Origin of the sequence: Curtobacterium sp. MCJR17_043, assembly GCF_003224315.2 — a bacterium.
Classification (GTDB): domain Bacteria; phylum Actinomycetota; class Actinomycetes; order Actinomycetales; family Microbacteriaceae; genus Curtobacterium.
The window spans coordinates 965024-1022694 of sequence record NZ_CP126259.1; the positions used below are offsets into that span (position 1 = coordinate 965024).

The 57671-nt window shown below is 69.9% G+C and carries 47 protein-coding genes and 17 pseudogenes (2 of these 64 running past the window's edge); 34 read left to right on the plus strand and 30 right to left on the minus strand.

The window, feature by feature from the left end; all coding sequences use genetic code 11:
* Positions 1-109, minus strand: partial view of a CPBP family intramembrane glutamic endopeptidase gene (locus DEJ15_RS05110; RefSeq protein ID WP_110823463.1) — the 5' end (the start) only. The gene continues 614 nt to the left of window position 1, outside the view; 109 of the gene's 723 nt are visible here — the first part of the coding sequence; its start codon is at positions 107-109; its stop codon lies off the left edge, out of view.
* A 157-nt stretch (positions 110-266) separates the two neighbouring features.
* Between DEJ15_RS05110 and DEJ15_RS05115 the strand changes: the two genes are divergently transcribed.
* The 7 genes and pseudogenes from DEJ15_RS05115 (at position 267) to DEJ15_RS17805 (ending at position 7821) form a co-directional block, all read left to right on the plus strand.
* Positions 267-1712 (plus strand): tyrosine-protein kinase domain-containing protein, encoded by a 1446-nt coding sequence (locus DEJ15_RS05115; RefSeq protein WP_110823464.1) that lies wholly within the window; start codon positions 267-269, stop codon positions 1710-1712.
* Positions 1713-1802: 90 nt separating this feature from the next.
* Positions 1803-2672, plus strand: a complete 870-nt coding sequence (locus tag DEJ15_RS05120; RefSeq protein WP_284175750.1) for a beta propeller repeat protein — start codon at positions 1803-1805, stop codon at positions 2670-2672.
* 13 nt (positions 2673-2685) lie between these two features.
* Positions 2686-4155, plus strand: a pseudogene (locus DEJ15_RS19365) (sugar transferase).
* Between the two features lie 165 nt (positions 4156-4320).
* Positions 4321-5679, plus strand: coding sequence for an MATE family efflux transporter (locus DEJ15_RS05145; RefSeq protein WP_284175758.1), 1359 nt, complete (start codon positions 4321-4323; stop codon positions 5677-5679).
* Complete coding sequence (locus DEJ15_RS05150; protein WP_284175760.1) at positions 5676-5975, plus strand: hypothetical protein; 300 nt, start codon at positions 5676-5678, stop codon at positions 5973-5975. The genes DEJ15_RS05145 and DEJ15_RS05150 overlap by 4 nt, the downstream gene beginning before the upstream one ends.
* Positions 5976-6009: 34 nt before the next feature.
* Positions 6010-6768 (plus strand): polysaccharide pyruvyl transferase family protein, encoded by a 759-nt coding sequence (locus DEJ15_RS05155; protein ID WP_284175761.1) that lies wholly within the window; start codon positions 6010-6012, stop codon positions 6766-6768.
* A gap of 645 nt (positions 6769-7413) precedes the next feature.
* Entirely contained in the window at positions 7414-7821 is a 408-nt protein-coding gene (locus tag DEJ15_RS17805; protein ID WP_349814815.1) for a glycosyltransferase, read from the plus strand.
* Positions 7822-8539: 718 nt separating this feature from the next.
* On the opposite strand, the gene DEJ15_RS05160 is transcribed toward DEJ15_RS17805, so the two are convergent.
* From DEJ15_RS05160 to DEJ15_RS05180, 5 genes are all read right to left on the minus strand, one after another.
* A complete protein-coding gene (locus DEJ15_RS05160) occupies positions 8540-9385 on the minus strand; it encodes an acyltransferase family protein (RefSeq protein ID WP_284175763.1) in 846 nt (281 codons plus the stop codon).
* A gap of 75 nt (positions 9386-9460) precedes the next feature.
* Positions 9461-10792, minus strand: coding sequence for an O-antigen ligase family protein (locus DEJ15_RS05165; RefSeq protein WP_284175764.1), 1332 nt, complete (start codon positions 10790-10792; stop codon positions 9461-9463).
* Positions 10793-11232: 440 nt separating this feature from the next.
* Positions 11233-12201, minus strand: coding sequence for a glycosyltransferase (locus tag DEJ15_RS05170; RefSeq protein ID WP_146232788.1), 969 nt, complete (start codon positions 12199-12201; stop codon positions 11233-11235).
* Between the two features lie 429 nt (positions 12202-12630).
* Complete coding sequence (locus DEJ15_RS05175) at positions 12631-13080, minus strand: glycosyltransferase family 2 protein (RefSeq protein WP_284175767.1); 450 nt, start codon at positions 13078-13080, stop codon at positions 12631-12633.
* Positions 13081-13180: 100 nt separating this feature from the next.
* On the minus strand, positions 13181-14275 hold the full coding sequence (locus DEJ15_RS05180; protein WP_110823474.1) for a glycosyltransferase: 1095 nt from the start codon (positions 14273-14275) through the stop codon (positions 13181-13183).
* A gap of 283 nt (positions 14276-14558) precedes the next feature.
* On the opposite strand from DEJ15_RS05180, the gene DEJ15_RS05185 reads away from it, so the two are divergent.
* The 3 genes from DEJ15_RS05185 (at position 14559) to DEJ15_RS05195 (ending at position 17415) form a co-directional block, all read left to right on the plus strand.
* Positions 14559-14801 (plus strand): hypothetical protein, encoded by a 243-nt coding sequence (locus tag DEJ15_RS05185; RefSeq protein ID WP_284175769.1) that lies wholly within the window; start codon positions 14559-14561, stop codon positions 14799-14801.
* Between the two features lie 474 nt (positions 14802-15275).
* Entirely contained in the window at positions 15276-16439 is a 1164-nt protein-coding gene (locus tag DEJ15_RS05190; protein ID WP_284175770.1) for a DUF4012 domain-containing protein, read from the plus strand.
* Positions 16440-16842: 403 nt separating this feature from the next.
* Complete coding sequence (locus DEJ15_RS05195) at positions 16843-17415, plus strand: sortase (RefSeq protein WP_110823476.1); 573 nt, start codon at positions 16843-16845, stop codon at positions 17413-17415.
* 363 nt (positions 17416-17778) lie between these two features.
* Here the strand turns inward: DEJ15_RS05195 and DEJ15_RS05200 are convergent, their stop codons facing one another.
* The 3 genes from DEJ15_RS05200 to DEJ15_RS05210 form a co-directional block, all read right to left on the minus strand.
* Positions 17779-18042, minus strand: coding sequence for a hypothetical protein (locus tag DEJ15_RS05200; RefSeq protein ID WP_284175772.1), 264 nt, complete (start codon positions 18040-18042; stop codon positions 17779-17781).
* Complete coding sequence (locus tag DEJ15_RS05205) at positions 18039-19199, minus strand: ATP/GTP-binding protein (RefSeq protein ID WP_258365778.1); 1161 nt, start codon at positions 19197-19199, stop codon at positions 18039-18041. Before DEJ15_RS05205 ends, DEJ15_RS05200 begins: the two co-directional genes overlap by 4 nt.
* Before the next feature lie 72 nt (positions 19200-19271).
* Positions 19272-19784 (minus strand): VanZ family protein, encoded by a 513-nt coding sequence (locus DEJ15_RS05210; RefSeq protein WP_284175774.1) that lies wholly within the window; start codon positions 19782-19784, stop codon positions 19272-19274.
* A gap of 314 nt (positions 19785-20098) precedes the next feature.
* On the opposite strand from DEJ15_RS05210, the gene DEJ15_RS05215 reads away from it, so the two are divergent.
* The 7 genes and pseudogenes from DEJ15_RS05215 (at position 20099) to DEJ15_RS05240 (ending at position 27590) form a co-directional block, all read left to right on the plus strand.
* Positions 20099-20422, plus strand: a complete 324-nt coding sequence (locus tag DEJ15_RS05215) for a hypothetical protein (protein WP_110823478.1) — start codon at positions 20099-20101, stop codon at positions 20420-20422.
* Between the two features lie 686 nt (positions 20423-21108).
* Positions 21109-22035, plus strand: a pseudogene (locus tag DEJ15_RS17810) (hypothetical protein); the annotation flags it as partial.
* A 97-nt stretch (positions 22036-22132) separates the two neighbouring features.
* Positions 22133-22273 (plus strand): annotated as a pseudogene (locus DEJ15_RS17815) (Ig-like domain-containing protein); the annotation flags it as partial.
* Between the two features lie 220 nt (positions 22274-22493).
* Positions 22494-23099, plus strand: a pseudogene (locus DEJ15_RS17820) (Ig-like domain-containing protein); the annotation flags it as partial.
* Positions 23100-23181: 82 nt separating this feature from the next.
* Positions 23182-23916, plus strand: a pseudogene (locus DEJ15_RS17825) (Ig-like domain-containing protein); the annotation flags it as partial.
* Positions 23917-24019: 103 nt separating this feature from the next.
* A pseudogene (locus DEJ15_RS17830) lies at positions 24020-24127 on the plus strand (Ig-like domain-containing protein); the annotation flags it as partial.
* 67 nt (positions 24128-24194) lie between these two features.
* The gene (locus DEJ15_RS05240; RefSeq protein WP_284175783.1) at positions 24195-27590 is read left to right on the plus strand and encodes a beta strand repeat-containing protein; all 3396 of its coding nucleotides are present in this window, start codon (positions 24195-24197) and stop codon (positions 27588-27590) included.
* 95 nt (positions 27591-27685) lie between these two features.
* On the opposite strand, the gene DEJ15_RS05245 is transcribed toward DEJ15_RS05240, so the two are convergent.
* Positions 27686-28732 (minus strand): SOS response-associated peptidase, encoded by a 1047-nt coding sequence (locus DEJ15_RS05245; protein WP_284175785.1) that lies wholly within the window; start codon positions 28730-28732, stop codon positions 27686-27688.
* A 66-nt stretch (positions 28733-28798) separates the two neighbouring features.
* Between DEJ15_RS05245 and DEJ15_RS05250 the strand changes: the two genes are divergently transcribed.
* Positions 28799-29482 carry an NAD(P)H-dependent oxidoreductase gene (locus tag DEJ15_RS05250; RefSeq protein ID WP_110823482.1) on the plus strand — a complete coding sequence of 228 codons (684 nt, stop codon included), beginning with the start codon at positions 28799-28801 and terminating at the stop codon, positions 29480-29482.
* On the opposite strand, the gene DEJ15_RS05255 is transcribed toward DEJ15_RS05250, so the two are convergent.
* The 4 genes and pseudogenes from DEJ15_RS05255 to DEJ15_RS17835 all read right to left on the minus strand — a co-directional run.
* Complete coding sequence (locus DEJ15_RS05255; protein WP_284175787.1) at positions 29467-29982, minus strand: maleylpyruvate isomerase N-terminal domain-containing protein; 516 nt, start codon at positions 29980-29982, stop codon at positions 29467-29469. The genes DEJ15_RS05250 and DEJ15_RS05255 overlap by 16 nt on opposite strands.
* Positions 29983-30181: 199 nt before the next feature.
* Positions 30182-30640 carry a hypothetical protein gene (locus tag DEJ15_RS05260; protein WP_284175789.1) on the minus strand — a complete coding sequence of 153 codons (459 nt, stop codon included), beginning with the start codon at positions 30638-30640 and terminating at the stop codon, positions 30182-30184.
* A gap of 90 nt (positions 30641-30730) precedes the next feature.
* Positions 30731-31312, minus strand: coding sequence for an SDR family NAD(P)-dependent oxidoreductase (locus tag DEJ15_RS05265; protein WP_284175790.1), 582 nt, complete (start codon positions 31310-31312; stop codon positions 30731-30733).
* 67 nt (positions 31313-31379) lie between these two features.
* Positions 31380-31700 (minus strand): annotated as a pseudogene (locus tag DEJ15_RS17835) (SDR family NAD(P)-dependent oxidoreductase); the annotation flags it as partial.
* A gap of 85 nt (positions 31701-31785) precedes the next feature.
* On the opposite strand from DEJ15_RS17835, the gene DEJ15_RS05275 reads away from it, so the two are divergent.
* From DEJ15_RS05275 to DEJ15_RS05285, 3 genes and pseudogenes are all read left to right on the plus strand, one after another.
* Complete coding sequence (locus tag DEJ15_RS05275; RefSeq protein WP_110823486.1) at positions 31786-32370, plus strand: TetR/AcrR family transcriptional regulator; 585 nt, start codon at positions 31786-31788, stop codon at positions 32368-32370.
* Positions 32371-32500: 130 nt separating this feature from the next.
* Positions 32501-32928: pseudogene (locus DEJ15_RS05280) on the plus strand (organic hydroperoxide resistance protein).
* A gap of 37 nt (positions 32929-32965) precedes the next feature.
* Positions 32966-33346 (plus strand): YchJ family protein, encoded by a 381-nt coding sequence (locus tag DEJ15_RS05285; RefSeq protein ID WP_110823488.1) that lies wholly within the window; start codon positions 32966-32968, stop codon positions 33344-33346.
* A gap of 186 nt (positions 33347-33532) precedes the next feature.
* Here DEJ15_RS05285 and DEJ15_RS05290 read toward each other — a convergent pair whose 3' ends face one another.
* Entirely contained in the window at positions 33533-33820 is a 288-nt protein-coding gene (locus DEJ15_RS05290; RefSeq protein ID WP_284175793.1) for a hypothetical protein, read from the minus strand.
* A gap of 86 nt (positions 33821-33906) precedes the next feature.
* A complete protein-coding gene (locus DEJ15_RS05295; protein WP_284175795.1) occupies positions 33907-34305 on the minus strand; it encodes a hypothetical protein in 399 nt (132 codons plus the stop codon).
* Between the two features lie 206 nt (positions 34306-34511).
* Between DEJ15_RS05295 and DEJ15_RS05300 the strand changes: the two genes are divergently transcribed.
* On the plus strand, positions 34512-35528 hold the full coding sequence (locus DEJ15_RS05300) for an iron-siderophore ABC transporter substrate-binding protein (RefSeq protein ID WP_258365777.1): 1017 nt from the start codon (positions 34512-34514) through the stop codon (positions 35526-35528).
* Between the two features lie 712 nt (positions 35529-36240).
* Here the strand turns inward: DEJ15_RS05300 and DEJ15_RS05305 are convergent.
* Positions 36241-36645, minus strand: a complete 405-nt coding sequence (locus DEJ15_RS05305; RefSeq protein WP_181419420.1) for a DUF1304 domain-containing protein — start codon at positions 36643-36645, stop codon at positions 36241-36243.
* 78 nt (positions 36646-36723) lie between these two features.
* Between DEJ15_RS05305 and DEJ15_RS05310 the strand changes: the two genes are divergently transcribed.
* From DEJ15_RS05310 to DEJ15_RS05320, 3 genes and pseudogenes are all read left to right on the plus strand, one after another.
* Positions 36724-37041: a chorismate mutase gene (locus tag DEJ15_RS05310; protein WP_110823490.1), complete on the plus strand. Its 318-nt coding sequence runs from the start codon at positions 36724-36726 to the stop codon at positions 37039-37041.
* Positions 37042-37212: 171 nt separating this feature from the next.
* Positions 37213-37365: pseudogene (locus DEJ15_RS17840) on the plus strand (beta-propeller fold lactonase family protein); the annotation flags it as partial.
* Positions 37292-38201, plus strand: a pseudogene (locus DEJ15_RS05320) (lactonase family protein). The pseudogenes DEJ15_RS17840 and DEJ15_RS05320, both read left to right, overlap by 74 nt.
* Before the next feature lie 181 nt (positions 38202-38382).
* Here DEJ15_RS05320 and DEJ15_RS05325 read toward each other — a convergent pair.
* The 4 genes and pseudogenes from DEJ15_RS05325 to purS form a co-directional block, all read right to left on the minus strand.
* A complete protein-coding gene (locus DEJ15_RS05325) occupies positions 38383-39318 on the minus strand; it encodes a 2-hydroxyacid dehydrogenase (RefSeq protein ID WP_258365776.1) in 936 nt (311 codons plus the stop codon).
* A gap of 5 nt (positions 39319-39323) precedes the next feature.
* Positions 39324-41705, minus strand: coding sequence for a phosphoribosylformylglycinamidine synthase subunit PurL (gene purL, locus DEJ15_RS05330; protein ID WP_258365775.1), 2382 nt, complete (start codon positions 41703-41705; stop codon positions 39324-39326).
* Positions 41706-41752: 47 nt separating this feature from the next.
* Complete coding sequence (gene purQ / locus DEJ15_RS05335) at positions 41753-42448, minus strand: phosphoribosylformylglycinamidine synthase subunit PurQ (protein WP_110823494.1); 696 nt, start codon at positions 42446-42448, stop codon at positions 41753-41755.
* 2 nt (positions 42449-42450) lie between these two features.
* Positions 42451-42700, minus strand: a pseudogene (purS, locus tag DEJ15_RS05340) (phosphoribosylformylglycinamidine synthase subunit PurS).
* A gap of 139 nt (positions 42701-42839) precedes the next feature.
* Here purS and DEJ15_RS05345 point away from each other — a divergent pair.
* Positions 42840-43448 (plus strand): PadR family transcriptional regulator, encoded by a 609-nt coding sequence (locus tag DEJ15_RS05345; RefSeq protein WP_258365774.1) that lies wholly within the window; start codon positions 42840-42842, stop codon positions 43446-43448.
* Positions 43449-43471: 23 nt separating this feature from the next.
* Positions 43472-44960: pseudogene (locus DEJ15_RS05350) on the plus strand (DHA2 family efflux MFS transporter permease subunit); the annotation flags it as partial.
* 427 nt (positions 44961-45387) lie between these two features.
* On the opposite strand, the gene DEJ15_RS05355 reads toward DEJ15_RS05350, so the two are convergent.
* The 3 genes and pseudogenes from DEJ15_RS05355 to DEJ15_RS17845 form a co-directional block, all read right to left on the minus strand.
* A complete protein-coding gene (locus DEJ15_RS05355) occupies positions 45388-46218 on the minus strand; it encodes a cytochrome c oxidase assembly protein (RefSeq protein ID WP_284176296.1) in 831 nt (276 codons plus the stop codon).
* Positions 46219-46345: 127 nt separating this feature from the next.
* Entirely contained in the window at positions 46346-46477 is a 132-nt protein-coding gene (locus DEJ15_RS05360; RefSeq protein WP_284176335.1) for a hypothetical protein, read from the minus strand.
* 184 nt (positions 46478-46661) lie between these two features.
* Positions 46662-47552 (minus strand): annotated as a pseudogene (locus tag DEJ15_RS17845) (acyltransferase family protein); the annotation flags it as partial.
* Between the two features lie 301 nt (positions 47553-47853).
* Between DEJ15_RS17845 and DEJ15_RS05365 the strand changes: the two are divergent.
* Positions 47854-48348: a Fur family transcriptional regulator gene (locus tag DEJ15_RS05365; RefSeq protein ID WP_110823498.1), complete on the plus strand. Its 495-nt coding sequence runs from the start codon at positions 47854-47856 to the stop codon at positions 48346-48348.
* A 122-nt stretch (positions 48349-48470) separates the two neighbouring features.
* Complete coding sequence (locus DEJ15_RS05370) at positions 48471-49976, plus strand: catalase (protein WP_110823499.1); 1506 nt, start codon at positions 48471-48473, stop codon at positions 49974-49976.
* 148 nt (positions 49977-50124) lie between these two features.
* Here the strand turns inward: DEJ15_RS05370 and DEJ15_RS05375 are convergent, their stop codons facing one another.
* From DEJ15_RS05375 to DEJ15_RS17855, 4 genes and pseudogenes are all read right to left on the minus strand, one after another.
* Positions 50125-50691 carry a GNAT family N-acetyltransferase gene (locus DEJ15_RS05375; protein WP_110823500.1) on the minus strand — a complete coding sequence of 189 codons (567 nt, stop codon included), beginning with the start codon at positions 50689-50691 and terminating at the stop codon, positions 50125-50127.
* A 66-nt stretch (positions 50692-50757) separates the two neighbouring features.
* Positions 50758-51657 carry a VOC family protein gene (locus DEJ15_RS05380; RefSeq protein WP_110823501.1) on the minus strand — a complete coding sequence of 300 codons (900 nt, stop codon included), beginning with the start codon at positions 51655-51657 and terminating at the stop codon, positions 50758-50760.
* Positions 51658-51701: 44 nt separating this feature from the next.
* The gene (locus DEJ15_RS17850; RefSeq protein WP_349814943.1) at positions 51702-52019 is read right to left on the minus strand and encodes an SDR family oxidoreductase; all 318 of its coding nucleotides are present in this window, start codon (positions 52017-52019) and stop codon (positions 51702-51704) included.
* 82 nt (positions 52020-52101) lie between these two features.
* Positions 52102-52275, minus strand: a pseudogene (locus DEJ15_RS17855) (SDR family oxidoreductase); the annotation flags it as partial.
* A gap of 306 nt (positions 52276-52581) precedes the next feature.
* Between DEJ15_RS17855 and DEJ15_RS05390 the strand changes: the two are divergent.
* The 4 genes and pseudogenes from DEJ15_RS05390 (at position 52582) to DEJ15_RS05400 (ending at position 55092) form a co-directional block, all read left to right on the plus strand.
* Positions 52582-53121 (plus strand): hypothetical protein, encoded by a 540-nt coding sequence (locus DEJ15_RS05390; RefSeq protein WP_284175802.1) that lies wholly within the window; start codon positions 52582-52584, stop codon positions 53119-53121.
* Positions 53118-53750: a signal peptidase I gene (gene lepB, locus DEJ15_RS05395; RefSeq protein WP_110823503.1), complete on the plus strand. Its 633-nt coding sequence runs from the start codon at positions 53118-53120 to the stop codon at positions 53748-53750. The genes DEJ15_RS05390 and lepB overlap by 4 nt, the downstream gene beginning before the upstream one ends.
* Before the next feature lie 138 nt (positions 53751-53888).
* Positions 53889-54314, plus strand: a pseudogene (locus DEJ15_RS17860) (GAF domain-containing protein); the annotation flags it as partial.
* A 13-nt stretch (positions 54315-54327) separates the two neighbouring features.
* Positions 54328-55092: a PP2C family protein-serine/threonine phosphatase gene (locus DEJ15_RS05400; RefSeq protein WP_284175804.1), complete on the plus strand. Its 765-nt coding sequence runs from the start codon at positions 54328-54330 to the stop codon at positions 55090-55092.
* A gap of 116 nt (positions 55093-55208) precedes the next feature.
* Here DEJ15_RS05400 and DEJ15_RS05405 read toward each other — a convergent pair.
* Positions 55209-56089: pseudogene (locus DEJ15_RS05405) on the minus strand (phosphoribosylaminoimidazolesuccinocarboxamide synthase).
* Positions 56086-57355: pseudogene (purD, locus tag DEJ15_RS05410) on the minus strand (phosphoribosylamine--glycine ligase). The pseudogenes DEJ15_RS05405 and purD overlap by 4 nt, the downstream one beginning before the upstream one ends.
* Before the next feature lie 57 nt (positions 57356-57412).
* On the opposite strand from purD, the gene DEJ15_RS05415 reads away from it, so the two are divergent.
* Positions 57413-57671: the 5' portion of a sterol carrier family protein gene (locus DEJ15_RS05415; RefSeq protein ID WP_110823507.1), read on the plus strand. Its footprint extends 101 nt past the window's final position; only the first 259 of its 360 coding nucleotides appear in the window; the start codon lies at positions 57413-57415; its stop codon lies beyond the right edge, outside the window.

Below are 57671 nucleotides of genomic sequence, written 5' to 3' on the forward strand. Positions count from 1 at the left end.
CGACGCGGGCCAGGATGACCGCCACCCCGAGGGCGACGAGCAGGATGACCAGGTCGCGCTGGCGGCTCGTGTCGGGCTCGGCGTGCTTGACGTCGGACTCGGTGCTCATGGGGTCACCGTAGAGGACGCTGCGACCGGATCGCCCGACACAGCCGAGCGTTGCTCGATCATGTGGCACTATTTGAATGCCGTAGGCCGGGACGTCCCCGGTGCGCCTGTGTCGGGACCACAGGAGCGCGGCAGGATCGTCGGGGAAGGCGGGCCGCGTGGAACTACGCGACTACATCACGGTGTTGCGCAAGGGATGGGTCCTCATCCTGGTGTTGGCACTGGTCGGAGTGGCCGCGGCAGCGGGCTTCTCGCTGTTGAAGAAGCCCGTGTACTCCGCCTCCGCGCAGGTGTTCGTGTCGACGGAGACGTCGGGCAGCGCGAGTGACCTGGCCCAGGGCAACACCTTCACGCAGCAGCGTGTCCTGACGTACTCGAACCTGGTGTCGACGCCGATCGTGCTCCTGCCGGTCATCTCGAAGCTCCAGCTCGACATGAACGCCGAGCAGCTCGCGACGATGGTGTCCGCGAGCGCGCCGACGAGCACGACGCTCATCTCCATCAGCGTCAACGACACTGACCCGGTCCGGGCCGCGGACATCGCGAACGCGACCTCGCAGAGCCTCACCAACGTCGTCGAGGACATCGAGGCCACCGACGCCGAGGGGACGAGCAGCGTCAAGCTCACCCGCGTCAAGCAGGCCGACGTGCCGAGCGCCCCGGTCAGCCCGAACGTCCCGGTCAACGTGGCCCTGGGCCTGCTGGTCGGACTCGCGCTCGGCGTCGGCATCGCCGTCTTGCGCGAGACGCTCGACAACCGCGTCCGCACGGAACAGGACGTCGAGAAGATCAGCGACAAGCCCGTCGTCGGCGGCATCGCCTTCGACAGCAAGGCGTCGGAGCGTCCGCTCATCGTGCAGGTCGACCCGCGCAGCCCCCGTGCCGAGTCCTTCCGCACGCTCCGCACGAACCTGCAGTTCCTGGACCTGGGCACCGGCTCGCGCACCTTCGTGATGACGTCCTCCGTGCAGTCCGAGGGCAAGAGCACCACGGTCGCGAACCTGGCGATCGCGCTCGACAGCGCCGGGTTCCGCGTCATCCTCATCGACGCCGACCTCCGTCGTCCCCGCGTCGCCGAGTACATGGACGTCGACACGAACGCCGGCCTCACCGACGTGCTCATCGGCCGCGCCGAGCTCGAGGACGTCGCGCAGCCCTGGGGCCGCGGCAAGCTCGTCGTCCTGCCGGCCGGTCAGATCCCGCCGAACCCGTCGGAGCTCCTCGGGTCCCGGGCCATGCAGGAACTCATCGAACGCCTAGAGAAGGAGTTCGACTACGTCCTGTTCGACGCCCCGCCGCTCCTGCCCGTCACGGACGCCGCGATCCTGTCGAAGAAGGCCTCCGGCGCGATCGTCGCCGTCGCCTCGGGCAAGACCCACAAGGGCCAGTTCGCCGCGGCCGTGTCGGCGCTGGAGAACGTCGGCGCACCGATCGCCGGGTTCGTCATCACGATGATGCCGGTCCGCGGTCCGGGCGCCTACGGCTACGGCCGGTACGGCTACGGGTACGGCTACGGCCTGGAAGCGGACGAGAACACACCGAAGGTCAAGCCGCCCAAGCGCGGCGGGAAGAAGCTCGGCGCACTGAGCCGCGCTGAGCGCTGAAACGGGGTCGGGGGGACATGGACACTCGCCGGGGGGACCCGAAACCTCGGTTCGACCACCACACGGACGACCCTGGTCTGGGTCGCCGTCGTGGTGGTCGTGCTGGTCGTCGTCGACATCGCACTCGTGACCCTCGCGCTCGGTCGCACCGCTCCGAACGCCGGTGACCCGGCAGGCCCGATCCCGACGTTCTCCAGTTCCCCGGACTCGAGCACCAGTCCGACCCCGTCCGCCTCTGCGGACGCCGCGGACGCCGCGGCCGTGACGCGTCGCTTCCTCACCGCGGTGGACGGCCAGGAGGCGTGGCGCGCCACCGGCACGACGTGTGGCGGACCCGCGCCCACCCTCGAGCACACCGTCGACGGCGGCGCGACGTGGGTGCCGGTCGCGCTCGGACCGGACGTGTCGACGCTCATGGCGATCCGGGCCTCCAGTACGGACCTGACGATCCTGGCCGGCGTCGGTGCGGACTGCGCCACCGTCGTCCGCACCAGTGCCGACGACGGCGTGACCTGGACGGCCGGCAGCCCCGGCGCAGCCGGTGCCGGCATCTCGACGGCCGGCATCGTCCTCGCCACCGGTGTCGTCGAGTCGCCCTGCGGCCGCCCGAAGAAGGCGTACCAGGGACAGCAGACCTCGGTCGTCATCTGTGAGGGGAAGGTCGAGTGGCGTTCGGGCACCGGCGCGTGGGTGGAAGTCCCGGTCGACGGGATCCGCGCGGTGGCGGACAACGACGACGAGTACCTGCTCGCCCGTGTCGGCGCCGAAGGGTGCGCGGGTGTCGAGATCGCCTCGCTGACCGCGATCGGCGTCTCGCCGGACACGGCGACCCCGGCCGTCGGCTGCGCCGCTGACGCCGCGACGATCGGCCCGATCGGCCTCGACCGTGCCGGGGACGACATCTGGCTCTGGGCCGGCGACGCCGTCTCCGTGTCTGCGGACGGCGGCGCGACATGGTGACCGGATGGCGACCATGACCGCGGGCGCGGTACGGGTCTCAGCATCGACGGGCTCCACCGAGGCGTGGAGTAGGTCCTACTCGCGCCGCGTCCTGGTCACGGACCTGTTGGCGCTCTTCTGGGTCGTCTTCGGCGTGCAGATCGCGTGGCTCGGGCTCGACTCGAACCTGGCGACGAACACCGCCGACCTGCGCCTCAGCTACACCGGGATCTCGATCGTCGTGATCGCCGTGTGGATGAGCGCCCTGGCGCTGTACGACACCCGGGGGCACCGCGTCATCGGCGTCGGTAGCACCGAGTACCGCCTGGTCGCCGACTCGAGCGTGCGCGTCTTCGGGGTCCTGGCGATCGCCGCGTACCTGCTGCACGTGGACCTGGCCCGCGGGTACATCCTGATCGCCTTCCCGGTCGGCATCCTCGTCCTGCTGCTGTCGCGGTGGATGTGGCGCCAGTGGCTCGTCGCCGAGCGGAAGCGGGGGGAACTACTCCGCCAAGGTCCTGCTGGTCGGGTCGACCAGCAGCGTGCTGCACCTGGCCCGTGAGCTCGGCCGGTCGCCGGAGGCCGGCTACCGCGTCGTCGGTGCGGCTGTGTCAGCAGGGACCCGAGGCGTCCTGCCCGGCTCGACCGTGCAGAGCTTCGGCGGGTTCGACGACCTGACCGAGGCCCTGGCGGAAACCGGTGCCGACACCGTCGTAATCACCAGCGCCGACGACCTGCCGCCGGAACGCGTCCGTCAGCTCAGCTGGTCCCTCGAGCCCGGTCGCCAGCACCTGGTCGTCGCGCCGAGCCTGACGGACATCGGTGGCCCCCCGCATCCACACCCGCCCGGTCCAGGGCCTGCCGCTCATCCACGTCGAGACGCCGACCTACTCCGGGCGGAAGCTCTACACGAAGCGGGCGTTCGACCTGGTCGGGTCGACGGCGCTCATCATCGTGCTGTCGCCGGTCCTGCTCGTCCTGGCCCTGCTGGTGAAGCTGACGTCGCCCGGCCCGGTGTTCTTCCGGCAGGAGCGCGTCGGCCTGAACGGCTCGACGTTCCGCATGATCAAGTTCCGGTCGATGGTCGTCGACGCCGAGGCCCGGCTGCAGGAGCTCAGCCAGCTCGACCGTGCCGAGGGCAACGACGTGCTGTTCAAGATGAAGAACGATCCGCGGGTGACCCGCGTCGGGGGCTTCATGCGGCGGTACAGCCTGGACGAAGTTCCACAGCTCTTCAACGTGCTCATCGGGAGCATGTCGCTTGTGGGCCCCCCGCCCACCCCTAGCTAAAGAGGTGGCGTTGTACGACAAGCACGTGCATCGTCGCTTCCTGGTCAAACCAGGGATGACGGGACTTTGGCAGGTGAGCGGACGGTCGGATCTCTCGTGGGAGGACTCAGTTCGACTCGACCTTTTCTACGTCGAGAACTGGTCGACCATGGGTGACGTCGTCATCCTCTGGAAGACCTTCAGAGCAGTCGCAGCCAGCGACGGAGCCTACTGATGGCGGAGAAGGCAAACAGCCCTCGACGCAGTCGGGGTCTAGTGGGGGGTCCTCAGCAGTGCAGGAGTCGGTGTCGCGGCGCTCGTCGCGGGCATCGTACTCATACCGATCATCATCCACTCGGTCTCCGCGGAGAGCTATGGCGTATGGCTTGTCATATCGGCGGTGGCACAATACCTCAATTACTCGGATCTCGGTGTTGGCACAGCCATCGTGCACTTCGGATCGAGGGCTCGAGCTGGCGGCGAAGAACGTAGTCTTGGCGACTTCCTGCAGGCAGGACTCATCTGGAACGCGATGGCTTCAGCGATCGTCCTTCCAGTGTTCCTCGTATTCGCCTGGCTGTACGTTTCGTCGACCGGAGCGCAGAATGCTTTGGAGAGCGGCGAGGCAGTGCCTCTGCTGATCATCGGCCTCGTGATGGTCCTCATGCTCCTGCTCAAGCCGTACGGGGCTGCATTGACCGGAGCTGGGTTACTGCCGCTTGAGCGCAGTAACCAGGGCATTGGCGTTGTCGCTCGAATAGTCATGACTCTCGTGGCTTGCTTCGTCTTTCAGAGCATAACGCTCGTGGCCGTCGCCGAGACTCTCGCGGTGGTAGTCCCTGCTGTTCTTTCCCTGGTGTCCGTTCGTCGTCGTAAAATTGCCGTCATGCATTGGTCGGGGTTCCCGAGCACCACCCTCAAGTACATGCTCGGGTACAGTGTTCGATCCTTTTCCGTCAACGCGGTCGGTGCTCTATTGCTCCAGTCCGGAACCATCGCTGCAGCTATCACGCTTCGTCCGCAAGACGTGACTTATTACAACGCCGCTTTTCGGATCTACAGCAGTGTTCGTCAGCTCATCGGGTGGGCCAATGATCCGTTCCGTCCTGCTCTCAGTAGGCTGAGCGTCGGTTCACCCGCCGCCGCGTCGAAAGCAATGCTGTCGCTTTCTTTCGTCACCCTCGCTCTTAGCGCCGTAGGCTGTGGAACTCTCATGATTGCGTCTACCGATATAGTCGAGTTGTGGCTCGGCACTCAAGTTCCGGTCGGTGCAATCGCAGCCGCACTGGTGATACTCCTCGCCGGTCTCACTTTCAATGCGGTACATCTGCCCTTGATTCCGGCCGCAGACGCCGCAGGGCGGCCCGGGGTATTCCTCATGCCTCAGGTCGTTTGGCTGATATTGACCGTGGTCGGCTCAGTGATCCTTGGGTTGATGGCAGGGCTGCCTGGGATTGCAGCCGGGTTCACCCTGCCACTGCTGTTCGTCGAGCCGTATTACCTACTAAAGGGAAGTCGCACTCTCGGGTTTCCCCTGCGCCGCTGGTTCACCGTAGTCGCACTTCCCGTGGCTGTCATCGTAGGCGGAGCGGCCATTGGAGCGGCTCTGGTTCTCGCAACGATGGCGATCCTGGGAAGCGCACCATCAGGAATTGGGGTAGCGGCGGGCTTCATGGTCAGCGCTTGCCTGACAATGCTGTTGACACGCAGATGGCTGCCGCTGAGCAGCTTCGTCGCCCTCGGAAGGCTGGAATTGTGAGTACGACAGGGGATGATCGCTGTCAGGATCGTGCGGGACTCGAACAAGTTCGAGCTGAAGCGCTGGAAGTGCTTGGACGCCTATTGAGAGGCCAACGGACGGTAGCGCTGCTCGACTTTCCGAATCATCAGAACGTCGGCGACTCCATGATCTGGCTCGGCGAGGAGCAGTACCTAAGCGACTTGAATATGAACATTGCATACATCGCCGATGCGCAGCGTTACTCGCCTGAACTTTTGAACAAGCGAGTTCCGACCGGGCCGATTTTGCTTCACGGGGGGCGGGAATTTCGGTGATCTGTGGCCGGAATTCCAGGACTTCCGCGAGCGGGTGATCGAAGACTTCCCAGGGCGAGAGATCATTCAGCTACCGCAGTCTATTCAGTTCGGGGACGCGCGGGCCGCTGCTCGGGCAAACGCGGTGTTCGGCGGGCACGGCATGTTCAATCTTCTCGTGCGAGACCAGGAATCGTATGAGAGGGCGCAACGCCTGCTGCCCGACGTGGCGGTGCAGTTCTGCCACGATTCCGCGCTCGGCTGGCGGCCGCTGCCCGGTAAACCAATGAAGAACAAAACTCGGATGTTAGTTCTCGCACGGCAGGACCATGAGAAGGCGTTGGGAATCGCGGAGCTTGCGCACCCTTTTCTCCAAGCCGATGACGTGGTGGTCGACTGGGGCTTGTTCGGTTCTTCAGCGGTATCGTGGCGCGTGGCACGGATTCCACTGGGCCTCGCGCGGATCTTTCCGTCGCTCGGACGTTCCTCGCTGTACTACCCGGTCGTTCGATCTGCTTACAAGAAACTGGCTCGTCTGAACGGTCAGGCGGGCATCCGACTCTTTCGGGCAGCCAGTGGAGTGGCTACAGATAGATTGCACGCGCATGTTCTCGCAGTGCTATTGGGACTGCCTCACGTGATCGCCGATAATAGCTATGGGAAGATCGGCGGCGTGCTGCGAGCTACAACGAGCAAGATCGGAGACCACCGCCTCGTGAGTGATCAGGAAGAGGCAGAAGCGGCCTTCGCGTGGCTGCTGAAGCGAATCAGTACGGGGAGTGCTGAAACCGCTTCGACGGGAGGCAGTTCATGACCGAGGCGCGAGTGACGATCGTTTTCGCCAAAGGCGCCGATGTTGTTTCGTGGAAGCGTCGGCACGACGAGGGCGAGGTGCCGGACAGCTGGCCGTATGGCCTGGAGAAGCTGCGAGCGAGCTTCCCGTCCCTGTCCTCAGCCGAAGTTACAGATTTGCGCGTTGCGTCACTTGTCCGCGCCTTGCTCAGACGAAAGCCTGCGAGAGCCGACGATCGCGTCACCGTGAGCTGGGAAGAGGACGTCTCGCTGAGGATGCTCTATCAATACCCATCCAGTATCGCGTTGAGCGGAGTCATCTGGGCGACTGACCGCGCTGGGGCAGTAGGCATGTTCAAGCGTGCGCTCGCCAAGCGTGTTCTGCGAAGGATGGATGTTGTTTGGACCTTGAGCCGGCCGCAAGTTCAAGCCGTGAAGCGGTGGCTTGGGCCAGGTGCGCCACCAGTCCGTTACTTGCGCTTCGGAATCGACGAGAAGTTTTTCGAGCAGAGACCGTACCCCGAGCGTCCTATGATCCTCAGCGCGGGGGGAGATCGCGACCGCGATCCCGCGACACTTTTCGAAGCCTTGGCGATTGTGCTCGAGAGTCGTCCAGACGTGGAAGTGGTCGTTCAGACCTCGTCGCGACTGAGGCCCCCCTCCGGGAGTGAAGACCGTCCCGCGGATGAGCCACCGGGCGCTCCGCGATTTGTATGGACGCGCTTCGATCGTCGCGGTCGCCACGAGGCAGAACCTTCACGCTTCTGGCATGACCGTGGCGTTGGAGGCTATGGCGGTCGGGCGCCCCGTCGTTGCGACGAACACACCCGGGATGAGTGACTACGTGCGGCACGGTGAAACGGGCCTGCTTGTACCTGCGCTTGACGCCGCCGAAGCGGCACAAGCCTTACTCGCTCTTCTTGCAGATCCGGCACGAGCACGGGTTATGGGGACAGCAGGGCGAAAGCTCGTCGAAGCGAACTTCACCTCCTCGCGCATGAACCGCTGCGCTTGCTGGCTTTGTGACGAATGTGGTAGAGAACAAGGAAGCTGCGCCGTGAGGGGTGCCTCTTGAGGGTGAAGGTACTGTAGTTTTCGGTGGGCGACCGAGAATTCGGTATTTTATTCTGGTCGTTGCGCAGCAGTTGGCGCTGGTCGACCCTTGATGCTTCGCTCAAGCGGAGGCATATGAGCTATACGGCCCCATGCAATTGCGATACGCATGCCCTAATCGGTGGTTCAGTCATATGCAGACTCTCGGGCATATCAACGAAACCTTCTACTCCGTAACCGCTCGGTCCGCTCCAGCACCCGCCTGGGAGGAATCGATGCGTTGCGAACTCGATCCGAATCGCTGTGCGGTGAACGGCATGTGGGAACCGTAGATGCCAGCGCCGGGTCCGGATGAACGGCATTGGGTCGACGACGCCCTCCGTCAAATCGACGACCCGTCCGTCAAACGTGCCCAGCGGTACGAAGGCTCTGCTGGTGGCTGGTCATAAATCGTCTCTCAACCAGGCAATGGAATGCGTAGCTGGCGAGTCCGGCAATCGGGAGTGCAATACAAGCCAACAAAGCGAACCGGACGACGAGGGGCATATGAATCGGTAGCAGGATCATATTAGTGATCCCGATGATCGGACTGTGTATCAGGTACAGGCTGTAAGACCAGTTGCCAGCCTGAACCAGGGGGGCGCCACTCGAGCATCCGGTGCACCCTTGTCTGCTCACCGTCAACGGTCCGCTGGGCCAGCCATGTCAAGAGGAGCGCAACCGCCGCGCCGACGGCCGTCTCACTGAGCCATGCGAACCGGTGCATGGCGCCAAAGGCTGCAGCAGCAGGCAAGAGCGTGACGAGCATTGCCGCTACGACGTATGAGCCACGCACCCGGACCGTGCCGCGGTACGCGTGCGAACCCGCCGCCATGCCCAGCGCAAACAGCCCGAGGAACCAGTAGTGCGCCGCGTCGACTTGGGGGGAGGAGAAAGTGCACGGCCCAGCCGATGAGGATCGCAAGGACCACGGCGACGCGTCCACCGAAGTGGCGCCATACTGGGAGAAGAAGCAACGGCATCGCAAAGTAGATCTGCCATTCTGTCGCCACAGACCATGCGGGTCCGTCGATCTGGTACACCCAAGTGGGAGATAGATTGTGGAGCATCAGCGCATGGGAAATGATGCCATCGATGCTCACCGGGACCTTCGAATCCCAGGCGGTCCCAGTTTTCTCGTTCAGCCCCGGGATGATGAGGATCGCGATCAAAAAAGCCACTATGGCTGCGTAGTAGGGCGGTAGGATGCGTCGAGCGCGGCGCGTCAGGAACTGCCCGATGCCGCCTCGTACGGTGAATCTTGCCGTCCTCGCGACGGGCAGCATCAGTACAAAGCCGGAAAGTACAATGAAGACGGCGACGGCGAAGTCTCCGAGGTTCAGGATCTTGAAGAAGACGGGTAATTGCTGGTTCTGCTCGGAGAGTCCCGTGTACGTGTAGGTGTGGAATAGAGCGACACCAATTGCGGCGACCGCCCGAAGCCCATCGGCGAATTTGAACTGGGCTCGGTTACCTGTCAACACAATGGAGAAGTTAGCACGGCGGCTACAGGCCAGCACGGACTGACTGGAGTTGCGATGCTTCATCGCCTATCTCGATCGTTCGTACGCCCGCTTCCCGTCCGCGGACTACGCAGCCGTACACGGCACCGATTATCACACCTACTGCGAGACTGCCCCCCGTTGTCGGGATCGTTGACGAAGGGGGGCGAACGCCAGCGAGGCGAGAAGGCCGAGACCGGTTGAGGAGAGCATTATGCCAACCCGAGATCGTCCCTTCGCTACAGCCACGACGGGCACCAGAACCGCCAACAGGAATATCAGGAGCCCGACGGCGCCGGCCTTGACTAGTGTCCATAGGTAGAAGTTGTGAGCGTAGAACTGCCCCTTTGTGGCCGAGAAGGAGCCGACCGGTCCGTAGGGCGGGCGGTATGCAAATCCGAGGCCGTGCCCGAAGACAGGCGCGTTTTGGATCGCCTGGAGGGCGTAGCGGTTCTCGCTCTCCCGAGCGATGGCGGAGGAGTCGAGACTGATGGCCGTTGAGCCGAGCCCTTCGACCACGCGAGTAACGAAGCCCTGCACCTGCGTGACGATGTACGTCGTGCCCGGCAGCCCCGCAGCTGCACCGAGTGCAACCAGTCCGGATACCGCGGCGATTGCCAGCAACAGTTTCAGCACGGCTGCGAAGCTACGCTTGTTGCCAGCCAGCAGCAGAGCGAAGAGAGCGGCAGCCGCAATCGCAAGCACGCTGTTCCGGGAGAAACCCAAGCCAGTTATGAGAAGTGCTGGCACAAAGAATGGAAGCGCGAGACGGAAGCGGCCCATCATGAACAGCGCGACGCACGCGCAAACCACCAGCACCGCAACCTCCGACGCCGGGGTGAGAAGCCGGGTGGCGCTACTCGACGTGCTGACACCATTGATGAAGACCAGGCCTGCGTCCTCGCTGCGGCCGACCACTGAAAGCCCGGAGACGGATGACACCAGCGTCACCGCGGCAGAAATCCAAAGGCTAACGAGCAGAGCCCGGAGTACTGGCGTAATTAGTGAGCTTCCGAACACCACTGCCGCGACGACCGCACACAGCGCGACATTGATGAGCCCTCGTGCGTCGCCGATGACTTCGATTCCTGGGTATCGCTGTATAACGCCGGCGGCGCCCCAGGCGACAACGATGACTACGAGCAGGGACACCCGCAAGAGCACGCCGCTGGCTGGCTTGCGCCCGAGGAACGCCCAAGCAGCGGCGATGATGAGCGCTGGTTCGTACGAGAAGATCGTTGTCGGACCGATCTGAAACTGGTACGGGATGAACGCGGGGAAAGTCGTCAACCCAAGGAAGATCGTGGCGTAGATCGACCAGTGCGGACGAGCTGCGAGAACCAGCAAGACGACGACGACTGCCACAACGATCAGGGCGATCAGCGGACCTACCAGGACCGTGAGTGTTAAGACCGCGACAGCCGCGACGACTGCAGCAGTGTGGAAGCCCACCCTGTTCTTCAGTTCTTGTGCGATGCGAGCGGCGGTGGTTTGATCCCCCCATGGTGCTCATCCTGGCACATCACTGGTCTCCCTTGCGCTCCGATCGGCGCCCCTCGTCCCGAGACTCGCTCGCGGACCAAAGCGAAGCCAACAGACGCCAGCGGAACTTCGCCCCGTGTTAGCCGCCGCCTAGAGCTGCAGTCGCGCCGGTTGGACGGCGGCGGGATGCGCTGCCCGTGTCCAGCGTCGTGCGATCGCGACGGGCGCACCCTGCGCTTCCGCGCTCCGCCAGGCCTCTACCCGTTGTGTTGCCTACTGCCCACACAATCCGTTGTTACTGATGGTATGGCGCGGGCCGTTCAATCATTCTCTCCGGGCCAGTTGTCCTCCGCTGGTCCTAATCGCTCGCCGAGGGTAATGCGAGTAATGCGACCCGAGGTGCCTGAGCATCAATCCCGCGCACTCATGTGTGCATTCCATTTAGCGACGGTCGTATTCCGTTCCGAAACCCCGAGTTCGAGGATGGCCTCCCGCGGCATGTCGAGACCGCTTTGCACTGCACGCACCCATTCCTCGTGTCGAGATCCCGCCAGGAGCGAAGGCGCGCTCCTGAGCAGCGCAGAAAGGGAACTGTCCGCCGGGCCCACAACGGGAGTGCCGAGTTCGAGACAGCGAACAGCTATACCGCTTTGATAGAACCTTCGGTACGGAATGAGTACCGTCCAGGCGGAGGAGATCAACTCTTCCATCTCGGCCTCGCTTACAAAGCGGCTATCGATCTGCCAGCCGGTCACTGGTGGCCAGCCGCGGCCCGTCACCGTAAAGTCGGCATCCGGGAAATCGCGAGCGATGGCGGTCATGAGGTCGGTATCGCGGTCGGCCTTGTACTGCCCAAGCACACGCACAGTCGGACGCGTGGCGCGGACACGCGGGCCCCGGGTCTGCGGAGGAAGGATCGGGTGCGGTAGGCGAACGACTCTAGCGCTCGGCGAGACCGCCTCAACCGCTTGAGCTGCTTGCTCGCTGTGCACGATGATGCGGGCGCGATTGCCAATGGATCGCAGTGCGAGTTGGCCTAATTTCCCGGACCCTACCGACTGAACCAGCGGAACCGGGTCGTGGATGACGATCCACGCCTTAGGGGCGATCAGGGCAGCCAACAATGTGTCCAAATAGCCAAGCGTAGGCCAGGTTATGATGCACTTTCGTTCCGTCTCCAGCTTGCGATCGTGGATTCGAGTTGACCACAGTGCCGCGAGATGGTGTTTCAGCCAGTCGAGGCGGGTGCCGCCTCCAGCGGAGGGTTCAGGGAATTCGACCAGATCGATTTCCGCACCGGAGGCATCGAGGACACTCACGAGTTCTGCTGTGTAATGCTTCAAGGCTGCGCCGAGTGGATTGATGATGAGGGTCTTCATCTTGATCCTTAGATACGAGCCCTGAGGCCATCGAGCGTACCGCTGAGCGCAGAGGCTATCGGCTGGAGTGATCTCTTCCGGACGACCTGAGCGAGTGTCGATCGACAGACTAGTGCGGGAACGAGGGCGATTCGCCAGCGGTGGCCAAGTAGTCGATGAAGGACGATCAAGTTGCGACTAAAGTAGTAGATGGGTGTTCCATTCGAGCTTTGTTCCACTCGTGCTTCGGGAACGACAACTACCCTTAAGCCGTCACGACGCAATCGTTCGTGTAACTCTACTTCCTCGATGTACATGAAGAATAGTTCGTTGATCCTGTGATGCACAAGCGGATCAGCGCGGTAGAGAACGAAAGCGCCATCCAACCAGCTGCGATCGAGGGTCGCAGGGAACGTCCGTCGGGCGAATTCGGCGTAGCTGGTCTTGTGGTCATGATGCTGTGGGATCCCGCTCACCGCTGCGAATCTTCCGCCGGAGGACCAAATCAGCGCTTTGCCGTCTGCTTCCACGGTTAGAACGGGACCAGCGGCCCCCCACCGTTGGGTCGTTGTCGAGGGCGGAAGCGAGTTTGGCGACGGCGCCCTTCTCTATGACGACCTCGTGCGTCGCGACCAGAATGTAGTCAAAGCGGCGCGCCTCGGCCAGTGTCTGGACGCCCAGGTTGACCGCCGCTCCATAGCCTTTGTTCTCTACGGCAATGAGCGTTACACCAGCAACGAGCGACGCGCGGAGCGACTCCAACTGCTCTGGTTCCTCGCTGTTGTCGATGACGACCACATTGGCCGCAAGTATGCCTTCACCCAACAAACTCGAAACAACGGCTCCGACTGTGTCGTAGTGTTTGTGATGCACGACGACGGCACCGATGTTGTTCTTCATTGCCCCGCTCCTGATTCCGTCGCGCCAAGCTGATGTAGTCCGATTGAGAGAAGTGCGAACGGGGGGCGATCGGGGTGCTTGCGTGATGAGTCGAATCGCGTCACTTTCGCAGTAAGGCTGTCAGCGCCGCTTCGTATCGGGCGCACACAGATTCCCAGCTGTACGCCGCCCTCGCCCTTGCAACTGCTTTCAGTCCCAGTTGATCCTTGTCCTCGGAGGCCATCAGGTTGGATATAGCTTCTGCCATACGCCTCGAATCCAACTCTGTAAATTGGCCGGCGTCCCCGAGCACCTCACGGTTGTACACGGTGTTTCGTGCGACGACGGGAGCGCCGCTAGCCATCGCCTGAACGAGGGCGGGATTCGTTCCGCCTACGCTATGACCGTGAAAGTACACTCCGCTGTGCTGCCAAAGGGACTTAAGTCGGTCATCGCTGCTCACGTGCCCGAGCCAGTGGATGTTGGGTGAAGAAGACGCGAGTTCGGATGCGACCTGGTCGAGAGTCCCGTTGAAACCATCGCTTCCGACGATCACCACGGGCCAACGCTCCGCTATCGTTCGGGCCGCTGCAAAGAACTCGTTCACACTGTTCTCGGGTACGAACCGCGCCACGTAGAGGACGTATCCGCGGTGTTGTAATCCTGGTTGGAGCGGAAGCTCGTCGTGAGGGTCTCCACCGTAGGGGATGAACGTTCCACTGACGTCGAAGTCCACTTCCCAGCGACGGGCGATCTCTCGCGCATCGAACACGAGGTTGTCGGCCCAGCGAGCAGACATCCGTGCTCCGCCTCGGAAGACAGCCTTAGCTGCTCGATTCCACTTTGCTCTGTCCCACTCGATGCCGTCGACATTGAGCAGGGTAGGGATGCCGCGCGCTTTGAGCGCTGGCAAGAAGTATCCGTTCGCAACGTTCATGACGAGGGCGACGTCAGGCTTCTTGAGCAGCGTAGCCGCGGAAGCAGTCGCCCCGAACGAGAGCGTGCTCAAAGACTTCGAGTTCACGCCTCTTGTGTACCTGCTGATCACCCGACGGTCGCGGTCGGGGTCGCTCTCAGCGACCGCGCCCTTACGGCCGTAGGCCGTGACGGACCATCCTGCGTCGACCAAGTACGGTGCGATGCGTCGCACAGCCGTCTCGAACCCGCCGTAGTAGCTCGGGTAGCCGCGTGTGCCGATGATGGCGACTGAAGGCACGGCGCTCTCCGCTCTAGTGTCCCAATGAGTATCTACACCCTAGGGCCTGTTCGGAGGATCCCTCACTGCGCGCTTGTCAGTCGCCACGGCTGACCTGGGGGGTGCCCTTGGCCTCGCGGACCTTCTCGCCGACAGCAGGTGTTCACCGTGTTAGCCGAAGTGTCGAAGGCCGACGACAGCCGTTCGGCCGAGGGCGCCTAACTCGACGTACCCGCGCCCTGATCCTGCGCGACTTTGTGGGCTCGAGGGTCAGTACCGGCTTCACCAACCCTAGGATTGCCACATGTCCGACCTGCCCGAGTCGCGACGCACTGCTGCACGACGTGGGTTCAGGGCCCGGATCGTGCTGTGGATCGTCCTTGCGCTCGTCTTGCTGCTGATCTTCGCTGTCGCCTGGGTAGGCGCAAGGGGACTGCTCGCAAAGCGCCACCTTGAGCAATCGGTCGCGCTCGTAAGCTCGCTCCGCTCTGAGATTGCTGAGGGGGGGATGATGCCGCCACGCGGCGAACAGCAGAGCAGTTGGTAGACCATGCGTCATCGGCGCGGAGATTGACTGCTGACCCGATTTGGAGTGCTGCGCAGCAAACTCCGTTCTTCGGCTCGAACCTCCGAGCGGTGCGCGAGATCGCGGCAGTCGTGGATGACGTGGCGACAGGGACAGTGCAGCCGGCCGTTGGGATTGTCGGAGATATCGGTGGAGACGCTTTCGCACCGAAGGACGGGCGGATTGACCTGCAGCGCCTCATCGATGTGCAGCCGTTGATCGGGGAGGTGACCAAGTCCCTGCAGGTGGCCTCTACGAGGGCGGACGCAATTGACACTGGTTCGACGCTCTCGCCTGTGACTTCTGCGGTCAACCGGTTGCGGAATGCTCTTGAGCCCGTCTCGCAGCAGGCTGCCACAGCTAACAAGGTCGTTCAGCTCGCGCCGGCCATGCTCGGACACGACGGCGACCGTGACTACGTCCTGCTCTTCCAGAACAACGCCGAACTGCGTGCCGGTGGGGGGGATCCCGGGAGCCGTCGCCCTGCTGCAGGTGAAGGACGGGGCGATCAGCCTCGGCAACCAGGCTGCGGGTTCGTCCTTCGGGCCCTACGAAAAGCCGGTTCTGCCGCTGTCTCCAGAAACAACGAGCCTGTACGGCGACATCACCGGGCGGTACATGCAGGACGTCAACCTCACGCCGCGCTTCGACGTCACGGGTGCGCTCGCCCGGGAGATGTGGAAGCAGAAGTTCGGGCAGCAGGTGGATGGTGTCCTGGCGATCGACCCCGTCACGCTCGGCTACATCCTCCGGGCGACCGGTCCGGTGCAGCTGCCGACCGGGGACACGCTCACGTCGGACAACGCAGCGAAGCTCCTGCTCAGCGACGTCTACGCCAAGTACCCGGACCCGGCGGTGCAGGATGCCTTCTTCGCGTCGGCGGCGAGCGCGGTCTTCGAGAAGGTGTCGAGCGGTGGCTTCGACACCAAGGCGTTCATCGGCGCGTTGACCGACGGCACGAAGGACGGGCGACTCCGGCTCTGGAGCGCGGACGAAGCGGAGCAGAAGCAGATCGCTGGTACTGCGGTTGCCGGCACCCTGCCGACCGCGTCGGCGGAGACACGCGAGTTCGGCGTCTACCTCAACGACGGCACCGCCGCGAAGATGGACTACTACCTCGACAAGAAGGTTTCGGTCGGAAGCTCAGTTTGTCGGAAGGACGGCCGTCCGACTTCTGTCGTCGAGGTGACGCTGAAGAACACGGCACCCGCCGACGCTGCAACGAGCCTTCCGCGTTACGTCACCGGTGGCGGCGACTTCGGCACCGAACCCGGCAAGATCAAGACGCTCGTTGCGGTTTACGCTCCCAAGAACGGCATCTACCTCGGGGCTTCGCAGGACGGCAAGGGCGCGGCCCTGCAGACCGCGACGGACGGCGAGCATCCGGTGGCGCAGATCCAGACGCTGCTCGCGCCGGGCCAGAGCACGACCTTCCGCGTCGCGTTCCTCGGGGGAGGCGAAGTTCGCGAAGGCCGGAGTGCAGGCGGAGTCGACGCCCGGCGTCCGTCAGACCAAGGTCGAGCCGCTGCAGTTCGACTGCGCCGAGCCGGTCCCGGTCGGCTGACGGCGGCAAGTGCGCGGACTGTAGGGCACTCGATGACCGCTCTCCTCGCATGGTGAGACGGCGTTTCGCCGAACTACGCGGGCGATCGTGCCCCCAATCCGGGGGGTGCTGGTTGGCCTGAGCAAGCTCCTAGCGGATACAGCTGGTGCCGTGGTCTCCACAAGAGATGGGCGTCGTGAACGTCATGGCCCTCGTGACCTGGGGTTCTCCGTCTCGGGAATGAGGTGCGCGACGCACAGGCGTTCGCGAGCACCTGCTCGCTGGGAGATGACCCAGCCCCTGTTCACGAATTCGTTGCACGAAGGGTGGCAACACTCTGTGAACATCCGCTACATTGAGGGAACTTCGCCAATCGCACGTGCCATGTCTGTGGTCACGGGGGGGGGGGGGATTGACATCTGCGGAGGCAGGGCTCTGGTATCAGGGTCTGTCGGATCAGATCACTAGGGGAACCACTTCATGAAGAAGCTCATCGCCGCGGTCGTGCTGGCTGGCGCCGCACTGCTCGCAACTCCGGCCGCTGCCAACGCAGCTGGCTACGCTCCCGACTCGGACGTCTCGATCTCTGGCAACTACGTCGCCGGTGGCATCGTCGTCATCAACTTCAGCGAAGGCGCCTTCCAGAACAACGAGACGGTCAACGTCCAGATCACCGGCGCCGGCGTCAACGACGCCACGCTCGGCGCCCTGCCCGTGACCACCGTCTCGAAGGCCTACACGGCCGGCGCCGACGGCTCGCTCCCCGTTCGCGTCACCCTCCCGGTGGGCGGCTCGGGCAGCTACAACCTGACCGCCACGGGCGCCACCTCCGGTGTCGTCGGCGTCGCGTCCTTCACCATCGCCCCGGCTGACGTTGCTGCTGGCGCTGGCAACGGCACGGGCACGGCTGCCAACGGCACCAACGGTTCCCTCGCCTTCACCGGTTCGACCGTCTCCACCCTGGCCCTCTGGGTCGCCGGTGGCGCCGTCGTCCTCGGTGGCGGCCTGCTCGTCGTGCGCGGCTCGGTCCGTCGCCAGCGCGAGACTGTCTGAGCTACAGCTCACTGAGCGAGACCCCCCGGAGCCGTCAGGCTCCGGGGGGTCTCGTCGTGTCCAGGGGGGCTACGTCACGTCACGACGAGGAGGATGCCGACGACGCCGATGACGGCGAGCGGCGCGACCACCCAGAGCCACCAGGGGAAAGCGGAGGGACGACGGTACTGTCTGCGATTCGGGTTCACACGCCGACCGTAGGGCGGTGAGGTGTCCGGCGGACGGACACTGCGCCTCCTGGTAGGTGCACGCGGAGGATTCTCGGCTGGCCGTCACACGTCGGACACAGCGGCGGGCGCCTTCGGCAACTCCCACACCTCTGCGTACCGCTCCCGCACGAGCGGCCAGACCTGCGCGACCGCGTCATCGACGGACCGCACCGAGTCGCTGAGCGGCGGGGTCAGCACGAACTCGTGGGGGGATGGGCCGCCCGGAGCGGTCCCGGCGCCCTTCAGGATCGGGGAAGCGCACGGCGAGCATCCCGGAACGACGGCGGACGACGGCGGGCACGTCACGCACCCCGTCGAACGCCTGCTCGTAGCGGGCAAGCGGGTCCTGCCCTGGCTGCTCGGTCGACAGGAACCGGAAGCCCCACGTGCGACCCCGGGTCGCCCAGATGAAGCTCACGACTCACCCCGGCGCAGCACGCGCTGCTCGACCCCGCGGTCCAGGTCCTCGGCGAAGCGTGCGAGCACGCGAGAGGTGAACTCCTGCTCGGCCACCGCCTCGTCCTTGATCTTCGCGACGCGCTTCGTGGCGAAGCTGACGGCCCGGGAACCGATGCCGCCACCGATCCAGCCCGCAGCCGCACCGACGAGCGGGGACTTGCCGTAGCGCGAGGTCGCCAGGAACCCGACGACGGGCCCGACGAACTTCAACAGCTGCTCCGCTACCTGCGCCCCGCGCTGCCGGGTCGTCGCCCACTTCGCGAAGCGCTCGAACGGCAGCATCGCGGTGATGGGCAGGAGCAGGTCCACGCCGGTGCGGGTCGTCACGTCGATGTTCCCCGGCTCGAACTTCGCCGACGACAGCAGCAGGAAGTCCTCACCGACGTCGAGTGCGTCCGGGTCCTGCACGAAGCTTTGCAGCACGTCGCGGAGTTCGTCGAGCTCCCCGCCGGCCTTGCCGATGACGAGCTCCCGGAACGCCTCGACGTCGATGTCGGGCAGCAGGTCCGCCTTGGAGAGCGCCAGGGTCCAGATCCGCGGGAAGCGGGTGAGCCGCTTGCCGTCCTCGAGCACGTCGTCACGAAGGGCGTAGAGCCCGGTGTGGAAGTCGGTGATCAGGGCCTTCAGGTAGCGCTCTTCCTCGCCGGTGTGCTCGGCGAGGAGCTGCCCGTCGACGAGCAGCACGGCGACGTCGGCGCTGAGGAGCGACCGGAAGGTCTCGACCCGGCGCGCGGCCTCGTCGGCGGAGCTCGGATCCTCCTCGAACCACTCGCCGGGGTAGTCGTGCCACACGATCCGCAGGGGCTTCATCGCCTTCTGCCTCGACCGGCCCTTCGGCAGGGAGTCCGCCGACGGCTCGATGACGAAGCGGTACGAGGTCGAGGCGAACCGGGTCGGGCTGGGCACGGTGTCGCCGTCGCGCATGCCCAGGTAGTTGCGGTGCAGCGTGCGGCCCTGTGCACGGTCCTCGGCGGTCACGGCGAACCGGTTCGATCGTCGGACGCTCGGCTCCTGGGCGGAGCCGTAGAACGACGAGAGCAGGACGGTCTTGCCGCTGCCACTCCCGCCGAAGACGGCGATGTGCTGCTCCACCATCGGGGTGCTGTTCGAGGCCATGCATCGACCGTAGGCGGGGGGCACGTGCGGAGAGGCTGAGCCGCCCTCGAGTGGATGAGCCGCGAGCGGCCGTCAGCGCCGTCGCCGCGCGGCCACCCCGAGCAGCACGACTCCGAGCAGCGCCCCGACGACGGCGCCCATCGTGTTCGCCACCACGTCGTCGATCGTCGCGAACCGTGCCGGCAGGAACAGCGCCTGGCCGGTCTCGATGGCGGCGCCGACGAGCAGCCCCGCCGCCGCGCCGGCCCACCACCAGCGGGCCCCGGCGAGCAGCACGACGAGCAGTCCCAGCGGCACGAAGAACGCCACGTTGGCCAGGGACTCGAACAGCTCGTACCCGAACCAGCTCGGCGCTCCGCGTCGTTGTGCCGCGGCGACCACGCGGGCGAGCAGCGGTTGCACGCGTGCGTCGACCGGGGTGCCCCAGAACCCGATGAGGACCACCGCCACCCCGTAGCCCACGGCGAGCACCCCGGCGACGCTGCAGCTCCGCCCGGTCGCGTGCGCGCTCGTGCTGCCGTGGCGCCGCAGGGCGTTGCCGGACCCGGCCATGCGGCCGACGGGCGCCGACGGCACGTCGTGCACGCGGTCGTCCGGTCGATCAGGGGTCACGGGGAGTGACGCTACCGGGGCGGGCCTCCAGGCCGGGTCCGCCGGCCGGCGGATCTCCGCACGGGAGGCCCGGCCTACGTCCGCCGCGTTTCGTCCAGATCGCGAGTACCCCGCTTTGTCCCCTGTACCCCGGAAACGTGACGTGTTGTCCCGGTTTTCCGGGGCTCGATACCGACGCGGATCAGGAGAACCCGTGAATGCACGGGGCTGGCTGGTGGGGCGGGGACGTCCCCCCGTACCGTTGATCCCGCAAGCAGATGTACCCCAGAACGTGAAGGAGCAGGGCCATGACGATCATCAGCCACGACGCGCACCAGGTCGAGGTGACCCTCGACACGGACACCGTCGACACGATCGCCGTGCTCGAGGCCCAGGTGGCCCACACTCCCTCCCGCGCCATGCTCACGTGGACCGAGGTCGAGACCGGCCTCTGGTCCGCCAACTACGGCGGCTACTTCGGTGGCACGGTCGACAAGCGGGACGGGCACTACTTCGTGTCCGACACGTTCGGCCAGTACGTCGGGGACTTCCGCTCGCTGGAGGACGCACAGTCGCGTCTCGCCGAGCGCCTGCACATCGTGCTCCCGTCCGTCATCCGACCGGTCGACTGACCGAACCCGACACGGAGCACGCAGAAGCGAAGCACCACCCGGAGGCCTGACCTCCGGAACAGCATGACCGAGGCCCCGCCGGAACACCGGCGGGGCTTCGACGTTGCCGGGGGAGGCGAGCCGGAGCGGGGACGAGGTGCAGGGCCAGAACCGGCCCGCGGGGGGCCCGGTGTCCTGTCCCCAGTCCGGGGGGCGTGTACCCCGTCGTCTGACACTGGTCCCCCCCTACTGGGGACTCTGCTTGTCCCCATACGGCTTCAGCTTCCTGCCAGGATCGGGATCGGCGTCGGCTGCCGTTCCCCGAGTCCCTCGGGTCCTCGAACGCGCCAGGCGCGCTGTCTCGACCCGAAAGTGACCCATGCTGCCTGCTCCCCAGGGCTCCGCCGTGCCCCGCCGCACGTCCGGCCTCCGCCCCCCTCGCCATGCTCGGCGCCGCACTGCTCGTCGGCGCAGGGCTCAGCACGGCGGCCACCGTCGCGACCACCGCTCCGGCCTCGGCCGCGGTGCAGGCGACGGACGGCGGACACTTCGTCTGCGACCAGAACACGCTGTACGCCTCGAACAGCGCAGGCAAGGTCGTCGCGATCGACAGCACGCAGGGCACGAGCAAGGGCTCGACCGTGGACGTCGCCGACCTCGGCACCGGGGCGAACAACGGCCTCGGCATCGCACGCGAGGGCACCGCGATGTACGCCGCGGGCAACAACACCACCGCCACGCTGCGGTCCTACGACCCGAAGACCGGGACGGCCTCGTCGCCGGTCGCCACCGACAAGGTCCGGACGATCATCCGCGGCGCGGTGAACCCGGTCACGGGCTACTACTACTACGGCGACAACGCCGGCGCGCTCCTGGCGTACGACCCCGTGACGAAGAAGGCCATCGGACAGGTCGGACAGATCACCGGCCTGAAGTCCGGCAACGGCGACTTCGCCTTCAGCTCGCAGGGGCTCTTCTTCGTCGTCGCGGCGGACAAGGTCTACCGGGTCAACACGGAGGCCGTCCCGACGGCCCCCGGCCAGACGGACCTGGGCACCACCGAGATCGCGACCCTGCCGTCGGGCACGAACAGCCCCGGCATCGCGTTCTCGTCGGACGGCTACCTCTACGTCTCGAACACGACCACCAGCGGCACCGGCACGAGCACCGTCTCGACGACCACCATCTACCAGCTCGACCCCACCTCGGGCACCCAGGTCCGGAGCTTCCCGGTCACCGGGAACTTCGGTGCGAGCGACCTCGCCAGCTGCAACTACGCCGACACGGTCACGGGTCGCACGAGTGTCGACCAGCGTTGGCACACGGGCGACCAGTTCGGCCTCGACATCACCGGCGACGGCATCACCGCGACGAGCAAGGGCACGTCCACCGTCACGACCGGCAGCGCCACCGGACTGCAGGACCAGAAGGCCGGCGCGATCCTCACGACGCCGGGCAAGAAGTACACGGTCACCCAGAAGGCCGCCGGGACCGCCGACCTGGCGGACTACGACACCACGTGGAAGGCCGTCGACGTCAACAGCGGCACCGTCGTGGCGTCCGGCACCGGCTCGACCGCCGCCTTCACCTTCCCGCAGGCCGTGGGCTCCGACGGCACCGACGTCGTCGTGACCTTCACGAACCGGATGCGGCTCGTCCGCGCCACCACCACGGCGGACACGTACTCGACCCCCCGTCGGCACCGCGCTCACCATCCCGGCCGCAGGCGTCCTGCGGAACGACGCGGGCACCGGCCTCACGGTCACGAAGCACACCGACCCGGCCCACGGCACCCTGACGATGACCGCGGCGGACGGCAGCTTCGCGTACACCCCGGCCGCCGGGTTCTCCGGGACGGACCAGTTCGACTACACCGCGACCGACGGCGGCGGGCAGAGCTCGACGAGCACCGTCACCATCACGGTCACGCCGACCGCGGTGGACGACGCCTTCAGCGTGCACGCCGGGTCGACCGCCACGGCCGGCGCCGCCGACGGCGTCCTCGCGAACGACCGCGGCTCGCGCCTGACCGTCACCGGCAACAGCGCCCCCCGCGCACGGCTCGCTGACGGTGGACGCCGACGGGTCGTACGTGTACACGCCGACCGCCCGGTTCTCCGGCGCGGACTCCTTCACCTACACCGCGGAGGACGGCGCCGGCGCGACCATCACCGGCAGCGTCAGCATCACCGTCCTGCCGACCGCGAAGGCCGACACCATCAGCGCGACCGCGGGCGAGACCACCACGGTCGCCGCTCCCGGACTGCTCGGCAACGACCTCGGCACCGACCTGACCGTCGCCGGGACCACCACGCCCGCACACGGCACCGTCGTGGTCGCCAAGGACGGCACCACCACCTACACGCCGGCCCCGGGCTACTCCGGCACCGACGGGTTCGACGTGACCGTCGTCGACGGCAACGGGAAGTCCGACACCGTCACCGTGACCGTCCGGGTCGCCCCGAAGGCCGTCGACGACACCGCCACGGTGGACGCCGGCAGCTCCGTCAGCACGACCACCCGCGCGACCGGGGTGCTCGGCAACGACGCCGGCGACGGCCTCCGCGTGGCGACCTCGAGCACCCCGGCACACGGCACGCTGGTGCTCGACGCCGCCGCAGGCACCTACACCTACACGCCCGCCGACGGGTTCTCCGGCACCGACCGCTTCGACTACACCGCCACGGACGCCACCGGTGCGACGACCTCGGCCACGGTGACGATCACCGTGCGACCGTCCGCCACCGCCGACGCCGCGACCACCCCCCGCGAACCGGCCCGTGACCGTCGACGTGCAGGCGAACGACCACGGCACCGGACTCACCACCGCCGTCGTCAGCCAGCCGGCTCACGGCACGGTCGCGGTCGGGACCGACGGCACCGTGCAGTACTCGCCCGTCGCCGGCTCCTCCGGCACCGACTCCTTCACCTACACGGTGACCGACGCCGCCGGGCAGACCACCGGCCCCGTGGTCGTCACGATCACGGTCACCCCGGTCGCGACGGCCGACACCGCCGGCGGCAAGGCGGGCCAGACCGTCACGATCGCCGCGGCCACGCTCCTCGGGAACGACGCCGGCACCGGCCTCACGGTCACGAAGGTGACCGGTGCCGCGCACGGCACCGCCACGCTCGGAGCCGACGGCTCCGTCGTCTACACGCCGGCAGCCGGGTTCTCCGGGACCGAGACCCTCACGTACACGGTGACCGACGCCTCCCGGCAGACCACCACGGCGACGATCACCGTCCTCGTCGGACCGATGGCGATGCGCGACAGCGCCACCGTCACGGCCGGGTCGACGCTGACCGTGCCGAAGGCGACCGGTGTCCTGGCGAACGACCGCGGCTCCGACCTGACCGCGACCGTCGACCAGCGGCCCGCGCACGGCACCCTCGCGCTCGCGGCCGACGGCTCGTACACGTACACGCCCGCGGACGGCTTCTCCGGCAAGGACACGTTCACGTACACGGCGACGGACGGCTCCGGCACCCCGGCGACCGGCCTCGTCACCGTCACCGTGAAGCCGAGCACCGGTGACGACACGCTCACCACCGTCGCGGGGCAGTCGCTCGTCGTGACCTCGGGGGGCCCTGACCGGCAACGACTCCGGCGTCGGCCTGACCGTCACCGCCGTCACGGACGGAGCGCACAGCACCGTCACCCTCGGCGCCGACGGCTCGATCACCGTCACCCCGGCGGACGGCTTCTCCGGCACGGACACCTTCGGCTACACGGTCACGGACGCGAACGGATCGACCGGCACCGGGACCGTGACCATGGTGGTCGCCCCCCGTGGCGGCAGCCGACTCCGGCACGGTCCGGGCGGGGGAGACCCTGGCCCGCACCACCCGCGCGACCGGCGTGCTCGGCAACGACTCCGGCACCGGCCTGACCGTCGCGAGCCACACCGAGCCGACCTCCGGCGTCCTCGTCCTCGACGCGACCACCGGTGCGTTCCGGTACACGCCGGTCGACGGCTTCTCCGGCGACGACTCGTTCACGTACACGGCCACCGACACCGCCGGGACGCCCGTGACCGCCACGGTGCGGCTCGTCGTCACCCCGGTGGCGCAGGACGACACCGCGGCGACCTCGGCGAGCCGGCCGACGACGATCGACGTCCAGCGCAACGACGCCGGGTCCGGGCTCCGCACGGCCGTCGTCACGAAGCCGACCAACGGCACGGCCGTCGTCGAGCGCTCCGGCGCCGTCACGTACACGCCCGCCGCCGGCTTCTCCGGCACGGACTCCTTCACGTACGAGGTCACCGACGCCGCCGGGCGGACCACCGACCCGGTGACCGTGACCGTCACGGTGCGGCCCGTCGCGACGGCGGACACCGTCGGCACCGCCTCCGGCCGGCCGCTCACCGTCGCCGCGGCGACGCTGCTCGGGAACGACTCCGGCAGCGGCCTCACCGTCACGGGAGTGAGCGGTGCCGCACACGGAGCCGTCACCCTCGGTGCGGACGGCTCGGTCGTCTACACGCCGGAGCGCGGGTTCTCCGGGACCGAGACCCTGACGTACACGGTGACCGACGCCTCCGGGCAGTCCGCGACCGCGACGGTCCTGGTCGTCGTCGGGCCGATGGCGATGCGTGACAGCGCCACCGTCACCGCCGGCTCGACGCTGACCGTGCCGAAGGCGACCGGTGTCCTGGCGAACGACCGCGGCTCCGACCTGACCGCGACCGTCGACCAGCGGCCCGCACACGGCACCCTCGCGCTCGCGGCCGACGGCTCGTACACGTACACGCCCGCAGACGGCTTCTCCGGCAAGGACACCTTCACGTACACGGCGACCGACGGCTCGGGCAACGCGGCGACCGGCGTCGTCATGGTCCTCGTCACCCCGAGCGCCGGCGACGACACCCGCACGATCCCGGCCGGGCACCCGGTGACCGCCACCTCGGCCTCGCTCACCGCCGACGACTCCGGCACCGGGCTGGTCGTCACCGGCGTCACGAACGGCGCCTCCGGCACCGCCACGGTCGACGTGGACGGCTCCGTCACGTACGTGCCCGCCGCCGGCTGGTCGGGCATCGACCACGTCACCGTCACCGTGACCGACGCCTCCGGCAGCACCGCGACCAGCACCCTGACGATCACCGTCACGCCGGTCCTCGCCGCCTCCGACTCGAGCGCCACCGCGGACGGCGAGCTCGTCGTCCCCGCCGACCAGGGTGTGCTGCAGGGCTCGACCGGCACCGACCTGCAGGTCACCGACCACACCGCACCGGACCACGGCGCCGTCGAGGTCGACCGGGACGGCTCGTACACGTACACGCCGAAGCCGGGCTACTCCGGCCCGGACACGTTCGACGTGACCGTGACCGACGGCTCCGGCACCACCACGACCGGCACCGTGACGATCACCATCGTCCCGAAGGCCGTCGACGACACCGCCAGCACCACGGTGGGCACCCCGGTCGCGGTCGCCGTGGCCGGCAACGACTCGGGCACCACGCTCCGCGTCAGCGGCGTCGGCACCGCTGCCCAGGGCGCTCCGACGAACGGCACCGTGGGCGTCACCGGCGCGGGGACGGTGACGTACGTCCCCGCTGACGGGTTCTCCGGCACCGACCGGTTCCGCTACACCGTGGTCGACCCGACCGGCGGCACCGCCTCGGCGACCGTCACCGTCACCGTCACCCCGACGGCCGTCGACGACGTGCTGAAGACCCCCGCGGGTACGCCGCTCGCCATCGTCGGCACGACCCTCACCGGCAACGACTCCGGCACCGGCCTGACCGTCACCGGCCACGGCGACGCCCGCCGGGGCACCGTCACCACGGGCACCGACGGCGGACTCGTCTACACGCCGGCGGCCGGCACCTCCGGGACCGACCGCTTCCGGTACGAGGTGACCGACGCCTCCGGGCAGACCACCGCGGCCACCGTCGTCGTCCTGGTCGGTGCCGTCGCCGGCGACGACTGGAGCACCACGACGACGAACGGCGTCGTCCGGATGTCCGCGGCGAAGGGCGTCCTGTCCGACGACGCCGGCACCGGGCTCTGGGCGTCGCTCGACGTCGAGCCGCGGCACGGACGGATCGCGCTCGCGAAGGACGGGTCGTACGAATACACCCCGACCGCCGACTGGTCCGGCCGCGACTGGTTCACCTACACGGCGCACGACTCCGAGGAGAACACCGCCGTCGCCCTCGTCGCGATCGACGTCACCCCGACCGCGACCGACGACGCCACCCGCACGAGTGCCGGCAAGCCCGTCACCGTGCGCGGCCCCGGCGTCCTCGGCAACGACTCGGGCACCGACCTGACCGTCGTCGCCGTCGGCACGGCAGCGCACGGCACCGCCACACTCGCCGCGGACGGCACGTTCGTCTACACCCCGGCAAAGCGGTTCTCCGGCGTCGACACCGTGCCGTACACGGCGCAGGACGCCGCCGGCCAGCGCACCGACGCGACCGTCACCGTGACCGTCGGGGTCACCGCGGTCGACGACACCGGCAGCACCGTCGCCGGCACACCGCTCGCCGTCGACGCCCGGCACGGCCTGCTCCGCAACGACGACGGCACCGCGCTCACCACGGGCCTGCACCGGAAGGCCGAGCACGGCACGGTCCGCGTGCTCGCCGACGGGTCGTACGTCTACACGCCGGCCGCGGGCTTCACCGGGACGGACACGTTCGTGTACACGGTGACCGACGCCTCCGGGCAGACGACCACCGCGACCGCGACCATCCGGGTCGTCGCCGCAGCGGTCGCCCGCGACGACGAGCGCACCGGCCGGACGGGCGAACGCCTGACCGTCACACCGCTCGGGAACGACACCCCGACCGGCGGCAGCACGTTCGACACCGACACCCTGCACCTGCTCGACCCCGCCACCGGGCACATGACCGACCGCTTCACCGTGGACGGATCCGGCACCTGGAGCGTCGAGGACGGTGCGGTCACCTTCACCCCGGAGCGCGACCACCACGGCACGCTGACGGCCGACTACACGGTCCAGGACACCGCCGGACAGGTCGTCACCGCGACGATCACCGTCCGGTACCCGACCGGGCTCGCCGCCGTCGTGCACGTCGCGACGCTCGCCTTCACCGGCAGCACCGGGCTGCTCGGGCTCGGGCTCGGGGCGTTCGCCCTCGTGCTCGCCGGAGCCGCGCTGCTGCTCCGGCGGCGGATGGTCGCGCCGGTGAGCGGACCGCGTCGGCGCGGCTAGGCGCGCAGCACCGGACGGGAGGCCCGACCTCGGTGAGTCGACAGGCTCGCGGGGGGTCGGGCCTCCCGTCCGTCGGCGGCGTCGCCGGGGCGGTGTCACCGGGTGGTCACGGTCTCGAGGAGGGCTTGTGGTGGTCTCGTCGGCAGCGGTAGAACGGACCGGCGTCCACGCAGTCGCGAGGGTGGCTGCGGCGCGAGGGGGGAAGGTCGACCACACGCCATGTCCAGGACCGCCGCGACGGTGATCGCGCAGGAAGTACACAACCCCGTCATCCCCATCGGGTACGACATCGCCTGGAGCATCTGCCTGGTGCTCGTCCTCCTCGTGATCTCCGCCGCGATCTGGCTGCTCGTCCGGACGGCCACGCGGGCAACCCGCCGTGGGTCCACGCAGACCGGGGAACGGACGGTCAGGCGACCGGGTCGATGAGGTGCGGGCCGTCGTTCCGGACGCTGTTCACCGTGCGGGCGACCTCGTACTGCTGCAGGCCGGCAGCGACCTCGAGCGACTCCCGGTCGAGCAGGGCGAGCAGGTCGTCCGTGCCGGCACCCTCGCCGAGCCAGGCGTCGTAGCCGTCGGGGGGTGAGGAACGCCGGCATGCGGTCGTGCACCTCGCCCGGGGCCACGTGGGCGTCCCGCGTGATGATCGCGAGCGACAGGCGCCACTTGTCCGGGTCGTCCTCGGGCTTGGTCGGGTCCGGCCAGGCGCTCACCACGCCCGCCATCGCCAGCGCGCCGCCGGGCTCGTGCACGAAGTGGGGTTCCTTGCCGTCCTCGCGCACGACCCACTCGTAGTAGCCCTGCGCGGGGACGATGCAGCGGTTCGTGGCGAAGGCCCGCTTGAACATGCCGCTCGTCGCCACGGTCTCGATGCGGGCGTTGATCGGCTTCGGGCGCTGCTTGGCGAAGTCCTTCGCCCAGCTCGGCACGAAACCCCAGCTGATCTGCGGGAGCTCGCGCTGCCCGTGCCGCTGCCGGACCGCGTACACGGGGTCGGTCGGCGCGACGTTCCAGCTCGGCGCGAGGCCGGTGCGCACCTCGCCGGTGTCCTCGTCGACGTGCTCGGTGCGCGCGGCGAGCTCACCGACGAGCTCGGGCAGGAGGTCAGCGGTGGTGTCGGAGACGACGAAGCGGCCACACATGCGACCAGTGTGCCCGGACCCGCCGACGTCGGTCCGGGCTCAGCCGGGTCCGCTTGACTGACGGCCGTGCAGACCCTCATCGTCACCGCCCACCCCGACCCGGACTCGCTCACGGCGGGCATCGCCCGACAGCTGCAAGCCGCCTTGCACCCCGGCGAGGTCGAGCTGGTCGACCTCGCCGCCGAGGGGTTCGACCCGCGCTTCGGCCCCGCTGACCGGGACGCCTACCGCGGCACCGGTGCGCTCCCCGACGACGTTGTCCGCGAGCAGCAGCGGCTCGACGCCACCGACCACCTCGTGCTGGTGTTCCCCGTCTACTGGTGGTCGATGCCGGCGCTCCTCAAGGGCTGGGTCGACCGCGTCTTCGTCAACGGCTGGGCGTTCGACGTCGACCCGGCCGGTGGGACGCGGCGGAACCTCGGCCGCCTCACCGTGCACCTGCTGACGGTCGCCGGTGACGCGGCCGGGACGTACGAGCGGCACGGCTACGAGCAGGCGATCCGGACGCAGATCGAGCACGGCATCGTCGACTACTGCGGAGCGGTCCGCGGGGCGACCGCCTTCGTGCACGAGTCCGAGCAGGACGACGACGCGGCACGCCGAGCCCTCGTCGACGGCGCCGTCCAGCGGATCGCGCGGGCCGTCAGCGGTGCGGTCGGCGTCGATGGTGCTGCCGGCGTCGGTGGTGCTGGTGCTGCCGGTGTCGGGGCTGCCGGTGTCGTCGGGGCTGACGGTCAGAGCACGGAGTAGCCCGCCGGCAGGGGACCCCTGCCGGTCAGGGCGGCGAGCAGCAGCGGGCCGTCGCCGCGGTGCGCCCCGACCTCGGCGAGCAGCACGGCGGCGCCGACCACCGCTGGCTGCGGCGGGGCGAACGGGACCGTGGTGCCCGCTGCGCCCGCGGCGCGCGTGATGTCGCTGCCGTGCACGACCAGTTCGACCATCCGGGTGCGCAGGTACTCCTCGACCGGCAGACGGAGGCCGCCGACCACCGAGATGCGGGCGCCCGACGGGACCGCCGCGAGAGCAGCCAGGCCGTCGTCGCGAGCGGCCGACACCGCGGCGGCCGGATCGGTGCCCAGCGAGCTGCCGGCCGAGACACCGCGCGCGGCGACCTCGTCCGGGTCGGTCGCCGTGCCGGTCGCGGTCCGGAGGTAGTCCACCGCGTCGGAGAGGTCGGTCACGGTCGTCGTGCTGCGTCGGGACTCCGGGGCGGTGTCGTCGTGGTGGAACGCCGTGGCGTACGTCGCCACCGTGACGAGCGCCCGGTTCGTGTGTCCGACGAGCGCGCGGAGGTCCCAGACGCCGAGCGCCGGCGCGGACCACAGCGCTGCGTCCTCGGCGGGGGGAGGGCAGCGCGGCGACCAGGTCGACGAATGACTGCGCGGTCGCGGCGAACAGTGCGCGGGTGTCCATGGGCTCATCCTGCCGTGACGGTCACCGGTTGCGACCTCAGACGTCGGGCAGGCCGACCTTCGACCCGGACGGGAACCGGTTCCGGCCGGTCGGGGTGGTCGATCCCGGCCCGGTCGGCGGGAGAGCAGCGGCGGCACGGTGGGCGCGCTCCGCCCGGCCGAGCCGGAGGATGCGGTCGGGAACGAGTCCGAGGTAGCCGAAGACCGCGAGGAACCCGAGACCGTGGCGACCTCCGAGCAGGAGCGCCACGACACCGATGAGCGCGAACCCCAGGAGGCCAGGCGCCGCACGCATGACGTCGACCACGAGCGTCCGGCGTACCAGGGCAGTGTCGTTGAGGACGGCCGCCCGGTCGTCGGCCTCGATGTCGGGCATCCTGCGGCCGAGGTACCGCTGCACCGAGTGCCGAGCGATCCGCATCGTGTCCGGTCGGACCTGGTATCCGTTGATCGTCGCCGGCGGTTCGTCCCTGCGGCGCACCGGGAAGCGCGACACCGTGATGAGTCCGGCCGCCAGCGCCCCCCAGGACGACGACGAGTGGGGAAAGCCCCGGACCGACGTCCATCCAGCCGGTCCCTGCGTCGGTCACTGCGAGCAGCACACCGATGCCGACCGCGACGACACCGCCGACCACCAGGGCACGTCGGAGCCGGTCGACGGACACGTCCTGCCGGAACTGCGTGCGGAACACCTGCCAGCCGAGTCGGTACACGTCCCCTGTCTACCGCTCATGCCTCCTCGGCGGCCGTCCTGGTGTAGGGACGAGGTCAGGCCGTCGTCCTCGGGGAGGAGTCGGCCAGGCGCAGGACCGTCCGCCGCGGGAGCAGCGGCGCGATGCGACTGGTCCGCGTGTTCGCACTGCCCGAGACGGCGCTGACCGGGGGGCGTCGGCTTGTCGAGGGCCCGGAACGCGGCCGCCACGACCTGCTCGGGCGTCTCGAAGCGCACCCGACCCTCGTCCGTGCCGGAGTTCCGGTAGAACTCGGTCTTCGTCGGACCGGGCGAGAAGGCCATGACGGTGACCCCGGCGTCGCGCAACTCGTACGCCAACGCCTCGGTGAACCGCAGGACGAAGGCCTTCGAGGCTGCATAGACCGCCATCCCCGGCGTCGGCATGTACGCCGTGAGGCTCGCGACGTTGAGCAGCACGCCGCGGCCGGAGGACACGAGCCGGGGGGAGGAACGCGTGGCACACGTCGACGACGGCGTCGATGTTGACGGCGAGCTGGTCCTCGAGTTCGGACGGCGTGCTGTCCACGAAGTCGCGGGTCAGACCGATGCCGGCGCAGTTCACCACCGTGTCCACGCGGACGCCCAGCCGGTCGAGTTCGGTGAGCAGGCGCGTGCCGCTCGCTGGCTGCGTGAGGTCGAGCGGCACGACGGTCACCACCCTTCCGTGCGCGGCCCGGAGTGACTGCGCCAGATCCTCGAGGACGTCGGCCCGGCGCGCGACCAGCACCAGGTCGGCTCCGCGCGCGGCCAGGGAACGGGCGAACTCGCGTCCGATGCCGGAACTCGCGCCGGTGACGAGCGCTGTGGTGTCGGTGTGGTCCATGGACTGCTCCTTCGAGGTTGACGGGTGTAAACCTACGTGCAGGGGTTAACGGGTGTCAACCTCTCGTGCGTGCAACAGTTGCTCCATGACGAACACGTCGCGTACCCGCACGGGCGACCAGCTACGGGACGACCTCCTCGCAGCCGCGACGGACCTGTTGTCGCAGCGCCTGGCCGTCACGCCGCCGTCCCTCAGGGAGACCGCGCGTGCCTGTGGCGTCTCGGCGACCGCCGTGTACCGGCACTTCCCGTCCCAGCAGGCGCTGCTCATCGCCGTGGCCAGCCAGAGCCTCACCGCGCTCACCACGGCGATCGGCGACGCAGGCGCGAGCGAGTCGACCGACGACCGCGCCACGGCGTTGCGGACCACGGCGAGCGCGTACGTCACCTGGGCGGTCGCGAACCCCGGCGCGTACCAGCTGCTGTTCGAGGGGCGGGACCTGCTGGAGGACCCGGCGACGGTCGAGTCCGGGATCGACCGACTGCAGAGCCGCCTCGACGCCCTCCTCGTCGGCCTGCCCGCGGGCGACCGGGACGAACGGTTGCAGGCGGACCTGCTCTGGATCGCCCTGCACGGTCTGGTCGTCACGCGCATCCGGAAGACCCGGCAGCAGTGGGAGCGGTCGGTCGTCGCGGACGCGACGGCGCTCGTCGACACCTTCATCAGCTGAACCGACCGGCGGACGCTCGCGTGCGCGGGAGTCCGGACACGCCCGACGCCGCTCGCCAGCCGGGCCGACGAGCAGCGCCGTCCCGCGCCTCCCCCAGCGATCGTCCAGCCACGGTCGCTGACCTGGGGCCATGACTCTCGACATCGTCTACACCGCAGCCGCCCACGCCACCGGGGGGCGGCCGCGACGGACACGTCCGCACCGAGGACGACCGCATCGACCTCGACACCCGCCCGCCGAAGGAGATGGGCGGCAGCGGCGAGGGCACCAACCCCGAGCAGCTCTTCGCCGCCGGGTACGCCGCGTGCTTCCTCGGCGCGCTGCACGTCGCGGGGAAGCAGCTCGAGCTCGACACCACCGGCGCCGAGGTCTCCGCCGAGGTCAGCATCGGCGGCAACGGCGCGGGTGGCTTCGGCCTCGCGGTGGAACTCGACGTCTACGCCCCCCGCCGTCGAGGGCACCTCGCGGCAGCGTCTGGTCGAGCTCGCACACACCATCTGCCCGTACTCGAACGCCACGCGCGGCAACATCACGGTGACGCTCTCGCTCGTCGACTGATGCTCGTGCGGTGCTCGCCGCTCCCTAGGCTGGAGCGGTGAGCACCGAGCGCTGCCCCTGCCTGAGCGGGAACCCCTACGACGAGTGCTGCAGACCCCTGCACGCCGGCGCGCCCGCTCCGACCGCCGAGCGGCTCATGCGCTCACGGTTCTCCGCCTTCGCGCTCGGCCTGCCTCGGTACCTCCTGGACAGCTGGCACCCGAGCACGCGCCCGGCGACGCTCGACCTCGACCCGGCGCAGCGGTGGACGCGGCTCGACATCGTCGCGACCCGGTCGGGAGGCCCGTTCGACACCGCGGGCACGGTCACGTTCCGCGCGTGGTGGCGCGCCGACACCGAGCGCGGGACACTCGAGGAGACGAGCGAGTTCGTCCGCGAGGCCGGCCGCTGGTACTACGTCGACGGTGTCGTGGCCTGACCGCGCAGGCTCGGGCCAGTGCGCGCGAGACGGGGGTGTCTGCCCGAAGCGCCGCGAGGTGACCGAGACGCCGCGAGCTGGCCGAGACGCCGCCAGATTCAGCGGCGTCTCGGCCACTCGGCGGCGTCGAAGGTAGACGGGGGCGTCTCGCGGGCCCGGGCGCAGCGGTGCCTCGCGGCGAGAGAGTCAGCCGATCGTCGGCGGCAGGCCCACGGCAGCGCGCATCGCTCGACGGACCTCGGCCTCGGACGGCAGGAGTTCGTCCTCGTCCCCGGTCAGGAAGAAGCGGATCTGCCCGATCGCCTGCTCGCTGAGCATGTCGAGGCCGTTCAACACGCGACCGCCCGCTCCGGTCCACGCCGTGGAGGCCCGGGTCGGCCACGGCTCGTAGGCCACGTCGAACAGCACCGCGTCGGGTCCGGACGGCACGAGCGGCAGGTCGTCCGCTGCGCCTCCCGGCAGGGTCGACACCACGAAGCCCATCGGCCCGGCGGACGCGAGCTCGTCGAGGGGGGTGCACCTCGAGCGTGACCCCGAGCCGGGCTGCGAGCATGACGAGGTCACCCGCCTTGCCGGTGTCGCGCAGGAACACCCGCACCAGTGAGGCTCCGAGCCGCAGGGACGCCGTGAGGGCGCTCGCCGCGGTCGCTCCACCACCCAGGATCACGGCCTCGCCGGGCACGTGACCGAGTGCGGCGACCGGGCGGACGATCCCCCTCGACGTCCGTGTTCGCGCCGGCGAGGACGACCGAGGAGCCCTCGTGGCGGAACGCGACCGTGTTCGCGACCCCGAGCTCGTCGACGAGCGGGGTCGTCCGGTCGAGGAGCGGCACCACCTCGCGCTTGAGCGGCATGGTCAGGCTGAGCCCGCGCCACTCCGGACCCAGCCCCGCGACGAACGCGGCGAGCCCGCCGGACGCGACCTCGTGCCTCCCGTACGAGAACGGGAGGCCGAGCACGTCGTAGGCCGCCGCGTGCAGCGCGGGGGGAGAGGGAATGGGCGATGGGGGGAGCCGAGGACGGCGAGCTGCGTCCGGTCGGCGTCGGGGAAGGCTGCCACGTCGGCAGCCTAGCCGCGCGCGTCGGCCTGTCCGCGGGCGTTCGCCTGGGGGGCGGGCGTCATGCGGAACCCCGGGGAAGCAGCGCTTAGGTTAGGCTACCCTTCGTGATCCGTACCTCCCTCCCCAAGCGCCGCCTCGGGCGCGTGCTCGCCGCGGCCGGTGCCGTCGTCGCCGTCTCCCTCGCACTCGTCGGCTGCTCCTCGTCGAGCCCGTCCTCGTCCGAGTCCTCCGGCGGAGGCTCGTCCGACGGGGCCTTCCCGGTGTCCATCACGACCGGCCTCGGCACCACGACGATCGACTCCGCCCCGAAGCGCGTCGTGGCCCTCGGCTGGGGTGACGCCGAGACGGCACTCGAACTCGGCGTGCAGCCCGTCGGCGCCAGCGACTGGCTCGCCTTCGGTGGCGAAGGCGTCGGTCCCTGGCTCAAGGGCGCCTACGACAAGGCGCCGGAGATCATCGACACGCTCGAGCCCAGCTACGAGGAGATCCTCAAGCTCAAGCCCGACGTGATCCTCGACGTGAAGAGCTCGGGCGACAAGGACCGCTACGACAAGCTGTCCGCCATCGCCCCGACCGTCGCGATCCCGAAGGGCGGCGAGAACTACCTCGCGTCCACCACGGAGCAGGTCGACATGATCTCGAAGGCGCTCGGCAAGGAGAGCGAGGGCAAGAAGCTCCTCAGCGACCTCGACGACTCCTACGCCGCCGCGCGCGAGGCGCACCCCGAGTTCGCGGGCAAGACCGCGGCGATCGGTGCGTACACGTCCGAGGGCTTCGGCGTGTACGCCTCCCGCGACAGCCGCGCCACGTTCATGCAGAACCTCGGGTTCGAGATCCCGAAGGCCATCGACGAGGCTGCGGGCAAGGAGTTCTCCGTGTCGCTGTCGAACGAGAACCTCGACCTGCTCGACGCGGACCTGACCGTCGTGCTGCCGATCTACGTCGAGGCGTCGAAGGCGTCCTCGGACCCGCTGTTCAAGAAGGTGCCGTCGGTCGAGGCCGGGCACGCCATCGTGATCGACGACTCGGACGTCTCGACGGCGTTCTCGCTCGGGACCACCGCGGCGATCGAGTGGGCGCTCGAGCGTCTGCCGGACGAGTTCGCGGCCAAGCTCGGCTGACGCCGGCCGGCGGCCGCCGGTCGAGGCCTGGTGGCGCCTGCGACGCCGGGCTGGACGGCCGGGAGGCGCGGGGCGGTACGGCGGACCGGCGGCGGCCCGTGTGTGGTGGGGCGGGCCTCCCGGCCGACGGCCGGCGCCAGGCGTCGACCGGCCTGGCACAACGAGAACCGGCTCGAACTGCGGGAGTCCGCGGTTCGAGCCGGTTTCTGTTGCGCGGGGCCCGGTGGCGCCGCTCGCAGGCGCCGGGGCGCGCGGCGGCGCGGCGGCGGCGCCGGGCGGACGGCCGGGAGGCGCGGGCGGGTACCGGCGGACCGGCGGCGGCCCGTGTGTGGTGGGGCGGGCCTCCCGGCCGACGCCCCGGCGCCAGGCGTCGACCGGCCTGGCACAACGAGAACCGGCTCGAACTGCGGGAGTCCGCGGTTCAAGCCGGTTCCTGTTGCGCGGGGCCCGGTGGCGCCGCTTGCAGGCGCCGGGGCGCTCGGCGGCGCGGCGGCGACGCCGGGCTGGACGGCCGGGAGGCGCGGGCCGGACCGGCGGACCGGCGGCGGCCCGAGCGTGGTGGGGCGGGCCTCCCGGCCGACGCCCCGGCGCCAGGCGTCGACCGGCCTGGCACAACGAGAACCGGCTCGAACCGCGGGAGTCCGCGGTTCGAGCCGGCTTCTGTTGCGCGGGGCCCGGTGGCGCCACTCGCAGCCGCCGCGGCCGTGCCGGCTCAGGCGCCGAACGTGGACGCGAGGAACGCGAAGAGCAGGGCGATGAGCGGGAACGATCCCTGCACGAACGCGGAGTTGAGGTACTTGCGGCCGGTTCCCGCGAGGACGACCGCGGCACCGAGCATGCTCGCGCACGAGAACACGACGAGCGTCCAGCCGGTCGCGCCGTTGTCCGCGAGCACGAGCACGACGCCGAGGACCGCGCCGATCGCGAGGAACAGGTTGTAGAAGCCCTGGTTGAACGCCATCGCGCGCGTGGCCTGCGCGTCGGCGTCGGACACGATGCCGAAGATGCGACGTACCCGGGGGCTCGTCCACGCGACGGACTCCAGGAAGAAGATGTACACGTGCACGAGGCCCGCCAGGACCGCGAAGACGCCGGAGATGGCGAGCAGAACCGTCATGAGGACATCATCTCAGCAGTCGATGGGTGCTCGGGTCCGCCCCTCGTCCCGGCCGCGCTCGGTCAGTAGGCTCGGGGCATGAACGAGGCCCCGAGCACGAACGACGAGGACGCCGTCGCCGAACTGCAGAGCATCCGGCAGAGCATCGACAACATCGACGCCGCCGTGATCCACATGCTCGCCGAGCGCTTCAAGTACACGCAGCGGGTCGGGTACCTCAAGGCCGCGGCGGGCATGCCGGCGGCGGACCCTTCGCGTGAGCAGATCCAGGTCGCACGGTTGCGGTCCCTCGCAGCCGAGTCGCACCTCGACCCCGCGTTCGCGGAGAAGTTCCTCAACTTCATCGTCGCCGAGGTCATCCACCACCACGAGCGTATCGCGGTCGGCGAGCTGTGACCCTGCCCGACCTGCACCTGCTCGTCGGGTCCTACACGGCGACCGGCGGGGGCAACGCGACGGGCATCTCGATCGTCGGTCCCGGGCAGTCCGCCGGCGAGGCCACCCTCGTCGCCTCGACCGTCGCGGTGCTGGACGACCCGTCCTTCCTCGCCGTGTCGGGGGGACCGCGTGTACGCCGTGTCGGAGACGACCGACGGCGGGGTCCACGCGTTCCGCCGGTCCGGGTCCGCTCTCGAGCACCTGTGGGATGCGCCCGCCGGCGGGGACGCGCCGTGCCACGTCCGGGTCGACCCGTCCGGGGCACTCGTCGTCACGAACTACGTCTCGGGCACGGTCACCGCGGTGTCGCTCGAGGCAGCGGAGTCCTACGCGGCCTCCGTCTCCGCCAGTGACGGCATCGTCGGCGGCACCACGGCCACGGCTCCCGCTGCCGACGGCATGGCTTCGGGGCACGGGATCGCCGGCCGGGGGGACCGGGGTGTCCGCGGCGCTGCCGGACGCAGCCGTCGCCACCGTGCTCCTGCCCGACGCGACCGGACCGGTCGAGGACCGCCAGGAGGGCCCGCACGCCCATCAGTCGATCGCCACGCCGGACGGGACCGTCCTGGTCGCCGACCTCGGAGGGGATGCCCTGCACGAGTTCCGTGTCGTGGCCGATACCGCCTCGGTGTCGATCGAGCCGCTGCGCGTCCACCACCGGAAGCCCGGATCCGGACCACGACACATGGCCTGGTTCGACGGGGACCTCGTCGTCGCCGGCGAGCTCGACGGTCGCGTGTACCGGATGCGGCGTGACGAGTCGGGCTCGCTCCGCGAGGTCTGCGCTGCCGCCGCCTTCGACGGGCCGGTCGACACCTCGCTGCTCAGTCACGTCGAGGTCGACGAGCACGGCATCGTCACGGTGGCCGTCCGGGGGGCGCGACCAGATCGTCGTGTTCGACGCGTCCGACGGCGGGCTCCGGTTCGTCGGGTCAGCGTCGGCCGGTGGCGTGTGGCCGCGGCACTTCGCCCGTGTGCCCGGGTACCTGCTCGTCGCCAACCAGATGTCCGACGCCGTCGCGGTGCTGCCGGTCGGTGCAGACGGTGTGCCGGGCGACGCCGTCGGGCAGATCGCGGTCGGCAGCCCGACCTGCATCATCCCGCTCCAGGAGCGCTGAGGGCCGGGAGGCTCGGGGCGCGCCCGGGGACGTCGGCCGCATCCGTCGGCGCGCGAGTCGCGCCCATCGGGTGATCGGCCGCGTCCGCCGGGAGGCGGGGCTCGCGTCCGGGCCCGGCCGAGGCCGCCGGGAGCGGGTCGCGCCCGTCGGGAGGCCGGCGCGGCCGCGTCCGCCGGCAGACTCAGCCCTGGTGGACGGGGACCTCGATGAGGTTCTCGAACGGCCGGCCCTCGGCCAGCGCCGACACCTGCCGGCGCACCAGGTCGAGGGACCGCGGCACGCTGAGGTCCGTGTTGCCGCCGACGTGCGGCGTGAGCACGGTGTTCGGCGTCGTCCACAGCGGGTGGTCGGCGGGGAGCGGCTCCGGGTCGGTGACGTCGAGCGCCGCCGAGAGCCGACCGGACCGCAGCTCGGCGACGAGGGCGTCCGTGTCCACGACCTTGCCGCGCGCCACGTTCACCACGAGGGCGCCGTCGGGCAGCGCCGCGAGGAGTTCCGCGTCGACCAGTCCCTCGGTCTCGTCGGTGAGCGGCGCGATGAGCACGAGGACGTCCGTGGTGCGGGCGAGTTCCGGCAGGTCGCCGAAGGCGTGCACCTGACGACCGTCCTGCACGCGGGCCGTGCGCGCGACGACGGTGACCTCGGTGCGGAACGCCTCGAACCGGGTGGCTATGGCGGAACCGATCGCGCCGTAGCCGACGACGGTCACCCGACGGTCGGCGAGGGACCGGGTTTCCCGCGAGTCCCACCGCTGCTCGACCCGGTCGAACTGGAACACCGCGATCTCGCGGAGGGAGGTCAGCGCCAGGCCGACCGCGAGCTCCGCCGTCTCGTCGTCGTGGATGCCGCGGCCGTTCGCCAGGTGCGCGTGACCGGGCACGTGCGGGATCGCCCACTCGTACCCGGCACTCGGCAGCTGCAGCAGCTCGAGGTTCGGCAGGTCGTGCACGTACTGCCACCGGTGCCGTCCACCGAAGTAGAACGGCAGGAAGGCGATGGCGACCTGCTCGGCCCGGGGGTACGGCGCCTCGACGTCCCAGACGTCCAGCTCGATGCCGTCGGGCACCGGACCGAACCGGTCGACCAGCTCCTGGAAGGGCAGCGTGACGATCGGCACCGGGTTCAGGCGTCCGTGCGGGGCGAGAACGCGCCGTGCGAGTCGAGCGGGCCGCGGCCCACGTAGCCCTCGGTCACGTTCTCCTGGATGACGTCGCCGAAGTGCGACGGCAGCGTGGCGCGGTGTGCGTCGCGGAGCTCGTCGATCGTCGCCTCGAACGCACCCTGGACCTCGAGCGAGCCCGACGCGGCGTCGGTCACACCGATGCGCAGGACCGGGTAGCCCCGGCCGTTGCAGAGGCCCTGGAAGCGGACGTCGTCCTCGCGGCGCACGGTCACGATGACGCGGCCGGTGGACTCGGAGAAGAGTGCGGTCGCGGTGTCGACGCCGTCGCGGGACTCGAGCTCGTCGAGCACGACCCGGGCGCCGAGGCCGAAGCGCAGGACCGACTCGGCGAGGGTCTGGCCGAGGCCGCCGTCCGCCAGGTCGTGTGCGCTCGTGAGCAGCTGCTCGTCGGCCGCGGCGGCCAGGAGCTCCGCCAGCGCCTTCTCGCGCCCGAGGTCCACCGCCGGCGGGCGACCGCCGAGGTGCCCGTGCACGGTGCCGGCCCAGGCCGACCCGTCGAGCTCGAGGCTCGTCGTGCCGAGCAGGTAGATGTTGTGGCCGTCGTCCTGCCAGCCGGAGGGGATCCGCTTGGCGACGTCGTCGATCACGCCGAGCACGCCGACGACGGGCGTCGGGTGGATCGGGGTGTCACCGGTCTGGTTGTAGAACGACACGTTGCCGCCGGTCACCGGGATGCCGAGCTCCATGCAGCCGTCCGCGAGACCTTCGACGGCCTCGGAGAACTGCCACATCACCTCGGGGTTCTCCGGGGAGCCGAAGTTCAGGCAGTCGGTCACGGCAGCCGGGACGGCGCCGGTGACGGCAACGTTCCGGTACGCCTCGGCGAGGGCCAGACGAGCGCCCTGCTTCGGGTCGAGCTGGCAGTAGCGGCCGTTCGCGTCGGTGGCGATCGCGACGCCGAGCCCGGTCTCCTCGTCGACGCGGACCATGCCGCCGTCGTCGGGGAAGGACAGCGCCGTGTTGCCGAGCACGTAGGTGTCGTACTGGTTCGTGACCCAGTTCTTCGAGGACAGGTTCGGGGACCCGAGCAGCTGCAGGACCTGCGCCTTGAGGGCGGGGCCGGTCTCCGGGCGGTCGAGCGACTCGGCGCCGTCGGCCTGCAGTGCGTCGATCCAGGTCGGGTACGCGACCGGGCGGTCGTACACCGGACCGTCGACGGCGACCGTGCGCGGGTCGACGTTGACGATCTCCTGGCCCTGCCAGTCGATGACGAGGCGGCCGGTGCCGGTGACCTCGCCGAGGACGCTCGTCTCGACCTCCCACTTGCCGACGACCTGCAGGAAAGCGTCGAGCTTGTCGGGGCGGACGACCGCCATCATGCGCTCCTGGCTCTCCGACATGAGGATCTCCTCTGCCGTGAGCGAGGGGTCGCGCAGCAGGACGTCGTCGAGCGAGATGTGCATGCCGCCGTCGCCGTTGCTCGCGAGCTCGGAGGTCGCGCACGAGATGCCCGCGGCGCCGAGGTCCTGGATGCCCTCGACGAGCTCCTTCTGGAACAGCTCGAGGCAGCACTCGATGAGCACCTTCTCGGCGAACGGGTCGCCGACCTGGACGGCGGGACGCTTGGTCGGGCCGCCCTCGGTGAAGGTGTCGGACGCCAGGATCGACGCGCCACCGATGCCGTCGCCACCGGTGCGGGCACCGAAGAGCACGACCTTGTTGCCGGCGCCGGACGCGTTCGCCAGGTGCAGGTCCTCGTGACGGAGGACACCGACCGCGAGGGCGTTGACGAGCGGGTTGCCCTGGTACACCGGGTCGAAGTAGGTCTCGCCGCCGATGTTCGGCAGGCCGAGGCAGTTGCCGTAGAACGAGATGCCGCCGACGACACCGTGCACGACGCGGGCGGTGTCCTCGTGGTCGACCGCACCGAAGCGGAGCTGGTCCATGACCGCGACCGGACGTGCACCCATCGAGATGATGTCGCGGACGATCCCGCCGACACCGGTGGCAGCGCCCTGGTAGGGCTCCACGTAGGAGGGGTGGTTGTGCGACTCGACCTTGAAGGTCACCGCCCAGCCGTCACCCACGTCGACGACACCGGCGTTCTCGCCCATGCCGACCATCAGGTTCTTCTTCATCTCCGGCGTGACCTTCTGGCCGAACTGGCGGAGGTAGTTCTTGCTCGACTTGTACGAGCAGTGCTCGGACCACATCACCGAGTACATCGCCAGCTCGCCCGAGGTGGGGCGGCGGCCGAGGATCTCGCGGATCTTCGCGTACTCGTCGTCCTTGAGCCCGAGGGCCGCGTACGGCTGCTCCTTGTCGGGCGTCTCGGCGGCGTCCTGGACGGTGTCGGGCTTCGGGCGGACGGGCGTGGTCACGGTGTTGTCGTTCCCTGTCACTGGAGTCGCGGGCGCTGGAGTCGCGGTCACTTGACGAGCGCGCGCTCGATCACGGAGGTGAAGAAGGTCAGGCCGTCCGTGCCGGAGGCCATGGCAGCGCGGGTGTCCGGGCCGAAGCCGGGCTCCGTCGCGTGCTCGGGGTGCGGCATGAGACCGACGACGTTCCCGCGCTCGTTCGAGACGCCGGCGATGTCGTCGATCGACCCGTTCGGGTTCACGCCGACGTAGCGGAACACGACCTGGCCGTTGTCCTCGATGCGCTTGATCTCGTCGGCGTCGGCGACGAACCGGCCGTCGGCGTTCTTCAGCGGGATGGTGATCTCCTGCTGCGCGTCGAAGCCCGCGGTCCAGGCGGTGTCGGCGTTCTCGACGCGGAGCACCTGGTCGCGCCGGATGAACTGCTGGTGGGCGTTCCGGGTGTGGGCGCCGGGCACCAGGCGGGCCTCGGCGAGCATCTGGAAGCCGTTGCAGATGCCGAGCACGGGCATGCCCTTGCCGGCGACGTCGATGACCTCGGCCATGATCGGGGCCTTCGCGGCGATGGCGCCGGCACGGAGGTAGTCACCGTACGAGAAGCCGCCGGGCAGGACGATCGCGTCGACGCCCTGCAGGTCGTGGTCGCCGTGCCAGAGCGCGACGGGCTCGGCGCCGGCGAGGCGGACCGCGCGCTGGGCGTCGCGGTCGTCGAGCGAGCCGGGGAAGGTGATGACCCCGATGCGCATCGTCACTCGACCACGCTCACGGAGACGACGTCCTCGATGACGGCGTTCGAGAAGACGTCGACCGCGATCTCACGGACCTCGGCGAGCTTGGCGTCGTCGACGGGGCCGTCGACCGACACCTCGAATCGCTTGCCGATGCGGACATTGGTCAGGTCGTTCTTGCCGAGCCGGGCGAGGGCGTTGCCCACCGCCTTGCCCTGGGGGGTCGAGGATCTCGGCCTTCGGCATGACCTCGACGACGATCGTTGGCACGTGTTCACTCCAGCACAGGGGTCGGGTGGGGACAGGAACAGTCTAGGTGCCGCCCACGACCCGCCAGAGCAGTTGTGGATGACTGTTCGAAGGCGTATGTTCGACTTCGAACAATCGGCATCGAACACCCGGAGGACCCGTGCCCGACCTGACGCCACTGGCGTTCGCGGCGCTCGGCCTGCTGGCCGAGGCGCCGATGCACCCCTACGAGATGTTCCAGACGATGCTGCAGCGTCGCGAGGACCGGAACGTCAAGGTCCGACCGGGCACGCTGTACCACCAGGTCGGCCGACTGGCGGACCTCGGGTACGCCGAGGTCGTCGGCACCGACCGCGCGGGCAACCGGCCCGAGCGGACCACCTACGCGATCACGGACGCCGGACGCACGGCGCTCGAGGCGGGCCTCCGCCGCATGGTCGCCGAGCCGGCGGACGAGTACCCGCAGTTCGGGCTCGCCGTGTCCCACGTGGACAACCTCCCCGTCGAGGACGTGGCCGCCGCGCTCCGGGCGCGCATCGCCGCACTGCGCACGCAGCGCGACGGGTACGACGACGCCGCCGCGGGCCTCCAGGCCAAGGGCCTCGCCGAGCGCTACTGGCTCGACGTGTCGTACGCGCGTGCCATGCTCACCGCGCAACTCGAGTGGCTCAGTGCCATCGCCGACCGCCTCGACAGCGGTCAGATCCCCTGGGAGGGCCCGGCCCTCCCCGACGAACACCTCCAGAACAGCAAGGACACCACTCGATGACATCCGCCTCCGCCGCCGCCGACCTGGAGCACGGCAAGAAGCCGTGGCCAGCGCTCTGGGCACTCGTCGTCGGCTTCTTCATGATCCTCGTCGACTCGACGATCGTCTCGGTCGCGACGCCGACCATCTCCCAGGCACTCGACGCCGACATCAACGCCGTCATCTGGGTGACGAGTGCGTACCTGCTCGCGTACGCCGTCCCGCTCCTCATCACCGGTCGCCTCGGTGACCGCTTCGGCCCCAAGGTGCTGTACCAGGTCGGCCTCGTCGTGTTCACGCTCGCCAGTCTCTGGTGCGGGCTCGCCGGCTCGATCGAGGTGCTCATCCTCGCCCGCGTCGTGCAGGGCCTCGGCGCCGCGATGATGACCCCGCAGACGATGGCCGTCATCACCCGCATCTTCCCGCCGCAGAACCGCGGTGCCGCCATGGGCCTGTGGGGCGCCGTCGCCGGTGTCGCCTCGCTCGTGGGCCCGATCCTCGGCGGCCTGCTCGTCGACGGCTTCGGCTGGGAGTGGATCTTCTTCTTGAACGTCCCCGTCGGCGTCGTCGCGTTCGTCCTCGCGCAGAAGTTCGTGCCGTCCTTCGCCACGAACCGTCACCGCTTCGACCTGCTCGGCGTCGTGCTGTCCGCGGTCGGGCTCTTCCTGCTGGTCTTCGGCATCCAGGAGGGCGAGACCTACGACTGGGGCACCATCACCGGTCCGATCTCCGTCTGGTCGCTCATCATCGCCGGCATCGTGGTGCTCGCCGCGTTCGTCGTCTGGCAGGGCGTGCAGAAGGGGGGAGCCGCTCCTCCCGCTCGGCCTGTTCACGGACCGCAACTTCACCCTCGCGAACATCGCGATCACCGCGGTCGGTGTCGCCATCGCGTCCTTCGCGTTGCCGATCATGCTGTGGGCGCAGGACGTGCTCCGGTTCTCGCCGACGCAGGCCGCGCTCCTCCTGGTCCCGCAGGCCGTCCTCTCGGCCGCGCTCGCGCCCTACGTCGGCAAGCGGCTGAACATCTGGAGCCCGCGCTGGGTCGCCTCGTTCGGCCTCGCCTGCTTCTCCGGCGGGCTGTTCTGGTTCGGCGCCCTCATCGCCGCGAACGCCGACTGGGGCTGGGTGCTCCTGCCGAGCGCGCTCCTCGGGCTCGCGAACGCCTGCATGTGGGGACCGCTCTCCGTGTCCGCGACGCGCAACCTGCCGCCGCGGCTCGCCGGCGCCGGCTCGGGCGTCTACAACACCACCCGTCAGATCGGTGCGGTGCTCGGTTCCGCCGGCATCGCTGCCCTCATGGAGGCCCGCATCCGCGCGGAGTTCCCCAGCCGGTCCGGTGGGTCCGGCATCAGCGCCGAGCAGACGGGGTCCCTGCCGGGCTTCCTGCTCGACCCGTTCTCGCGGGCGATGGGCCAGTCGTTGGTCCTGCCGGCCGTCGTGCTCATCGCGGCGATCGTCGCGGCACTGTTCCTGACGAAGCCGAAGCAGACGGCCGCGTGGAAGCAGACCGGCGCGGTCGCCACGCAGCCCGACGGTGGACAGGTCGAGGCCGGACAGGCCGACAGCGGTCAGGTCGGCGGCGGCCAGGTCGCGGGCGGCCGTCCCACGACGGGGGGAGCGGGACCACGTCGCCGCGCACGCCTCGTCGCCGGCACCCACCACCGCCGAGGAGGAGCTCGCCACCACCGAGCACCACGGCAAGCACGCGGGCGCCTAGCCGCACGACGCCCGCGCTCGTCGCGCCGCCGGAGCCCCGGTCCCTCGCACGAGGGGCCGGGGCTCCGTCGTGCCGGCGGCGCGGCCACGGCGCCGCGGGACCACGGCGGCGGGGAACAGCCGGACGCGCAGCGGCCGAGCCGAGGGGCGCGGCCCTGGAGCGCGCGGCCGTGGGTGCGCAGCCGCGGGAGCCGCGGGGCGTGGAGCCGCGGGAGCCCGGCAGCGCGGGACCCACTGCCCCCCGTCAGGATCGACGCCGCAGGTGCTCCCGCGTCAGCGCCGCCATCTGCTCGTCCGTCAGGTCGTCCACGGCCCTGGCCTCGCGGCGGTCCGAGCGTTGCCACCGGACGAACAGGGCGATGAGCACGGGGACGTCCGCGACCTCGGCGATGAACCACAGCAGGTCGCCCGCCAGGTGCTGGTCCTGCAGGGGCGACGGTGCCCACGGCACGTGCAGGGCGGTCCGGCCGGCACCGTCCAGCACGTGGCTGCTCACCCGCATCACGACCGCGGGCACGGCATCGAGCACGAGCTCGACGAACGCGAGCAGGAACTCGGCGGTCGCGAAGGCGGAGGAGTGGAGCACCCCGACCTCGGACAGCGGTGCCAACAGGAGGAAGCCCAGCACCGGGACGAGGACGGTCACCGCTTCGGCGCTGAGGAACGACTGCCGCAGCACGCCCGCCAGCGGGGTGAGCAGGACGCCGAACACGGCCAGGGCCACCAGGGGCGCGACGATCGCGTTGCCGAGCAGCCGTGCCGGACGGGACCGCAGGACGGCGTCGGCGGCCCCGGACAGGCGGGTCGGGCCTCCCGTCCGGAGCAGCGTGAGCGGGCCGGCCGCCGCGGCGAACGCGGGCACCGCGAAGAACAGCGTCGCGAGCCGCAGGACGAACGCCCACCGGAGCTGGCGGTCGTCCTGTCCCACGATGCCGGACTGCAGCGTCGCGAACAGGCCGAGCGCGGCGACGAACGCCACGGTCCGCCACCACGGCCAGCGCGCGCCGCGGCGGCGGGCGGCGAGGACCCAGCGGCCGTAGACGGCTGCCGCGACGACGACCAGCGCCGTCGCCAGGGGGGTCGACGTGCCAGGTGCTCCAGAACTCGGAGGGTGACGGCGTGGGGTGCCTCCCGGGGTCGCGCTGCGGGAGTCATCCTCCTCCGGCCGGGAGGCCCGACACGGCCCCGGCGTATGAGGATCCCTACATGCGTCCCGCGCTGGGCACCGGCGTCGCCGCCTCCTCCGCCGGCACCGTCCGTGCGAGGAGCCACACACCCAGCGGGATCGCGACGGCCCCGACGAGCGCCAGCGGGAAGGAGAGGTGGAGCTGCATGACCGCGAACGCGGGACCGATCGTGCACACGGCGCCGGCCGCCAACATGGACCACGCCGGGCGGTCCGACCCGGGCGTCAGGCGGGGGGAGGGGCCGATCGGCGCGACGGACCAGGCGGGCGACACCGAGGGTGGCGGCGAGGAGCACGACGACCGCGACCGGGCGGGTGGCCCACCAGACGCCCGAACCCGGCGAGGGGAACGGCAGCCCCACGAGCAGGCCGACCCCGTTGAGCAGGATGAACAGCGGCAGGTGCCAGAGGTAGATCGTCATGCCGTCGCGGCCGAGCAGGAACACGACGGCCTGCGCGGGGCGGGTTGCCATCAGTCGCGTCAGGGGTGCGTGCACGAGCTGGACGAGGCACGCTTGCCCGACGGCGAGGAACGCCAGCGGGAGCATCGGCGGGTTGAGGTCCTGCAGCATGTCCGGTGCCCAGAGGCCGACGGACGTCAGGGGCACGAGCAGGGCGTACGCCAGGCCGGCGATGCCGAGCAGCAGGAGCCGGGACCGTCGGGCGAACCAGCCGTCGACCCACAGGAACCCGAGCTGCTGGGCGAAGAGCCACACCGGGCCGAGGTTGAGCAAGCCGACCTCGACGATGCCGGACGCCAGGCGGACCGAGTCGATCGCGGCCGCGAGCAGGAGCAGCGCGAGCAGGGTCCGCCACGGCGCACGCGCGTGCAGCCGGGCCATGACCGGGACGCAGCACTGTGTGATGCCGTACGCCGCCAGGAACCACAGCGGGGACCCGATGCCGAAGGCGAGCTCGCCGAGCAGGTCGGCGGGCGTCCCGACCGCGGTGGCGATGCCGAGGCCGACGGCGAGCACCACGAAGAGCGGGACCGCGGGGCGGAACAGCCGGACGAGCCGGGTCGCGATGAAGTCCCGGGCTGGGTCGCCGCCGTGACCGGCCCGGGCGACGGTGCTGCGCCATCCGACGGCGCTCGCGAACCCGCCGACCACGAAGAACAGCGGCATCACCTGGCCGACCCAGGTCGCCCCGACGTTCCAGGGCAGTTCCTGCAGTGGGCTCGTGACCCGGATGCCGGACGCGCCCGACCCGACCCCGACCATCGTCACGTGCACGACGACGACGAGGACGACGCAGGCCGTCCGGATGAGGTCGACGACCAGGTCCCGCTGCGCGATGGTCCCCCCGGGCGTCCTGAGCGGTGTTCGCCGGCGTCGCGCCGGCCTGCTGCATGGACATGGCTGGACGCTACCGGCCGGACCACCCCCGTCGAGCGATGCTCAGCTGATCGCGACCCGATCGTGACACATCGTATTCCGCAACGCGCATGTGGTGTTGGCGTCGGAAGCGCGTCCGCCGTGTACTGTGAGCGTTGTCTTGAACGCTGCAAGAGAAAGGCTCCGCATGGTCGACGACACCGAACTCCTCCGCGGAGCCGGACTCCGGGTCACCGCTCCTCGGCTCGCGGCACTCCGGGCGATCGAGGCGTCCCCGCACACCACGGCGGACGACCTGGTCAGCGCGCTCGCCGCTGAACTGCCGACGACGAGCCACCAGGCGGTCTACGGCGTCCTCAACGCGCTGACCGGCGCCGGGCTCGTCCGTCGGATCGAGCCGGCCGGCAGCCCCGCCCGGTACGAGCGCCGGACCGGCGACAACCACCACCACATCGTCTGCACCATGTGCGGCGCGATCGGCGACGTCGACTGCGCCGTCGGTCACGCCCCGTGCTTGACCCCGTCGGAGACCCACGGCTTCGCGGTCACCACCGCCGAGGTCACCTACTGGGGCATCTGTGAGCAGTGCGCTGCGGCGGAGCAGGCGGACGAGGCCGATGAGCCGACGGGTGCCCTGGTCCCCGCGACCGCGCCTCCCGTCGCCGCACCCGGCGTGGGCTGACCGCCCACGTCGCACGGGCCTCCCGGCAGGCCCCCCCTCAGGCGCGCCCGCTGTCCGGCGCCGCCCACCGAGACCAACCCGAGCCACCCCGACCGATCCAACCGTTCCACCTAGGAGGAACCGTGTCCGACCAGAACACGCCCACCACCACGACCAACAGCGGGGCCCCGGTCTCCAGCGACCAGCACTCGATGGGTGTCGGGGCCGACGGCCCTCTCGCCCTGCACGACCACTACCTGGTCGAGAAGCTCGCGCAGTTCAACCGCGAGCGCGTCCCGGAGCGCGTCGTCCACGCCAAGGGCGGCGGTGCGTTCGGTACCTTCACCGTCACGCAGGACGTGTCGCAGTACACCCGCGCCGCGTTCCTGCAGCCGGGGAAGACCACCGAGATGCTCGCCCGCTTCTCGAGCGTCGCCGGTGAGCAGGGCTCGCCCGACACCTGGCGCGACCCCCGCGGCTTCGCGCTGAAGTTCTACACCGAAGAGGGCAACTACGACCTCGTCGGCAACAACACCCCCGTCTTCTTCATCCGCGACGGCATCAAGTTCCCCGACTTCATCCGCTCGCAGAAGCGCCTGCCGGGCTCGCACCTGCGCAACCACGACATGCAGTGGGACTTCTGGACCCTGTCGCCCGAATCGGCGCACCAGGTCACGTGGCTCATGGGCGACCGCGGTCTGCCGTCGTCGTGGCGCCACATGGACGGCTTCGGGTCGCACACCTACCAGTGGATCAACGCCGCGGGCGAGCGCTTCTGGGTGAAGTACCACTTCCTCACCGAGCAGGGCCACGCGACCCTGACGCAGGAGGACGCCGACCGCATCGCCGGCGAGGACGCGGACTTCCACATCCGCGACCTGTACGAGGCCATCGAGCGTGGTGACACCCCGCGCTGGACCCTCAAGGTGCAGGTCATGCCGTACGAGGACGCCGCGAGCTACCGCTTCAACCCGTTCGACCTGACGAAGGTGTGGCCGCACGCCGACTACCCGCTCATCGAGGTCGGCACGATGGAGCTCAACCGCAACCCGGAGAACTACTTCGCGCAGATCGAGCAGGCGACCTTCGCCCCGTCGAACTTCGTGCCCGGCATCGCGGCGAGCCCGGACAAGATGCTCCTCGCACGCATCTTCAGCTACGCGGACGCCCACCGCTACCGCGTCGGCACGAACCACGCGCAGCTGCCGGTGAACGCCCCGAAGAACGAGGTGCACTCGTACTCCAAGGACGGCGCCATGCGCTTCGACTTCCAGAAGGCCGAGGTGCCGGTGTACGCCCCGAACACGCTCGGTGGGGCGCACGCCGACCCGAACGCGACGGACGACGTCCCCGGGTGGGAGTCCGACGGCGCCCTCCAGCGCTCCGCCGCGACGCTGCACCCCGAGGACGACGACTGGGGTCAGGCCGGCACGCTCTACCGCGAGGTGCTCGACGACGCCGCCCGCGAGCGTCTGGTCGGCAACATCGCCGGACACGTCTCCAAGGTGACGCGTGACGACCTGCGCGAGCGCGTCTTCGCCTACTGGACGAACGTCGACCCCGACCTCGGTGCCCGCGTGCGCGCCGCCGTCGTGCCGACCACCCCGGGCTCCAACGAGGACGCGGAGGCGGTCGCCGTCGAGGCGTAGTCGACGCGGGAACCGCCGGGAGGCTCCCCGCCGGTCACGGCCGGACCGCCGCTGGCGCGACGCTCCGGTACCGGCCGGCGGGGGCCCAGGTGCGGGTCCGACTCGCACCGCGCCTCCCGTGTGTCCGGCTGCGTCCGGTGCCCCGGCGTCAGACCTGCTGGCCGTTGAGGAGGATCGGTCCCTCCGGCCAGTCCTCGAGCCGGGCCGTGACCGGACGGACCATCCACCCGCCCTGCTCGGTCTCCGAGACGCCGGCGCCGTCCGCCGTGAATGCACTGAAGGTGCCGACCGCCTCGGGGAACTCGTGCCAGCCCATGTGTGCGTAGAACGGGATCCGGTCCTCACCCGCGCCGAGGAACCCGTACGGCACGCGGAGGCCGTCGAGGACGTCGTGCACGCGGTCCATCAGCTCGCGACCGACGCCCGTGCCCTGCAGCCGCGGTGCGACCCCGACCAGGCCGGTGTCGCCGACCAGGACGTCCTCACCGCCGACCGTGACGAACATCCGCCGGATGCCGACGTGTGCGAGGACGACGCGGTCCTCGGTGCGACCGACCACACGGCGCTCGGGCTGCATCCCCGCCCAGCTCCGGCCGCCGACGTACCAGTGCGACCAGCTCGGGAAGGCCTGCGCCAGCATCGCCGCGATCGCTTCGTGGTCGGTGAGCGTCAGCGCGCTCTCCTCGACCACCTCCCACCGGATGTCGTCAGTCATCGCACCATCCTGCCGGGTGCGCCTGGCCGCCAGCGCGGGTCGGGCTCGCCGCCGGTGGGTCGGGGCTCATCCGCGACCGGTGGTCGTCACCTCGATGCGGTTCGCCCAGGGGTCCTCGAACGCGACCGTCCGACCGTCGTCCGCGGTCTGCACGCCGGCGTCGCGCATCCGGGCGGTGAGCGCGCCGAGGTCGTCGTCGGCCGGCACCTCGATGCGCACGAGGCCCAGCCCGAGGGCGAGCTGTCGGCGTCCGGCCCCGCGCGAGTTCCACGTGTTCATCGCCATGTGGTGGTGGTACCCGCCGGCGCTGACGAACAGTGCCTGGCCGCCCACCGCCGCGGTGGTCTCGAAGCCGAGCGTGTCGACGTAGAACGTCTCCGCGGTGGCGACGTCCCCGACCGACAGGTGCACGTGGCCGACGCGGCCCGGTCGTGATCCGGCGTGCTCGAGCGCCTCGGCCGTCAGGTGCTCCTGCAGGAAGGCGTTCGGGTCGAGGTACACGGTGTCCATGTCGACCGAGCCGTGCGTCCACGACCACTGCGTCCGGTCGCGGTCCCAGTAGAGCTCGACGCCGTTGCCCTCGGGATCCGTGCAGTAGAAGGCGTTGCTGACGAGGTGGTCGGCGCTGCCGGTGAAGGACTGCGGGTAGCTGGTGGCGACGGAGTACAGGGCGGCGGCCAGGTCGGCCCGGGTGTCGAAGAGCACGGCGGTGTGGAACAGGCCGGCCTGCCCCGGGCCGGCGTTCCGGAGCGCCGGCTCGTGCTCGAGGACCAGGACCGGCACGGTGCGTCCGCCCGGTGCGCCCCCGGCAGCCGGACGGCCGAGCACCACGCGGCCGCCCTGCTGCGCGAGCACCGTCAGGCGGACACCGTCCCGGTAGTACGCCGTCATCGCGTCGAGGTCGGCGACCCGGAGCGTGACGGCGCCCATCCCGGTGTCCGCGGCGAGGAGGTCCTGCGAGTGCATGTCCTCAGTGTGCGCCGATATTGGTGACACGTCAACGAAACGCGTCACTTCGCGCTGAAGCCTCCGTCGGTCTTGAGCAGCTGCCCGTTCACCCACCCGCCGTCCGGCCCGCACAGGAAGCTGACGAGCGCGGCCGTGTCCCGAGGCGTCGACGCGCGTCCGAGCGGGGTCTGGTCCACGGCGGCCTGCCGGATCTCGTCGGTCATCCACCCGGTGTCGTTCGGCCCCGGGTTGATCGTGTTCGCGCTGACCCGAACGTCCCCGAGTTCGATCGCGGCACCGACGACGAGTCGGTCGAGCGCGCCCTTGCTCGTCCCGTACGGCAGGTTGAAGCCGACGTGGTCGCTCGTCAGGGCGATCACGCGCCGCTGGTCGAGGGGTGCGTCGGCCCCCCTCGCGGAGCCGGCGCGCGTACGCCTGCACGATGAGGAACGGAGCCCGCACGTTCACGGCCAGGTGCTTGTCGAACGACTCGACAGTGGTCGTCGCGAAGTCCGAGTCGACCGATTCGCAGTGTGACATGACGACCGCGGTCACCGGAGCGCCCGCCTCCGCCTCGGCCCGGCCGACGAGCGCGGCCGCCTGCTCGGCGTCGGCCAGGTCGACCGGGAGGCGCATCACGGCAGCCCCCGCGGCCTCGCACTCCGACACGACCGCGTCCACCCCCCTCCGGGTCCGCGGCTCCGTGCACCCGCTCGTCGTACGGACCCCACCAGCTCAGGGCGAGGTCCCAGCCGTCCGCCGCCAGACGGGTCGCGATGGCGGCACCGATGCCGGCGCGGCGGCCCACCCCGGTCACCAGGGCGAGTGGTCTGCGGTTCGTCATCCGGGCCTCCGTCCCGACCGTGCGTCGGTGCGCGGTCCGGTCCACCCTGGCATCGAACCCGGTCGCTCGTCGGTCCGACCCGACGGGGACGGGCCAAGATGGACCGATGCCCTCCGAACGCCGCGGTCGCCCACGCCCCCCAGGACCTGCCGGTCGAGCACGTCCGCGACCGGATGTCGTCGTACATCTACGGCAACATCACCGTGCTCGCCGTCGCGATCGCGGTCTCGCCCGAGCAGATCCACCACGGAGCCGCCGTGCTCACCGTGCTCGCGACGGCGGTGCTGACGTACCTCGCGCACGTGCTCGCGCACCTCGTGGCACACGCGATCGGGGACACCGCCGACGACACGGCGCGGCGGGAGTCCGTCGCGGTGATCACCCGGAACGCCAACCCGATCGCGACCTCAGGACTCATCCCCGGCGTCCTCTATGCGGCCGCGTGGATCGGGTGGGTACCGGCCGAGTGGGCGCAGACCGCCGCGGTCGTCATCCTGGTCGTCCGCATCGGCCTGGTCGGGGTGTTCCTCCAGCGGTTCCGCGGCAAGCAGCCGTCGTTCCTCGGGCTCTGGGGCGGCCTCGTGCTCGCCGCCGTCGCGCTCGTCATCTCCGTCGTGAAGGTCGTGGTCACCCATTGAGCGAGACAGATCCGTCGGCCGCGACCGAGCAGACCCGTGGCCGGTCCACGGCCCGGTTCCTGCGCGACCTCGTGGTGATCGTGGTGGCGGCGCTGGTCGTGTCCTTCCTGGTGAAGGCGTTCCTGGTGCGGTCGTTCTACATCCCCTCGGAGTCGATGGAGGACACCCTGCTCGTCGGGGACCGGGTCCTCGTGAACGAGCTCGTGCCCGACGTCATGTCGCTCGAGCGCGGTGACGTCGTCGTGTTCCGCGACCCGAACGCGTGGCTCGCCCCGGGGCAGGGCGAGGACCTCATCAAGCGCGTGATCGGGCTGCCGGGCGACCGGGTCGAGTGCTGCGACGCCCAGGGCCGGCTGTCGGTCAACGGGCACGCGGTGGACGAGCCGTACGTGCGCCTGCCGGCGGACGTGAACCGGGTCTCCGGCGAGGACTTCTCGATCACGGTGCCGGACGGCCGTGTCTGGGTCATGGGTGACAACCGGTACAACTCCGCCGACTCGCGCGTGCACGGCAACGTGCCGGTCGAGGACATCGTCGGTCGGGCGTTCGTGATCACCTGGCCGGTCGACCGCTGGTCGGTGCTGTCGCGGTACGGCGACGAGTGGGACGCGGTCCCCGACGCCGACTGAGCGCGAGCGGTGCGCGAGCGGTGAGCGGTGCGCGGTGCGCGGTGCCGGGGGGGAGTCGTGCGCGTGGCCCGTCGACTGGGGTCATGCGTTCCGTGAACTCCGAGAGGGCTTGTCCGGTATCCGCGTTAGCGTGGTCGCATGAGCACCGAGCACGTCGAGCAGACGATCCCCGCTTCCGCTCCCGTCGCGGCTCGTCGTGCTGCGCTGCTCGCCGCACTCGACGTCGTGCAGGGCGGCCCGGAGGAACGGTTCGAGCGCATCACCCGGATCGCCCGAGAGGCGTTCGGCGTCTCCGGCTCCTTCCTCAACCTCGCCGGCGACGACGTGCTCTTCCACAAGTCGCAGCAGTCCGACCAGGTGTTCCCCGGGTCGACGCCCATCCTGGACACGTTCTGCGGCCGGACGCTCGACCAGGACGGCCCCGTCGTCGTGCCGGACGCGCGGGACGACCTGCGCTTCTCCGACCTGCCGATGGTGAACAACGACCCGAACGTCCGCTTCTACGCCGGGGTCCCGCTGCACGTCGGTGCCGACGCGACCAAGGTCGGGACGCTCTGCCTCATCGACCCGAGCCCGCGTGCCCTCGCCCCCCGAGGACGTCGCCCTGCTCGAGGAACTCGGCGTCTGGGCGGAGCGCGAACTGGCCACCGGTCTCGACGACGACCGCCTCCGCACGGTGCTCTCCGGGCTGCAGCCGCACACCCTCGACCTGCCCGGCTGGACCATCGGCGGGACGTCGATCCCGCACGGCATCGTGTCGGGCGACTTCCACGACTGGCGCATCGACGACGGCACGGTGGACCTCACCATCGCGGACGTCATGGGGAAGGGCATGGCCGCCGGACTGCTCGCGGCCGGCATGCGCGGCGCCCTGCTCGCCCGCCGGCACGAGGACCCGTCCACCGCGGTCGCCGGGCTCGAGGAGCAGGTCGCCCCGGACCTCAGCGCCGCCGAGGCCTTCGCGACCCTGTTCCACGGGCGGCTCGACACGGCGACCGGTCGGCTGGCGTTCGTCGACGCCGGGCACGGACTCGTCCTGCACCTGCACGCCGACGGCACCGAGACCGTGCTGCGGTCGCTCGACCTGCCGGTCGGCCTGCACCCGATCGGGATGGACCGCGCGGCGGGGGAACTCGTCCTGGAACCGGGTGACACCCTGCTGCTCGTCAGCGACGGCGCCCTCGAGCTGTGGGACTCGACCCTGGCGTCGCTCTCCCGGCTCGGCGCGCTCCACCGGAAGTCGCCGGACCTGTCGACGTTCCTGGCCGGTGTCCGGGGCCGGGCGCTCGAACACGACCCGGGTGACGACCTGACCGTCGTGGTCGTGTCCCGCGACGCCTGACCCGGCCTGACCGGATGGCAGCGCGACCGGCTGCCTGCCCGACCGGCTGCCTGCCCGAACGGCTGCCTGCCCGATCGGCCGCCTGCCCGGTCGGTCTTCCGCCGGCCGGGACGCGGTCAGGCGCCGAGGCGCTCGATCAGCTCGCGGTAGCGCGCGGCCGTCCGCTCGACGACCTCGTCCGGCAGCACGGGCGGGGTCCCGGTGCGGTCCCAGTTCGCGCTGAGCCAGTCGCGGACGATCTGCTTGTCGAACGAGTCCGTCCGGTTGCCCGACTCGTACGCCGCTGCGTCCCAGTAGCGACTCGAGTCGCTCGTCAGGACCTCGTCCGCGATCCGGATCAGTCCGTCGGCGTCGCGGCCGAACTCGAACTTCGTGTCCGCGATGACCACACCGCGCTGCAGGGCGATCGCCGCCGCCTCGGAGTACACGGCGAGGGACAGGTCACGCAGCGCCGCGGCGTCCGCGGGGCCGACGAGTTCCTCGGTGCGCTCGAACGAGATGTTCTCGTCGTGCTCGCCCTGCGGGGCCTTGTACGCGGGCGTGTAGATGGGCTCCGGCAGGCGGTCACCGTTCGCCAGCCCGGCGGGCAGCTGTACACCGCAGACACTGCCGGTCTCCTGGTACTCGGCCCAGCCGCTGCCGACCAGGTACCCCCCCGCACGACGCACTCCACGGGGAACATCCGCAGCGGCATGACGTGCATGGAGCGTGCCTCGACGGATGCCGGGACGGGCGTCGTCGTCCCGCTCGGGGTGAGCAGGTGGTTCGGGACGTCACCCAGCTGGTCGAACCAGAAGCGGGACAGCCGGGTGAGGAGCTCGCCCTTGCCCGGGATCGGCGGCTCGAGCGCGAAGTCGTAGGCGCTCACCCGGTCGGACGCGACGAGGAGCAGTTCGGTGGCACCGGCGACGTCGGCCGTCGACGCGGGCACGTACAGTTCGCGGACCTTGCCGGAGGAGACGTGTCGCCAGCCCTGGACGTCCGGGGCGGCGCTCATCGGACGACCTTCGCGGCGATGTCGGTGCGGAACTGCGCGCCGGGGAGCGTGATGTCGTGCAGGCCGGCGTAGGCGCGGTCGCGCGCTTCGGCGAAGTCGGCCCCGGTGGCGACGACGCTGAGCACCCGGCCGCCGGTCGCGACGGAGTCGCCGTCGAGGGCGCCCGTCGCCGCGTGCAGCACGGCGACGCCGTCGCGGGCGTTCGCGGCGTCGACACCCGTGATCGTCCGGCCGGTGACCGGGCTCTCCGGGTAGCCCTCGCTGGCCAGGACGACCGTGACGGCCGCCTGGTCGCGGAACTCCGGCCGCGGCGTGGAGCCGAGCTGCCCCGACGCGGCGGCGAGCAGCAGGCCGCTCAGCGGGGTCGCGAGGCGGGGGGAGCACCACCTGGGTCTCGGGGTCGCCGAAGCGGGCGTTGAACTCGATCACCCGCACGCCCTGCTCGGTGACGATCAGCCCGCAGTAGAGCAGTCCGACGAAGGGCGTGCCCTCGTGCTCGAGCTGGCGGACGGTGGGCAGCGCGACCAGGTCGGTGACCTCGTCCACGAAGGCCTGCTCGGACCCCCAGCGGTCGTCGAGCCACGGCAGCGGCGAGTACGCGCCCATGCCGCCGGTGTTCGGTCCGAGGTCACCGTCGGACAGTCGCTTGTAGTCCTGCGCGGGCGACAGCGGTCGGACGTCGTGCCCGTCGCTGAGGAAGAACAGCGAGACCTCTTCCCCGTCGAGGAACTCCTCGACCACGACGTGTCCGTGCTGCAGCCAGTAGGTCGCGTGGTCGATCGCCGCCTGGCGGTCCTCGGTCACCAGGACGCCCTTGCCCGCCGCGAGCCCGTCCGCCTTGACCACGTACGGAGCACCGAGCTCGTCGAGCGCCGCCACTGCCTCGTCCACCGTGCCGGCGGACACGGGACGTCCGGTCGGGACGCCGGCCTCGGCCATGACGCGCTTGGCGAAGGCCTTCGACCCCTCGAGCTGCGCGGCGGCCTTGCCGGGACCGAACACCGGGATGCCCCGGGTGCGGAGCGGGTCGGCGACGCCGGCGATGAGGGGCGCTTCCGGTCCGACGACGACGAGCTCGACGTCGTTCTCGAGCGCGTACTCCGCCACGAGTGGGCCGTTCGTGGGGTCGAGCGACACCGTCTCCACGTCGGCGGCGATGCCGGCGTTCCCCGGCGCTGCCGTGATGACGTGCCCGGCCTGTTCTGCCAGGAGGGCCGTGATGATCGCGTGCTCGCGGGCACCGGAACCGAGGACGAGGATTCGCACCCGATCACCCTACCGAGCCCGATGAGCCGCCCGTAGTGCACCGGCTAGCCTGTGGGGATGCCGCCGAAGACCATCGACGACGCCGTCGGCCGGGCCGCGCTCGACGCCGTCACCGCCGGCGCGACCGACCGCTCCTCGATCGCGACGGCCGTCCGCTGGACCCTGCAGCGCCTGGCCGAGGACGTGCCCGGCAACAGCGTCGAGGTGCGGGTCCCGCCGTTCGCCGCGGTGCAGGCCGTGCCCGGACCGCGGCACACGCGCGGCACGCCGCCGAACGTGGTCGAGACGGACGCGACGACGTGGCTCGCGCTCGCGA

Excerpts from the sequence above, each read along its gene's own strand:
- DEJ15_RS05185 (WP_284175769.1), top strand. The coding sequence starts at position 14,559 with ATGTCCGACCTGCCCGAGTCGCGACGCACTGCTGCACGACGTGGGTTC.
- DEJ15_RS05195 (WP_110823476.1), top strand. The coding sequence starts at position 16,843 with ATGAAGAAGCTCATCGCCGCGGTCGTGCTGGCTGGCGCCGCACTGCTC.
- DEJ15_RS05390 (WP_284175802.1), top strand. The coding sequence starts at position 52,582 with ATGGACCGATGCCCTCCGAACGCCGCGGTCGCCCACGCCCCCCAGGAC.
- DEJ15_RS05380 (WP_110823501.1), bottom strand. The coding sequence starts at position 51,657 with ATGCACTCGCAGGACCTCCTCGCCGCGGACACCGGGATGGGCGCCGTC.
- DEJ15_RS05245 (WP_284175785.1), bottom strand. The coding sequence starts at position 28,732 with ATGTGTGGCCGCTTCGTCGTCTCCGACACCACCGCTGACCTCCTGCCC.
- DEJ15_RS05160 (WP_284175763.1), bottom strand. The coding sequence starts at position 9,385 with ATGAAGCATCGCAACTCCAGTCAGTCCGTGCTGGCCTGTAGCCGCCGT.
- DEJ15_RS05175 (WP_284175767.1), bottom strand. The coding sequence starts at position 13,080 with ATGAAGAACAACATCGGTGCCGTCGTCGTGCATCACAAACACTACGAC.
- purQ (WP_110823494.1), bottom strand. The coding sequence starts at position 42,448 with ATGCGCATCGGGGTCATCACCTTCCCCGGCTCGCTCGACGACCGCGAC.
- DEJ15_RS05215 (WP_110823478.1), top strand. The coding sequence starts at position 20,099 with ATGACGATCATCAGCCACGACGCGCACCAGGTCGAGGTGACCCTCGAC.
- DEJ15_RS05310 (WP_110823490.1), top strand. The coding sequence starts at position 36,724 with ATGAACGAGGCCCCGAGCACGAACGACGAGGACGCCGTCGCCGAACTG.
- DEJ15_RS05275 (WP_110823486.1), top strand. The coding sequence starts at position 31,786 with ATGACGAACACGTCGCGTACCCGCACGGGCGACCAGCTACGGGACGAC.
- DEJ15_RS05205 (WP_258365778.1), bottom strand. The coding sequence starts at position 19,199 with ATGGCCTCGAACAGCACCCCGATGGTGGAGCAGCACATCGCCGTCTTC.
- DEJ15_RS05365 (WP_110823498.1), top strand. The coding sequence starts at position 47,854 with ATGGTCGACGACACCGAACTCCTCCGCGGAGCCGGACTCCGGGTCACC.
- DEJ15_RS05360 (WP_284176335.1), bottom strand. The coding sequence starts at position 46,477 with ATGCAGCTCCACCTCTCCTTCCCGCTGGCGCTCGTCGGGGCCGTCGCG.
- DEJ15_RS05375 (WP_110823500.1), bottom strand. The coding sequence starts at position 50,691 with ATGACTGACGACATCCGGTGGGAGGTGGTCGAGGAGAGCGCGCTGACG.
- DEJ15_RS05305 (WP_181419420.1), bottom strand. The coding sequence starts at position 36,645 with ATGACGGTTCTGCTCGCCATCTCCGGCGTCTTCGCGGTCCTGGCGGGC.
- DEJ15_RS05170 (WP_146232788.1), bottom strand. The coding sequence starts at position 12,201 with ATGAAGACCCTCATCATCAATCCACTCGGCGCAGCCTTGAAGCATTAC.